Origin of the sequence: Mycobacterium heidelbergense (assembly GCF_050205645.1) — a bacterium.
GTDB lineage: Bacteria > Actinomycetota > Actinomycetes > Mycobacteriales > Mycobacteriaceae > Mycobacterium > Mycobacterium heidelbergense_A.
On record NZ_JBNMQT010000007.1, the window covers coordinates 112352 to 168092 of the forward strand.

The 55741-nt window shown below is 67.0% G+C and carries 57 protein-coding genes and 1 riboswitch (2 of these 58 cut by a window edge); of the genes, 31 read left to right on the forward strand and 26 right to left on the reverse strand.

The annotated features are described in order from the left end of the window. Positions 1–627 carry the 5' end (the start) of a class II fumarate hydratase gene (locus tag ACQI5H_RS09975; protein ID WP_427079221.1) on the reverse strand. It extends 774 nt beyond the left edge of the window, so the window shows 627 of its 1401 coding nt (coding positions 1–627); the start codon lies at positions 625–627; its stop codon lies beyond the left edge, outside the window. Between the two features lie 27 nt (positions 628–654). Further along, positions 655–1710, reverse strand: a complete 1056-nt coding sequence (glpX, locus tag ACQI5H_RS09980) for a class II fructose-bisphosphatase (protein ID WP_175611162.1) — start codon at positions 1708–1710, stop codon at positions 655–657. 79 nt (positions 1711–1789) lie between these two features. Between glpX and ACQI5H_RS09985 the strand changes: the two genes are divergently transcribed. Genes ACQI5H_RS09985 through ACQI5H_RS09995 form a run of 3 tightly spaced genes read left to right on the forward strand, consistent with a single transcriptional unit; the run spans position 1790 to position 4843 of the window. Next, positions 1790–2479 (forward strand): DUF4245 domain-containing protein, encoded by a 690-nt coding sequence (locus ACQI5H_RS09985; protein ID WP_427079222.1) that lies wholly within the window; start codon positions 1790–1792, stop codon positions 2477–2479. Between the two features lie 11 nt (positions 2480–2490). Next, positions 2491–3288, forward strand: a complete 798-nt coding sequence (locus ACQI5H_RS09990) for a dienelactone hydrolase family protein (RefSeq protein ID WP_427079223.1) — start codon at positions 2491–2493, stop codon at positions 3286–3288. Between the two features lie 10 nt (positions 3289–3298). Further along, a complete protein-coding gene (locus ACQI5H_RS09995) occupies positions 3299–4843 on the forward strand; it encodes a carboxylesterase/lipase family protein (protein ID WP_427079224.1) in 1545 nt (514 codons plus the stop codon). Between the two features lie 26 nt (positions 4844–4869). Here the strand turns inward: ACQI5H_RS09995 and ACQI5H_RS10000 are convergent, their stop codons facing one another. The 4 genes from ACQI5H_RS10000 to ACQI5H_RS10015 all read right to left on the reverse strand — a co-directional run bounded on the left by ACQI5H_RS10000 (position 4870) and on the right by ACQI5H_RS10015 (position 8152). After that, the gene (locus ACQI5H_RS10000; RefSeq protein WP_427079225.1) at positions 4870–5970 is read right to left on the reverse strand and encodes a 3-beta-hydroxysteroid dehydrogenase; all 1101 of its coding nucleotides are present in this window, start codon (positions 5968–5970) and stop codon (positions 4870–4872) included. A gap of 61 nt (positions 5971–6031) precedes the next feature. Next, positions 6032–6301 (reverse strand): exodeoxyribonuclease VII small subunit, encoded by a 270-nt coding sequence (locus ACQI5H_RS10005; protein WP_427079226.1) that lies wholly within the window; start codon positions 6299–6301, stop codon positions 6032–6034. Then, positions 6294–7544, reverse strand: coding sequence for an exodeoxyribonuclease VII large subunit (gene xseA, locus ACQI5H_RS10010; RefSeq protein WP_427079227.1), 1251 nt, complete (start codon positions 7542–7544; stop codon positions 6294–6296). Before xseA ends, ACQI5H_RS10005 begins: the two co-directional genes overlap by 8 nt. After that, entirely contained in the window at positions 7541–8152 is a 612-nt protein-coding gene (locus ACQI5H_RS10015; RefSeq protein ID WP_427079228.1) for a lipid droplet-associated protein, read from the reverse strand. The genes xseA and ACQI5H_RS10015 overlap by 4 nt, the downstream gene beginning before the upstream one ends. A 96-nt stretch (positions 8153–8248) precedes the next feature. Here ACQI5H_RS10015 and ACQI5H_RS10020 point away from each other — a divergent pair, with 96 nt between their 5' ends. Next, the gene (locus ACQI5H_RS10020) at positions 8249–9253 is read left to right on the forward strand and encodes a 4-hydroxy-3-methylbut-2-enyl diphosphate reductase (protein ID WP_427079229.1); all 1005 of its coding nucleotides are present in this window, start codon (positions 8249–8251) and stop codon (positions 9251–9253) included. On the opposite strand, the gene ACQI5H_RS10025 is transcribed toward ACQI5H_RS10020, so the two are convergent. After that, a complete protein-coding gene (locus ACQI5H_RS10025; RefSeq protein WP_427079230.1) occupies positions 9250–10449 on the reverse strand; it encodes a DUF6542 domain-containing protein in 1200 nt (399 codons plus the stop codon). The two genes, ACQI5H_RS10020 and ACQI5H_RS10025, sit on opposite strands and share 4 nt — an antisense overlap. 132 nt (positions 10450–10581) lie before the next feature. On the opposite strand from ACQI5H_RS10025, the gene ychF reads away from it, so the two are divergent. The 6 genes from ychF to ACQI5H_RS10055 all read left to right on the forward strand — a co-directional run bounded on the left by ychF (position 10582) and on the right by ACQI5H_RS10055 (position 14707). Next, positions 10582–11655 carry a redox-regulated ATPase YchF gene (ychF, locus tag ACQI5H_RS10030; protein WP_427079231.1) on the forward strand — a complete coding sequence of 358 codons (1074 nt, stop codon included), beginning with the start codon at positions 10582–10584 and terminating at the stop codon, positions 11653–11655. Positions 11656–11767: 112 nt separating this feature from the next. Beyond that, positions 11768–12196, forward strand: coding sequence for a hypothetical protein (locus tag ACQI5H_RS10035; protein WP_427079232.1), 429 nt, complete (start codon positions 11768–11770; stop codon positions 12194–12196). Between the two features lie 104 nt (positions 12197–12300). After that, positions 12301–12873 carry a VOC family protein gene (locus tag ACQI5H_RS10040; RefSeq protein ID WP_427079233.1) on the forward strand — a complete coding sequence of 191 codons (573 nt, stop codon included), beginning with the start codon at positions 12301–12303 and terminating at the stop codon, positions 12871–12873. Between the two features lie 59 nt (positions 12874–12932). After that, the gene (locus tag ACQI5H_RS10045; protein ID WP_427079234.1) at positions 12933–13331 is read left to right on the forward strand and encodes a VOC family protein; all 399 of its coding nucleotides are present in this window, start codon (positions 12933–12935) and stop codon (positions 13329–13331) included. A 139-nt stretch (positions 13332–13470) separates the two neighbouring features. Continuing rightward, the gene (locus ACQI5H_RS10050) at positions 13471–14061 is read left to right on the forward strand and encodes a peptidoglycan endopeptidase (RefSeq protein ID WP_427079235.1); all 591 of its coding nucleotides are present in this window, start codon (positions 13471–13473) and stop codon (positions 14059–14061) included. A gap of 322 nt (positions 14062–14383) precedes the next feature. After that, positions 14384–14707, forward strand: a complete 324-nt coding sequence (locus ACQI5H_RS10055) for a putative quinol monooxygenase (RefSeq protein ID WP_427079236.1) — start codon at positions 14384–14386, stop codon at positions 14705–14707. Positions 14708–14712: 5 nt separating this feature from the next. On the opposite strand, the gene ACQI5H_RS10060 is transcribed toward ACQI5H_RS10055, so the two are convergent. After that, the gene (locus ACQI5H_RS10060; RefSeq protein ID WP_427079237.1) at positions 14713–15402 is read right to left on the reverse strand and encodes a guanylate cyclase; all 690 of its coding nucleotides are present in this window, start codon (positions 15400–15402) and stop codon (positions 14713–14715) included. 19 nt (positions 15403–15421) lie between these two features. Further along, positions 15422–16228, reverse strand: coding sequence for an SDR family oxidoreductase (locus ACQI5H_RS10065; RefSeq protein ID WP_427079238.1), 807 nt, complete (start codon positions 16226–16228; stop codon positions 15422–15424). A 21-nt stretch (positions 16229–16249) separates the two neighbouring features. On the opposite strand from ACQI5H_RS10065, the gene ACQI5H_RS10070 reads away from it, so the two are divergent. Continuing rightward, positions 16250–16435: a hypothetical protein gene (locus tag ACQI5H_RS10070; RefSeq protein WP_427079239.1), complete on the forward strand. Its 186-nt coding sequence runs from the start codon at positions 16250–16252 to the stop codon at positions 16433–16435. Here ACQI5H_RS10070 and ACQI5H_RS10075 read toward each other — a convergent pair. Beyond that, positions 16411–17229 (reverse strand): adenylate/guanylate cyclase domain-containing protein, encoded by an 819-nt coding sequence (locus tag ACQI5H_RS10075; protein ID WP_427079240.1) that lies wholly within the window; start codon positions 17227–17229, stop codon positions 16411–16413. The genes ACQI5H_RS10070 and ACQI5H_RS10075 overlap by 25 nt on opposite strands. Positions 17230–17356: 127 nt before the next feature. Here ACQI5H_RS10075 and ACQI5H_RS10080 point away from each other — a divergent pair, with 127 nt between their 5' ends. Together ACQI5H_RS10080 and gnd are read left to right on the forward strand one after the other, a co-directional pair. Beyond that, a complete protein-coding gene (locus tag ACQI5H_RS10080; protein WP_427079241.1) occupies positions 17357–18766 on the forward strand; it encodes a glucose-6-phosphate dehydrogenase in 1410 nt (469 codons plus the stop codon). 14 nt (positions 18767–18780) lie between these two features. Further along, positions 18781–19803, forward strand: a complete 1023-nt coding sequence (gnd, locus tag ACQI5H_RS10085; RefSeq protein WP_427079242.1) for a phosphogluconate dehydrogenase (NAD(+)-dependent, decarboxylating) — start codon at positions 18781–18783, stop codon at positions 19801–19803. Here the strand turns inward: gnd and ACQI5H_RS10090 are convergent. Continuing rightward, a complete protein-coding gene (locus ACQI5H_RS10090; protein WP_076127686.1) occupies positions 19800–20660 on the reverse strand; it encodes an alpha/beta fold hydrolase in 861 nt (286 codons plus the stop codon). The genes gnd and ACQI5H_RS10090 overlap by 4 nt on opposite strands. Positions 20661–20797: 137 nt before the next feature. Between ACQI5H_RS10090 and ACQI5H_RS10095 the strand changes: the two genes are divergently transcribed. The 3 genes from ACQI5H_RS10095 (at position 20798) to ACQI5H_RS10105 (ending at position 23526) form a co-directional block, all read left to right on the forward strand. Then, complete coding sequence (locus ACQI5H_RS10095; RefSeq protein ID WP_427079243.1) at positions 20798–21274, forward strand: VOC family protein; 477 nt, start codon at positions 20798–20800, stop codon at positions 21272–21274. 94 nt (positions 21275–21368) lie between these two features. Further along, the gene (locus ACQI5H_RS10100) at positions 21369–22271 is read left to right on the forward strand and encodes an alpha/beta fold hydrolase (protein ID WP_427079244.1); all 903 of its coding nucleotides are present in this window, start codon (positions 21369–21371) and stop codon (positions 22269–22271) included. Positions 22272–22275: 4 nt separating this feature from the next. Beyond that, complete coding sequence (locus tag ACQI5H_RS10105; RefSeq protein WP_427079245.1) at positions 22276–23526, forward strand: WS/DGAT domain-containing protein; 1251 nt, start codon at positions 22276–22278, stop codon at positions 23524–23526. A gap of 1 nt (position 23527) precedes the next feature. Here the strand turns inward: ACQI5H_RS10105 and ACQI5H_RS10110 are convergent, their stop codons facing one another. Genes ACQI5H_RS10110 through ACQI5H_RS10120 form a run of 3 tightly spaced genes read right to left on the reverse strand, consistent with a single transcriptional unit; the run spans position 23528 to position 26414 of the window. Continuing rightward, positions 23528–24142 carry a MarR family transcriptional regulator gene (locus ACQI5H_RS10110; RefSeq protein WP_427079246.1) on the reverse strand — a complete coding sequence of 205 codons (615 nt, stop codon included), beginning with the start codon at positions 24140–24142 and terminating at the stop codon, positions 23528–23530. Continuing rightward, entirely contained in the window at positions 24139–25746 is a 1608-nt protein-coding gene (locus ACQI5H_RS10115; RefSeq protein ID WP_427079356.1) for a pyruvate, phosphate dikinase, read from the reverse strand. The genes ACQI5H_RS10110 and ACQI5H_RS10115 overlap by 4 nt, the downstream gene beginning before the upstream one ends. Before the next feature lie 32 nt (positions 25747–25778). Further along, positions 25779–26414 carry an NADPH-dependent F420 reductase gene (locus ACQI5H_RS10120; RefSeq protein ID WP_427079247.1) on the reverse strand — a complete coding sequence of 212 codons (636 nt, stop codon included), beginning with the start codon at positions 26412–26414 and terminating at the stop codon, positions 25779–25781. A 47-nt stretch (positions 26415–26461) separates the two neighbouring features. On the opposite strand from ACQI5H_RS10120, the gene ACQI5H_RS10125 reads away from it, so the two are divergent. Then, entirely contained in the window at positions 26462–26971 is a 510-nt protein-coding gene (locus ACQI5H_RS10125) for a DoxX family protein (RefSeq protein ID WP_427079248.1), read from the forward strand. 6 nt (positions 26972–26977) lie between these two features. On the opposite strand, the gene ACQI5H_RS10130 is transcribed toward ACQI5H_RS10125, so the two are convergent. Further along, positions 26978–28351 carry a flavin monoamine oxidase family protein gene (locus tag ACQI5H_RS10130; protein ID WP_427079249.1) on the reverse strand — a complete coding sequence of 458 codons (1374 nt, stop codon included), beginning with the start codon at positions 28349–28351 and terminating at the stop codon, positions 26978–26980. Positions 28352–28476: 125 nt separating this feature from the next. On the opposite strand from ACQI5H_RS10130, the gene prpD reads away from it, so the two are divergent. After that, the gene (gene prpD / locus ACQI5H_RS10135; protein ID WP_427079250.1) at positions 28477–29967 is read left to right on the forward strand and encodes a 2-methylcitrate dehydratase PrpD; all 1491 of its coding nucleotides are present in this window, start codon (positions 28477–28479) and stop codon (positions 29965–29967) included. A gap of 32 nt (positions 29968–29999) precedes the next feature. Here the strand turns inward: prpD and ACQI5H_RS10140 are convergent, their stop codons facing one another. Then, on the reverse strand, positions 30000–30224 hold the full coding sequence (locus ACQI5H_RS10140) for a hypothetical protein (RefSeq protein WP_427079251.1): 225 nt from the start codon (positions 30222–30224) through the stop codon (positions 30000–30002). Positions 30225–30347: 123 nt separating this feature from the next. Between ACQI5H_RS10140 and ACQI5H_RS10145 the strand changes: the two genes are divergently transcribed. Further along, positions 30348–32087 carry a DUF3556 domain-containing protein gene (locus ACQI5H_RS10145; protein WP_427079252.1) on the forward strand — a complete coding sequence of 580 codons (1740 nt, stop codon included), beginning with the start codon at positions 30348–30350 and terminating at the stop codon, positions 32085–32087. A 64-nt stretch (positions 32088–32151) separates the two neighbouring features. On the opposite strand, the gene metE is transcribed toward ACQI5H_RS10145, so the two are convergent. Together metE and ACQI5H_RS10155 are read right to left on the reverse strand one after the other, a co-directional pair. Further along, positions 32152–34443 (reverse strand): 5-methyltetrahydropteroyltriglutamate--homocysteine S-methyltransferase, encoded by a 2292-nt coding sequence (metE, locus tag ACQI5H_RS10150; RefSeq protein WP_427079253.1) that lies wholly within the window; start codon positions 34441–34443, stop codon positions 32152–32154. Positions 34444–34598: 155 nt separating this feature from the next. Continuing rightward, a riboswitch (cobalamin riboswitch) is annotated at positions 34599–34784 on the reverse strand. Between the two features lie 49 nt (positions 34785–34833). Next, positions 34834–35475: an NAD(P)-dependent oxidoreductase gene (locus tag ACQI5H_RS10155; protein ID WP_427079254.1), complete on the reverse strand. Its 642-nt coding sequence runs from the start codon at positions 35473–35475 to the stop codon at positions 34834–34836. 148 nt (positions 35476–35623) lie between these two features. Here ACQI5H_RS10155 and ACQI5H_RS10160 point away from each other — a divergent pair, with 148 nt between their 5' ends. Beyond that, positions 35624–35950 (forward strand): hypothetical protein, encoded by a 327-nt coding sequence (locus ACQI5H_RS10160; RefSeq protein ID WP_427079255.1) that lies wholly within the window; start codon positions 35624–35626, stop codon positions 35948–35950. Between the two features lie 60 nt (positions 35951–36010). Here the strand turns inward: ACQI5H_RS10160 and ACQI5H_RS10165 are convergent, their stop codons facing one another. From ACQI5H_RS10165 to ACQI5H_RS10190, 6 genes are all read right to left on the reverse strand, one after another. Then, positions 36011–36853: an SDR family oxidoreductase gene (locus ACQI5H_RS10165; RefSeq protein WP_427079256.1), complete on the reverse strand. Its 843-nt coding sequence runs from the start codon at positions 36851–36853 to the stop codon at positions 36011–36013. 96 nt (positions 36854–36949) lie between these two features. Continuing rightward, positions 36950–38257, reverse strand: coding sequence for a TetR/AcrR family transcriptional regulator (locus ACQI5H_RS10170; RefSeq protein WP_427079257.1), 1308 nt, complete (start codon positions 38255–38257; stop codon positions 36950–36952). A gap of 86 nt (positions 38258–38343) precedes the next feature. Further along, positions 38344–38991: a nitroreductase family protein gene (locus tag ACQI5H_RS10175; protein WP_427079258.1), complete on the reverse strand. Its 648-nt coding sequence runs from the start codon at positions 38989–38991 to the stop codon at positions 38344–38346. A 2-nt stretch (positions 38992–38993) separates the two neighbouring features. After that, on the reverse strand, positions 38994–39923 hold the full coding sequence (locus ACQI5H_RS10180) for an SDR family NAD(P)-dependent oxidoreductase (protein ID WP_427079259.1): 930 nt from the start codon (positions 39921–39923) through the stop codon (positions 38994–38996). Then, the gene (locus ACQI5H_RS10185) at positions 39920–41020 is read right to left on the reverse strand and encodes an acyl-CoA dehydrogenase family protein (protein WP_427079260.1); all 1101 of its coding nucleotides are present in this window, start codon (positions 41018–41020) and stop codon (positions 39920–39922) included. The genes ACQI5H_RS10180 and ACQI5H_RS10185 overlap by 4 nt, the downstream gene beginning before the upstream one ends. Beyond that, positions 41017–42186: an acyl-CoA dehydrogenase family protein gene (locus ACQI5H_RS10190; RefSeq protein WP_427079357.1), complete on the reverse strand. Its 1170-nt coding sequence runs from the start codon at positions 42184–42186 to the stop codon at positions 41017–41019. Before ACQI5H_RS10190 ends, ACQI5H_RS10185 begins: the two co-directional genes overlap by 4 nt. Before the next feature lie 99 nt (positions 42187–42285). Here ACQI5H_RS10190 and ACQI5H_RS10195 point away from each other — a divergent pair, with 99 nt between their 5' ends. The 9 genes from ACQI5H_RS10195 to ACQI5H_RS10235 all read left to right on the forward strand — a co-directional run bounded on the left by ACQI5H_RS10195 (position 42286) and on the right by ACQI5H_RS10235 (position 53157). Further along, positions 42286–43998: a nitric oxide reductase activation protein NorD gene (locus ACQI5H_RS10195; RefSeq protein ID WP_427079261.1), complete on the forward strand. Its 1713-nt coding sequence runs from the start codon at positions 42286–42288 to the stop codon at positions 43996–43998. A gap of 65 nt (positions 43999–44063) precedes the next feature. Next, the gene (locus ACQI5H_RS10200) at positions 44064–44909 is read left to right on the forward strand and encodes a CbbQ/NirQ/NorQ/GpvN family protein (protein WP_427079262.1); all 846 of its coding nucleotides are present in this window, start codon (positions 44064–44066) and stop codon (positions 44907–44909) included. 108 nt (positions 44910–45017) lie between these two features. After that, positions 45018–46130, forward strand: a complete 1113-nt coding sequence (locus tag ACQI5H_RS10205) for an ABC transporter substrate-binding protein (protein WP_427079263.1) — start codon at positions 45018–45020, stop codon at positions 46128–46130. Between the two features lie 3 nt (positions 46131–46133). Then, on the forward strand, positions 46134–47276 hold the full coding sequence (locus ACQI5H_RS10210; protein ID WP_427079264.1) for a spirocyclase AveC family protein: 1143 nt from the start codon (positions 46134–46136) through the stop codon (positions 47274–47276). Then, the gene (locus tag ACQI5H_RS10215; RefSeq protein WP_427079265.1) at positions 47269–48228 is read left to right on the forward strand and encodes an SDR family oxidoreductase; all 960 of its coding nucleotides are present in this window, start codon (positions 47269–47271) and stop codon (positions 48226–48228) included. Before ACQI5H_RS10210 ends, ACQI5H_RS10215 begins: the two co-directional genes overlap by 8 nt. Further along, complete coding sequence (locus ACQI5H_RS10220) at positions 48228–49442, forward strand: cytochrome P450 (protein ID WP_427079266.1); 1215 nt, start codon at positions 48228–48230, stop codon at positions 49440–49442. The genes ACQI5H_RS10215 and ACQI5H_RS10220 overlap by 1 nt, the downstream gene beginning before the upstream one ends. Positions 49443–49533: 91 nt before the next feature. Beyond that, a complete protein-coding gene (locus ACQI5H_RS10225; RefSeq protein WP_427079267.1) occupies positions 49534–51018 on the forward strand; it encodes an aldehyde dehydrogenase family protein in 1485 nt (494 codons plus the stop codon). Positions 51019–51217: 199 nt separating this feature from the next. Further along, positions 51218–52363, forward strand: coding sequence for a thiolase family protein (locus ACQI5H_RS10230; RefSeq protein WP_427079268.1), 1146 nt, complete (start codon positions 51218–51220; stop codon positions 52361–52363). A gap of 47 nt (positions 52364–52410) precedes the next feature. Continuing rightward, complete coding sequence (locus tag ACQI5H_RS10235; RefSeq protein ID WP_427079358.1) at positions 52411–53157, forward strand: crotonase/enoyl-CoA hydratase family protein; 747 nt, start codon at positions 52411–52413, stop codon at positions 53155–53157. Here ACQI5H_RS10235 and ACQI5H_RS10240 read toward each other — a convergent pair. Beyond that, positions 53154–54170: an NAD(P)/FAD-dependent oxidoreductase gene (locus ACQI5H_RS10240; RefSeq protein ID WP_427079269.1), complete on the reverse strand. Its 1017-nt coding sequence runs from the start codon at positions 54168–54170 to the stop codon at positions 53154–53156. The two genes, ACQI5H_RS10235 and ACQI5H_RS10240, sit on opposite strands and share 4 nt — an antisense overlap. After that, complete coding sequence (locus ACQI5H_RS10245; protein ID WP_427079270.1) at positions 54167–54667, reverse strand: isoprenylcysteine carboxyl methyltransferase family protein; 501 nt, start codon at positions 54665–54667, stop codon at positions 54167–54169. The genes ACQI5H_RS10240 and ACQI5H_RS10245 overlap by 4 nt, the downstream gene beginning before the upstream one ends. 119 nt (positions 54668–54786) lie before the next feature. Here ACQI5H_RS10245 and ACQI5H_RS10250 point away from each other — a divergent pair, with 119 nt between their 5' ends. Then, positions 54787–55332 carry a gamma carbonic anhydrase family protein gene (locus tag ACQI5H_RS10250; protein ID WP_427079271.1) on the forward strand — a complete coding sequence of 182 codons (546 nt, stop codon included), beginning with the start codon at positions 54787–54789 and terminating at the stop codon, positions 55330–55332. Between the two features lie 89 nt (positions 55333–55421). Next, positions 55422–55741, forward strand: the beginning of a protein-coding gene (locus ACQI5H_RS10255) for a CPBP family intramembrane glutamic endopeptidase (protein ID WP_427079272.1). It continues 403 nt past the right edge of the window; the window shows 320 of its 723 coding nt (coding positions 1–320); it begins with the start codon at positions 55422–55424; its stop codon lies beyond the right edge, outside the window.

Here is a 55741-nt window from a genome sequence, read left to right on the forward strand (position 1 = left end):
CCGCTCGATTCCGGCCTCGACCTGGCGGGCGTATCCGCTGAATTCCTGTCCGAGCGTGACGGGTACGGCGTCCATCAGGTGGGTGCGACCGGACTTGACGACGGTGCGCCACTCGCGGGCCTTGGTCGCCAGCGCGTCGTGCAGGACCTCGAGCGCGGGGATCAAATGACGCACCGCTGCCTCGGTCGCCGCGATGTGGGTGGCGGTCGGGAAGGTGTCGTTCGACGACTGCGACATGTTGACGTCGTCGTTGGGGTGCACCGTGACGCCCTTCGCCGCGGCGATGGACGCGATCACTTCGTTGGTGTTCATGTTGGAACTGGTGCCCGAGCCGGTTTGGAACACGTCGATCGGGAACTGGTCGTCGTGGCGCCCATCGGCGATCTCGGTCGCCGCGGCGATGATCGCGTCAGCCTTTTCCGGCGCCAGCAACCCCAGGTCCTTGTTGACTTGCGCGCAGGCGCCCTTCAGCAGGCCGAACGCGCGGATCTGAGTGCGTTCCAGACCCCGGTCCGAGATCGGGAAGTTTTCCACCGCACGCTGAGTTTGGGCGCGCCACAACGCTTTTGCGGGTACCCGGACCTCGCCCATGGTGTCGTGCTCGATGCGGTACTCGGTGTCGGCCATAGATTGGCTTTCCTCGCTTTGGATTGATCAGGGCAGGGGATAGGCGGCAGAGCTGTCGCCGGTGAAGTCGATCGCGGAGTATTCGTTCAGCTTCGAAAGCCGGTGGTAGGCCTCGATCAGCCGCACGGTGCCCGACTTCGAGCGCATCACGATCGACTGGGTGGTGCAGCCGCCGGGGTAGTAGCGGACGGCCTTGAGCAGGTCGCCCTCGGTGACCCCGGTGGCGCAGAAGAAGACATTCTCGCCCGACACCAGGTCCTCGGTGGTCAATATCTGGTCCAGGTCGTAGCCGGCGTCGAGCGCCTTGCGGCGTTCGGGTTCGTCCTTGGGCGCGAGCTGCGCCTGAATGGCACCGCCCATGCAGCGGATCGCCGCGGCGGCGATGATGCCCTCCGGCGTTCCGCCGATCCCGGCCAGCATGTCGGTGCCCGACTCCGGCCGGCATGCGGAGATCGCCCCGGCCACGTCGCCGTCGGTGATCAGCCGGATCCGGGCGCCGGTGTCACGGACGTCCTTGATCAACTGGGCGTGTCGCGGGCGGTCCAGGATGCACACGGTCATGTCGCGCACCGACAACGCCTTGACCTTGGCGACCGCGCGGATGTTCTCGGCGATCGGCGCGGTGATGTCCAGCACGTGCGCGGCCTCGGGCCCCACCGCGATCTTGTTCATGTAGAACACCGCCGACGGGTCGAACATCGCCCCGCGATCGGCGACGGCGAGCACCGAGATCGCGTTGGGCATGCCTTTGCTCATCAACGTGGTGCCGTCAACGGGGTCCACGGCGAAATCGCACTCGGGGCCATCCCCATTGCCGACCTCTTCGCCGTTGTAGAGCATTGGGGCCTGGTCTTTCTCGCCCTCGCCGATGACCACAACGCCGCGCATCGACACCGTGTTCACAAGTTCGCGGATCGCGTCGACCGCTGCGCCGTCGCCACCCTCCTTGTCGCCACGACCGACCCACCGCCCGGCGGCCATGGCGCCGGCTTCGGTGACCCGCACCAATTCCATGGCCAGGTTGCGATCCGGTGCTTCGCCGCGCGGGCGGGCCTGCGACGAGCGGTCGCCCTCACGTGTCATGGCCGTGATTCTCCCAGAAGCTGATCCGTCCTCTGGAGCTGGGCTCTGGGCGGTGATCACGGACTGGGATACTCACAGGATGACCGAGGAGCCGCAGCCCAACGCCGATGTAGCCGGCGAGCAGGTTCCGGCACCCGGACCCGTTCCGAGGCCGGCGAAACCGCGGCTGCTGCAGGACGGGCGCGACATGTTCTGGTCGCTGGCACCGCTGGTGCTGGGTTGCATCCTGCTGGCGGGCCTGGTCGGGATGTGTTCCTTCCAGCCGGGCGGGACGAACAAGGGAACCGTCCCGTCCTACGATGCGGCGACGGCATTGCGGGCGGATGCGCAGGCGCTCGGATTCCCCATTCGGCTGCCGCAGTTGCCCGCCGGCTGGCAGCCCAACTCCGGTAGCCGCGGCGGTATCCAGGGTGGACGTACCGACCCGTCGACGGGTCAGCGGCTGAACGCGCCGACATCGACCGTGGGATACCTGAGCCCGACCGGGATGTATTTGTCCCTGACCCAGAGCAACGCCGACGAAGACAAGCTGGTCGGCTCGATCCACTCGACCGCCTACCCCACCGGAGCGGTCGACGTCGCCGGCACCCACTGGGTCGTGTATCAGGGCGCCGGACAAGGCGGCGCGGACGCCGAGCCGGTGTGGACCACACGGCTCACCGGTCCGGGCGGCGCCACCCAGGTCGCCATCACGGGTGCCGGAAACACCGACCAGTTCCGTACGCTGGCCGCGGCGACCCAATCCCAGCCGCCCCTGCCAACCCATTAGGAGGGACCCGCGTGACTGCACCCGAAGCCGACCTGTCCGGCTGGTCCGTGTCACCGTTCACCGGTGGCGGCTACACCCATGACGTCTACCGCAAGGGCGCCGGACCGGGGGTGGTGCTGATTCCCGAGATACCCGGCATCCATCCCGGCGTGCTGGCCCTGGGTAACCACCTGGTGGACAACGGGTTCACGGTCGCCATGCCGTCGCTGTTCGGTGAGCCGGGCAGGGCAGCGACGGTCGGTTACACGGCCGCGACCATCGCACGCGCTTGTGTCGCAAAGGAATTCGCGGCCTTTGCTACCAACAAGCCGCGACCGGTGTCGCTGTTCCTGCGCGCGCTGGCCCGTGACCTCAACGCGTCAACGCCGGGCAAGGGCGTCGGCGTGATCGGCCAGTGCTTCACCGGCGGCTTCGCGCTGGCCGCCGCGGTCGACGACAGCGTGCTGGCCCCGGTGGTTTCCCAGCCGTCCGTCCCGCTGCCGTTGGGCCGGGCGCAACGCCGCGATACCGGGTTGAGCGAACCGGAGATGGCCACCATCGCCGATCGCTGCGCCAACGACGGCCTGTGCGCGATGGGCCTGCGGTTCAGCGAGGACAGGATCGTGCCACGGGAACGGTTCGCGGCGATCAAGGAACGCCTCGGCGACGCGTTCGAGATCATCGAGATCGACTCCCGCCCGGGCAACGAAGGCGGTTTCAGCAAGATGGCGCATTCGGTGCTGACCGACGAGATCCGTGAGGTCGACGGCCAGCCCGCGTACGAGGCACGCAAGCGGGTGGTCGAGTTCCTCACCGCGCGGCTCAGCTAGGGGCCGCACTGTGATCGACGAGCGTGTGGTCGAAACCACGTATGGCCCGGTTCGGGGCGCTGACGCCGGCGGCGCCAGGGCGTGGAAGGGCATCCGCTACGCCGCGCCGCCCGTCGGCGACCTGCGCTTCCGGGTGCCGGAGCCCCCGCAGCGATGGGCGGGGATCGCCGACGCGACCTCCTACGGGCCCGCCTGCCCGCAGCCGTCGTTCCCCAACATGCCGCTGGACCTGGGGGCCCCGCAGGACGAAGACTGCCTGAGCCTGAACGTCTGGGCGTCGGGGGACACCGCACCCGGCGACGGAAAACCGGTGATGGTGTGGCTGCATGGCGGAGCTTATGTCCTGGGGTCCGGCAGCCAGGCGCTCTACGACGGTCGCAGGTTGGTCAGCGGCGGCGAGGTCGTCGTGGTGACGATCAACTATCGGCTCGGGGCGCTGGGCTTCCTCGACCTTTCGTCGTTCAATACCGCACGGCGGCGCTTCGATTCGAACATCGGCCTGCACGACGTGCTTGCCGCGCTGCGCTGGGTGCGCGACAACATCGCGGCATTCGGCGGCGATCCTCGGCGGGTGACGCTGTTCGGTGAATCCGCGGGCGCCGGGATCGTGACCACTCTGCTCGCCACCCCGGCGGCCCAGGGCTTGTTCACCGCCGCGATCGCACAAAGCTCGCCGGCCACATCGGTTTACGACCGCGACCGGGCTCGTCAGGTCGCGGTGAGCATGCTTGACAAGTTGGGAATCGCGCCGACGGACGTGGACCGGTTGCCCGGCGTGCCGACCTCCGCAATGCTTGCCGCGTCGCAGCAGGTGTTCAACGAAGTGCCCGTGCGCAACCCGGGCACGCTCGCGTTCGTCCCGATCGTCGACGGGGATCTGCTCCACGACTACCCAGTTAAGGCGGCGCACGACGGTCGCTCGCACCCCGTCCCGTTGATCATCGGCACCAACAAGCATGAGGCGGCGCTGTTTCGGTTGCTGCGCTCGCCGCTGATGCCGATCACGCCGCGCGCGATCACGTCGATGTTCACCCAGATCGCCGCCGAGCAGCCCGACCTGCAGTTGCCCACCTCAGAGCAGATCGGGTCGGCGTATTCGCAATTTCGGCGGGGCAAGGCAAGGTCTTTGAGCATCGCCACCGACGTCGGCTTCCGGATGCCCACGGTGTGGCTGGCCGAGGGGCACAGCAGGGTGGCGCCGGTGTATCTGTATCGGTTCGACTATGCCACGCCGTTGCTGAAGCTGTTCTTGGTCAGCGCCGCCCACGCCACCGAATTGCCTTACGTATGGGGCAATCTCGGGGCGCCGAAGGATCCCACCTTGAAGCTGGGCGGCGCCAAGACCGCCAGGGCGGTCTCGAAAAGGGTACGCACGCGGTGGATCAACTTCGCCACGGACGGCAAGCCCGCGGGCCCCGCCGGCGAGCCGGACTGGACGGCGTACCGGGAAGGCGATCGCGCCTGCCTGATCATCGACAAGACCGACACCCTCACCAGCGATCCCGATGCGCCCATCCGCGCCGCTTGGGGCAGCGAGATGGTGGGTTTCCGCTAGCGCCGTCCGCGCGGGCCAGCGCGGTGCTAGCCCGTCGCCTTGGCCGCCAGGGCCTCGCTCTTCATCTGCCGGAATAGGTCCACGTAGTAGGGCAGGCATTCCGACAGCGCCTTCTCGGTGGTGAACAGGGGCTCGTAGCCCAGGTCGCGCCGGGCCTTGTCGGTGGAGAAGTAGTTGTCCAGATACAACCGCTCGACGGCCAGCGGCTCCAGCAGCGGCGCCGGCATCCCGAATCGGAAATGCATGCGCTGCCAACCGGTCATCGCCGCGCGCACCATCGGGCCGTTAACCCGGATTCGCGGCCAGTTTTGGCCGCACGCCTCGACGACCGGGCGTGCGAACTCGAACATGTTGATCGGCTCGGCGTCGTTGATGAAGTACGCCTGGCCGGGCGCGGTCCCGCCGGGCACCAGATGCTGGGCGGCGAGGATGAAACCGTGAATCAGGTTGTGCACGTAGGAGTTATCGAGCCGCGCCGACTTGCGGCCGATCAGCACCTTGACGTGGCCGGCGATCACGCTCTCGAACAGCTTGCGGAACATCGTCTGATCGCCGCGGCCCCAGATGCCGCTGGGCCGGATCGCACACGTCAACATGTCGCCAATGCCGTTCTGCGACAACACGAACCGCTCGGCGACCACCTTGGTCTCGGTATAGAGGTCGTTGAACCTGCTGGTGTAGGGCAGCGTCTCGTCGCCGCCGGAGATGTTCTGGCCGCCCATCACTACGCTGTTGGATGACGTGTAGACGAAGCGCTTCACCCCGGCCGCCTGCCCGGCGTGCACCAGGTTCTCGGTACCGCCGACGTTGACCGCGAAGCTGCGCTGCCGGTATTCGTCGGTGACCGATGCGCCACCCATCAGCTCGATGATCGCCGCGGTGTGGAACACCGTGTCGACACCGTCCACGGCCGCGGCGCACACGGACGTGTCGGTGATGTCGCCCTGCAGCACCTCCAATTGCGGATGCGGTGGCAGCGGCGACGGGGCGCGGTCGAAGGAACGCACCTGGTATCCGCGGTCGAGCAGGGTGGTCACCAGGTTTGCGCCGACAAACCCGGAGCCGCCGGTGACCAGGACTCGGCCGAGTTCGGTTGTCAGTGATGCATCACCCATGCCGCGAAGCATAACTGAAACGTGTTCCAGTTTGGGAAAAAATTTTGAAGTCGTTTTAGCCGAAGCCCCGTGCTCAGGCGTCCTCGGCCTGCCCGGCAGCGAGCGCATCCTCGACTCGCTTGCGCGCGCCAGCTAAGTGCTCTTCGCACCTTTTCGCCAGCTGTTCGCCTCGTTCCCACAGTTTCAGCGACGAATCAAGATCCAGCCCGCCCTGCTCGAGCAGGCGTACGACTTCGATCAGCTCGTCCCGGCAAGCTTCATAGCCAAGCTGACTAATAGGCGTAATCGGTCGCGCTCCGCTGGCGTCTTCCAAGCCGTTTTGCAAGCCGTCTTCCTCAACCATCGGCCAGCCCTTCACTCACCGCCGTTACGGCGCCGTCGGAAACCCGTACGCGCAGGCGGGTGCCCGCGGGCGCGTCTTGGACCGACCGCAGCACGTCCGCCGGCACCCCGCCCGCCGGGACCGTCTGCACCACGGCGTATCCGCGGGCCAGGGTGGCCGCCGGGCCTAGCGTGGCCAGTCGCGCGGCCAGGTGGCCTACCCGGTCGGCCTCGGCGGTGACCAGCCGCGTGATGTCGCGGCGAACCGCCGAGCGCGCGCGGTGAATCTCTTCGGCGCGCGCCGTCAGGGCCGTCAGCGGCTCGGCCAGCACCGGTCGGCTGCGCAGCTGGGCGAGCGCGCGTTGTTCGCGCGATACCCAATTTCGTAACGCCTGCGCGCTGCGCCGTCGCAAGTCGTCGATCAGCCGTTGTTCCGCGGCGGTGTCCGGGACCACCCTCTTCGCGGCGTCGGTGGGCGTGGCCGCCCGTACGTCGGCGACGAGATCGCAGAGCGGATTGTCGGGTTCGTGGCCGACGGCGCTGATCACCGGCGTGCGGCAGGCGGCGATCGCGCGGCACAGGGTCTCGTCGGAAAACGGCAACAGGTCCTCGACGCTGCCGCCGCCACGGGCCAGCACGATCACGTCGACTTCGCGATCGAGATCGAGCTCGCGCAGCGCGTCGACGATCTGCGCGACCGCGTTGGGACCCTGCACCGCGGTATTGCGCACTGCAAAACGGACTCCGGGCCAGCGCGCGCTCGCCACCGTCGTCACGTCGTGTTCGGCGGCGCTGGCCCGCCCGGTGATCAATCCGATCATGTTGGGCAGGAAGGGAATTGGTCGCTTGAGCCGCGGATCGAAGAGGCCTTCGGCGTCCAGCAACCGGCGCAGTCTTTCGATGCGCGCCAGCAGCTCGCCGACACCGACGGCGCGAATCTCGCTGAGCCGCAACGAAAAAGTGCCGCGCCCGGTGTAGAACGACGGCTTCCCGCACACAACCACCTGGGTACCCTCGGCCAGTTTGACCGGCGCACCCAGCACCAGGTCGCGCGGACACGTCACGGTCAGGGACATGTCGGCGGCCGGATCGCGCAGCACCATGAACACCGTCTTGGAGTCATTGCGCATGTTGATCTGGGCCAATTGCCCTTCCACCCATACGGTGCCCAGCCTGTCGATCCAGCCCGCGACGCGGATCGCCACGGCGCGCACCGGGAAGGGGTTCTCCGCGGAGTTCGGCTCCGGATTCGCCGCTCGGGTCACTTCGCGTTCGCGCGGGTGATCCTGTTGGCGAGCAGCGTCTGGAACGGAGCCCGGGCCTTAGTGGCCTGCTCGTAGGCCAGCAGCGCTTCGAGCTCGTCGACGGCCAGCGATTGCAGCCTGGCGCGCAGCTGGGCCAGCGTGAGCGCCGGATAGTCGAGTTCGGCCGCGACGGCGGGTGCCGGAACTGCCGTGTCGGCCGCCGCCGACTTCGTCGATATTCTGGCGGGCTTCATCGGGGGATCGGCGGCCTCGGGTGCGTCGGCCACTGAGTACAGGGCGAAGCGCCCATCGGCCCGGCGATCGCCGTTGCCGCCTTCCGGCTGCATGGCGGGAGCCCCGGGCGGGTTCTCACCGCCGTCACCCAAATCCTCGTCGAACGTCGCCCACTCCGGATTTTCGTCCTTGGGCGGAAAGATGGATTCCAGGGTGCTGTCGCCCTTGATCACCAGCTCGGCCAGGTTCTGCTGGAAGCGCATCACCAGGTGTGCCGCCTGGCTGGCTAGCGTCATCGGGTACATCAGGATCGTCTTCGGCAGCCTCATCGTCTCCTCGACGGCGACTGTCGCCGCGCCGACCAGTAGCCGAACTCCATACGGTGCAGTAGCCATGGGTCCAAGCCTGCCAGCACCTGCGGAGAACTCCAAGCCCGCCCGCGCGGGCTGGACTATGTGCCCCGTGGCGCGGCGGCCCGTACCCTGAATGTCATGCCGCCGACTGTCGATGTGGGGATTCCCGGCGCTGTGAAGTCGGGGACGCCGATCGCCGACCCCACCCGTAAGCGGGTACTCCTGGCGGAGCCGCGTGGCTACTGCGCCGGGGTGGATCGGGCCGTCGAGACGGTGGAGCGCGCCCTGAAGAAGCACGGCGCCCCGGTCTACGTGCGCCACGAGATCGTGCACAACCGCCACGTCGTCGACACCCTGGTCAAGGCGGGTGCCGTTTTCGTCCAGGAGACCGACGAGGTTCCCGAGGGGGCCATCGTGGTGTTCTCGGCTCACGGCGTCGCGCCGACGGTCTATGCCGCGGCCGCCGAACGGAACCTGCACACCATCGACGCCACCTGCCCGCTGGTGACCAAGGTGCACAACGAGGCCAGGCGGTTCGCGCGTGACGACTACGACATCCTGCTGATCGGCCACGAGGGTCATGAGGAGGTCATCGGCACCGCAGGGGAGGCGCCCGAACACGTGCAGCTGGTCGACGGGGTCGGCTCGGTCGACAACGTCACGGTCCGCGACGAGAACAAGGTGGTCTGGCTGTCGCAGACCACTCTGTCGGTCGACGAGACCATGGAGATCGTCGAGCGGCTGCGGCGTCGTTTCCCGAAGCTGCAGGACCCGCCCAGCGACGACATCTGTTACGCGACCCAGAACCGGCAGGTCGCGGTCAAGGCGATGGCGCCCGAGTGCGAGCTGGTGATCGTCGTCGGGTCCCGCAACTCGTCGAATTCGGTGCGGCTTGTCGAAGTCGCGTTGGGTGGCGGCGCCGCGGCCGCTCACCTGGTCGACTGGGCCGACGATATCGACCCGACGTGGTTAGAGGGTGTGACCACGGTGGGGGTCACCTCCGGCGCGTCAGTCCCCGAGGTTCTGGTGCGTGGCGTGCTGGAACGGCTCGCCGACTACGGCTATGACGTGGTGCAGCCAGTGACGACCGCCCAGGAGACCTTGGTGTTCGCCCTGCCCCGCGAGATCCGGTCGGGACGCTAGACGTCGTATTCCCAGGAGTCGGCCGGTGGCCGCCCCTGAGACCGGCCGTGTGCCCGTGACCGACCCCGTCGTTCGGGGCGGGGCTCTGCTCTCGGCTCGTCTCGGGATTGATCGAGCGGAGCTTCCCCGCGGTAGCGCACGCGCGAGATCGGGTGGTGCGTCGGATTGGTGCCGTTCGATCCGCCGCCGGCGCCGCGACGCCGCGGGGCCTCGTAGGAGGGGTCGTAGGGCTCGTACCGGCCGAAACGCTCGGACGGACCGGGCGGCTCGTACCTGTCGTAATCGTCGAACCGACTGGTGCGGGGTGCCGGTCGCTCGTACGGATTGCGGCGGGTCCGCGGATCCCGGCGGCTTTCCCGCGGCGGGGCGGGCACGTCCGGATCACCCTCGGGCCTGGGACGGCGGCGCGACCGGCGCGGCGGATCGGCAGGGTCGAAGTCGCGGGGCGGGGCCTGGCGCCGACGCCGGGGACGATCCGCCATCGGCTCGTCCTGGTCTTCCGGGGAAGGCCGGCGGGATCGCGTTCGGGTCGAACGGGTGGCGGAACGATCGCCGCGCGCTGCCCGGCCGGACTTCGGCGCCGCGTCCCGGGTGCTCGCGCGGGGCCGCCTTGGGCGGGCGGAGGCGGCCTCGTCGGCATCGTCGTCCTCCGAACCGAGGCCCAGGTACGAGTTCAGTTTCGCGCTGACGCCGCCAAAGAAAGGTTTTCGTTCGGATGCGCTGACACTGTCGTCGGTTTTGTTGGCCGCCAACGTCTTTCGGTTAGACGTGCCGGAATACCACCTGAGCAGTCCGATCAGCAGGACGGCGCCGGCCGTGCCCAGCATCAGCGGGAAGCGTTCGATGAGCGGATAGCCGCAGTTGATCAGCAGGTCTTTCAGGTGACCGACCTTGCGCCCGTGGAATAGCCAGTAGGCCCCGGGCACGGCGCAGAAAAGTATCAGCGGCGGCTGGATGACCGCGGTGAACAGGCCTTCCTGGCGCACGGCCAGCACCGCTGCCAGGCAGCCGGCTATATAGAGGCCGGCGAAGATGTGTGTCAGCTCCTTGTGTCCTGATCCCGCGTCGACGGCATACCCGATGGCGGTGCCGGTGATGGCGATGACCAGCGCTGCCCACCACGGCACACCTGGGATATTGGGGTGGATCGAGCGGTGGGTAGGTTCCACAGCCGATTCGGCCCGCTCTGCTGACACATGTAGACCGTACCGGCAATGGGACGAAACGCCCGTAAAGACCTTGTTGCGGCGATGGGCGTGCCATGCCGTTCATGCAGGAACGATCCACCGCGGAGGGTCCCCGCCGCTGAGCCCTAGACTTGGTTCCCCGTGAGCCTGAGTCTGGGAATCGTCGGCCTGCCCAACGTCGGCAAGTCGACCCTGTTCAACGCCCTGACCCGGAACAACGTGGTGGCGGCGAACTACCCCTTCGCGACGATCGAACCGAACGAGGGCGTCGTCTCGCTGCCCGATCCGCGGTTGGCCAAGCTCGCGGAGCTTTTCAGTTCCGAGCGCATCGTCCCGGCGCCCGTGACGTTCGTTGACATCGCCGGCCTGGTGAAGGGGGCATCCGAGGGGGCGGGCCTCGGCAACAAGTTTCTGGCGCACATCCGCGAATGCGACGCGATCTGCCAGGTGGTCCGGGTGTTCTCCGACGAGGACGTCACACACGTGGCCGGAGACGTCGATCCCCAATCCGATATCGAGGTTGTCGAGACCGAGTTGATCCTGGCCGATCTGCAGACGCTGGAGCGCGCGCTGGGCCGGCTGGAGAAAGAGGCCCGCACCAACAAGGAGCGCAAGCCGATTTACGATGCCGCGCTCGCCGCCCAGCAGGTGCTGGATAGCGGGAAGACGCTGTTCGCCGCGGGGGTCGATACTTCGGTGCTGCGTGAGCTGAACCTGTTGACCACCAAGCCGTTCCTCTATGTCTTCAATGCCGACGAGGCGGTGCTCACCGATGCCGGGCGGGTAGCGGAACTGCGTCAGCTGATCGCGCCCGCGGACGCCGTGTTCCTCGACGCCGCCATCGAGTCGGAGTTGACCGAGCTCGACGACGAGTCGGCCGCCGAGCTCCTGGAATCGATCGGGCAGACCGAACGCGGTCTGGATGCGTTGGCGCGGGCCGGTTTTCACACGCTCAAGCTGCAGACCTTTCTGACGGCGGGCCCCAAGGAGGCGCGGGCGTGGACGATCCACAAAGGCGATACCGCGCCGAAGGCGGCCGGGGTGATCCACACCGACTTCGAGAAAGGCTTCATCAAGGCCGAGATCGTGTCGTATGACGACCTGATCGCCGCCGGGTCGATGGCCGCGGCGAAGGCCGCCGGCAAGGTGCGGATGGAAGGCAAGGACTACGTGATGGCCGACGGCGACGTGGTGGAGTTCCGCTTCAACGTCTGAACAGCAACCCAAGAAGCAGTGTGCTTCGTTGAGATACTTCTCGGCTGGACAAGTGTCCAGGTATCGTGGCGACGGTGATCGCCGGTCGAGGCGAGCGCAGATGGGTCTGAGGATGAGCAAGGTTCCGAGCCGTCAGGCTCGTTTGGCGCACGCCGCCAAGCACGCCGACTTGTGGAATGCGGGCAAGAAGGACGAGTGGGTAGCTTCGTGGCGCTCGATTTGCCCCGGTGAGGTCCGCATGTTCGATCCCGTCGGGACCGAGGAGAAACATGGTTTCGCCGCCGCCACGTCCGACGCTTTTGACATGTTCCAGTCGATCCTCAAGATCAAAATGATCACTGTCCAGGTCAACGGGAACGAGATGGCCTGGGTCTGTGAGAACTACTTCGGCACCGAGCCGAATGTCCAAATGGCCTACAGCATAGAGACATTCGCGTGGGACGAGGACGGAAACCTGGTGATCAAGACCTACTATCCAATGCCCGAATCCGTCGGTCCTGAGGCCGATCCCTATACCCATCTTTTGGAGGGGCAGAAGTAGTGCACACCGACGGTGACGCGGTGGAGTTCCGCTTCAACGTTTGAAGACTTCCCACCGCCGCCGCGGATACTGCATTGAGCGCTAGAGCGGTCTGAGGAGGATTGATGCGGTGGCGGGGCGTTTGTCACGTGGAATTCGCGGTGTTGGACTATGACGACTCGATCGCGTTCTACGACGCCTTGTTCGGCTGGCTCGGATACAGCAGCTTCTCGTCGCTCAACATGGAGTATCAATCCACCTATTACATGACCCGTCATGTCGCCCCGCACAGCTACGTCGGTATCCAGCCAGCTCGCACCGGAGGGAAGGTGACGCACCACGACCAGGCGGTCGGCATCAACCACATTGCGTTGTGGGCGCGGAGCAGAGCAGAGGTCGACCGCTTCCATCGTGAGTTCCTGATCTCTCGGGATATAGCCGTAACTGACGAGCCAAAGGAGTACCCGCAGTACTGGCCCGGCTACTACGCTGTGTTCTTCGACGACCCGATCAATGGGATTCACTGGGAACTGGCGTGGATACCGAAAGTGCCTACGCCCCGGCAAGTTTGGTCGTTCTATCGTGCGCTTCGTGCTTTCGCCGGTAGCCGGCCGGACCTGGCAAACACGGTGCCCGGCGTTGCCTGGCAGGCGAGGAGAACCTTGCCGGCGCGCCGGCTTGTCGGACCGGCTGCCTAGCATGCCCCACGCAGGCACTATCGCCGTGCGGCACTGCCGTGGCCAATTGGGGAGGTTTCGTGAAGTTCATTTCGACTCGCATCATCACCGCTGACGTCAATCGGCTCGTAGCTTTCTACGAGATGGTCACCGAAGTCTCCGCGGTGTGGGGCAACGAGCTGTTCGCTGAGATTCCGACGCCGGTCGGAACACTGGCAATCGGCAGCGATAAGACCGTGCCGCTCTTTGGGGACGGATCCGCTGAGCCGGCAGCCAACCGCAGCGCGATCCTGGAGTTCATTGTCGAGGACGTCGATGCCGAGTACGAGCGACTTCGCGAACGCGTGGACGAGGTTGTGACCGAGCCGACAACCATGCCGTGGGGTAACCGCGCGCTGTTGTTCCGCGATCCGGATGGAAACCTCGTCAACCTGTTCACGCCCGTCACGGACGAGGCCCGTGCCAAGTTCGGAGTCTGACTGTAGCCATTCGTATCCGTAAATATACTTTTGTGTAATAAATTTGCTGGATATGCGGTCCAAGCCATTTTTTGGCTTACACGTGACACCCGCCACAAATTTTGGCTTGCTAAGTATCTCGTTGCTAATGTCCCTGGCCATGTTTGTTCTCGCTACGTTGATGTCGCTCATCAACCAGGTTTCCGGGACGCCGTATATCTCGGGCGGAGATTCTCCGGCCGGGACCGACTGTTCCGGTCTTGCTTCCTGGGTTGCCAACGCGGCAACTGACAGGCCGGTTTTTGGAAGTCGTTTTAACACCGGAAATGAAGAATCCGCTTTATTGGCACGGGGCTTCCAATACGGAACCGCCCCGAACGCCTTGGTGATCGGTTGGAACGGTGGCCACACCGCGGTCACCTTGCCGGACGGGACCCCGGTATCCAGCGGTGAGCGCGGCGGCGTGCGCATCGGCGGAGCCGGTGCCTACCAGGCCGGTTTCACGCACCACATGTTCCTGCCGATGCCACCGGACGCAGAGAGCCTCATGCCTCCGCCGCCGGACGCACCGCCTCCGCCCCCGGACGCACCGCCTCCGCCAATGCCGGACGCACCCCCGCCTCCGCCGCTGCCGGACGCACCCCCGCCGCCGGACGCACCGCCCGCTTTGATCGGCATTGTGGATCCCGCGCCGCCGCCTCCGCCGGCGCCCGATTTGCCGCCGGCCGCCGATCCCGGAATTGCGAATTGACCAAAAAACGGATCGCACGTATGTCGGTTAATGCAGCCGACCGATGCGCAACATTGGTCACACTGCTCGCATTGCGGGCCTGGGAAAAGTGAAATAGGTCCGAACCACGACGGTTTGTGTGCTACATCACTATCCCGGGTGAGCAAACGTCACAGCATCACCAATACAAAGTCCGCCCAGGCGTCAATGACGATGCCTGGGCGGATTTTGCTGTGTGGGCCGGCGGGGAACAAAACTCTATTGTCCGCGACCGTCGGCACGGGCGGCACGTATCCTGACGCTGCGCAGGCCCACGAGAGTTCCGAGCGGAGGGGGAGCGGCCATGATCTTCATCGTCGTGAAGTTCGAAACGAAGCCCGAGTGGACCGACCGCTGGCCGGAACTGGTCGCGGCGTTCACTGCGGCCACCCGTGCCGAAGAGGGCAACCTGTGGTTCGAGTGGTCGCGCAGCCTCGACAACCCGGCCGAGTACGTCCTGGTCGAAGCCTTCCGCGACGCCGACGCCGGCGGCGTTCACGTCAACAGCGATCATTTCCAGCGCGCGATGCAGGAGCTGCCGCAGGCGCTGAAGTACACGCCGAAGATCATCAGCCAGACGATCGACGCGACCGGCTGGTCGAAGATGGGGGAGATGTCGGTCGACTGACCGATCTAGCCGGCCTGGCCGACGGAGATCGCGATTTCCTCGCCCAGCTGGTAGCCCGGTGCCAGCGGCAGAGTGTCGCCGCTCCAGAACGAGCCCGGGTCGAACGAATGTGCATCCTTGTCCGTGACCAGCAATCCCATCTCCTCATAGGTGATCGCCACGGTCTCCGCGCAGTACGCGGTTTCCAGGCTCATATTGCGCGCTTCCCTGCGACGCTGCGTCTGCTCGCGAATCTTCTTATCCACCAACGGGATTCCTCGCACCCAGTCGTTGATGGTCGGCAGCCGGCCGCGGAACCACCGGCCGGTCAGCCGGGCGGTGGTCGGGAATGGGGTGCCGTCCATGCGCGCGATGACCCGTAGCAGTTTGTCTTCCTGTTCGCGGGTGGCGTAGGGCGTCAGCTGTCGTAGCCAGCACCGCTGCTGGTATCGATCGGTCCACTGGAGTACGGCCTGGCGTAGATCGTGAAGCTGCACGCCGCGATGGTTGCTGCCCGTCCACATGTCGGTGAGCTTGTCGCCCAGCTCGGCGTGCCAGATCAGCGGGGGCAGATCGTCGATGGCTACCGTCATCCCGACGTGGTTCACCGGGGCGTTCGTCAACGTCTGAATTGCGCGATCGGGCCGCGAGCGGCCACGGAACAACCACAGGTCACCCGTCCGGGTCTCGTTGAGTGCCTGGTCCAGGGTCAGCATGTAAGCCCGCCGTCATCGGTCATCGGTGCGCCCTCCCGGGTTCGCGTGCGATTTGGTAGTCGATGTAGCCGTCCCAGTCCTCGACGCGGCGGCGTAACTCCTCGACGACGCCGACGTGAGTGGGTACGAAGAACCGGTTGCGCAGGATCGCCTCGGCGACCAGCTCGCCAACTTGGGCGGGGTCGAGCAGCTCGAACTGTTCGCCCGGTATCCGTAGCGGTGCCCCCTCACCGAATGTCGGGACGGCGGCGGCGATATTGGTCAGCACCGGTCCCGGACACAGCAAGGTGACGCCAATGTTTTTGGGCCGCAGGTAGATTGCCAGGCCTTCGCTGATCTGCACGATAGCGGCCTTGGTGGCCGCATAGGGCAGGCGATCGTAGGAATAGGTGAAAAGCCCGGCGAAGGACGCGGTGTTGACCAGGTGCCCGCTGCCCTGACCGAGCAGCAACGGCAGGAAAGCGGCGTTGCTGCGCACCAGCGACATCAGGTTGATGTCGAGGATGCGTTGCCACTCGGCGACCGGAATGTCCTGGGGCAGACCGTTGGTCAGCACGCCGACGTTGTTGACGACGATATCGATTCGGCCGAATCGCTGTAGCGCCGAGTCCCGAATGCCCTCGAACGCCTGGGGATCCGAGACGTCGGCGCGCTGCGGCAGGATATTGGCTTGGCTCAGCTCGTCGGCCAGGGTCCGGAGGCGGTCGCCGTCGATGTCGACGGCGACGATGTGGGCGCCCCTGGCGGCGAGCGTGCATGCGATCGCGCGGCCTATGCCGCTGCCCGCTCCGGTGATCACGGCGGTCTTGTCGCGAAGGGTGTCCATGGCCGTAATAGCCTGTCAACTATGCGCAACATTTGGAAGTGGATCGGCCTGGCCGGCGTCGCCGGCGTCGTCGCCGGCGGTGCGCTGGTGGTGCGCGATCAACGTAAACGGCGGGCCTACACCGCCGACGAGATCCGGGCCAGGTTGCATCAGCGGCTGGCCGAGTCCAACCCGGACGGCTTTCAATCCCAATCGCGCTCGGTCTGAACGGCGAATAAGCGGTAGCTGCCGGAAAAGCCCTTCAGCTCAACCTCGCTGCCCTCGTCGAAGGCGATGTCGTCGCACTCCATCAGGGCGTTGTGCACCGGTTCGCTCACCAGGATCTGGCCACCGACGGCGTGCGCGGCGACCCGTGCCGCCATCGCCACGTTGCGCCCGAACAGATCGTCGCCGCGGCGCACCGAGCGACCCATGTGGATCCCGATGCGCACCCGAATCTCCTCGTGCCGCTTGCGCTTTGCGTCCCGATGTAGCGCGTCCTGGAGATCTATCCCACAGCGCACCGCCTGCTCGGCGCGGGAAAAGGCGATCATGAATCCGTCGCCCTGGCTCTTCACCACGTGTCCGGAACGCCGTTGCACGAGATCCTGAACCAGTTTGTCGTGCGAACTGATCAGCTTGACCCACGCGCGATCGCCGATGCGTTCGTTGAGCGCGGTGGACTCTTCGATGTCGGAGAACAAGATCACCACGCGGCCGTCTGGCGTCACCCGGGCCAGGTCGGGCCGCTCGACCTCGGCCCAGTCGGCGAGGTCCTCGATCGAACTGCGCACGGCGGCGCCGAAACCCTCTTTGCGCATCAGGTTGGCGGTGTTCCACACCCGTTTGACGGCCTCGCGACCGCCCGACAGCAGCTGAGTTCGGGCGTCGACTCGCTGTCGCAGGTCGTCGACCTCCCGCCGGCTTCGGGCCAGCAGCTGCCACAGCACCACGAGCGCGACGGCTTCGACGGCCGCAACCCCGCCCAGCGCGTAGACCGCGATATGCAGCGCATCAACCACGTCAGGAATCCTGCCAAAGTCCGCGATCGGTTGTCGGGCCTACCGGCACTGTCTAGGGTTGAGCCCGGACGCCCCCGGGTAGTGCATCTCGAGTGAGCCGATCAGGTGACTTTTGGGAGGTTCGGTCTTGGCCGACGACGGAGGTGGTTCGTCAAACCTGCTGGTGATCTTCGGAATTACCGGCGATCTGGCCCGCAAGATGACGTTCCGGGCGCTGTATCGGCTCGAGGCCCGCAAGCTACTGGATTGCCCGATCTTGGGCGTGGCCAGCGACGATATGTCCGTCGAGAAATTGGTTGAGCGGGCGCGCGAATCGATCGGCGACGCCGGCGAGAAGATCGACGACGCGGTGTTCGATCGGCTGGCGGGCCGGCTGGATTACCTGCACGGCGATGTCACCGACAGCGCGCTCTACAGCCGGCTGGCCGACATGATCGGCTCGGACTACCGCCCGCTGTACTACTTGGAAATGCCGCCGTCCCTGTTCGCGCCGATCGTGGAGAACCTCGCGAAAGTCGATCTGCTGGAGCGGGCACGGGTCGCGGTGGAAAAGCCGTTCGGCCACGACCTGGCCTCCGCGCGCGACCTCAACGCGCGGCTGCGTGCGGTGCTCGACGAGGACCAGATCCTGCGGGTGGACCACTTTCTGGGCAAGCAGCCCGTCCTCGAGCTGGAATGCTTGCGCTTCGGTAACCATGCGCTCGCCGAACTATGGGACCGTCGCAGCATTTCCGAAATCCACATCACCATGGCCGAAAACTACGACGTCGAGACCCGCGGCAAGTTCTACGACGCGGTGGGCGCCCTGCGCGACGTCGTCCAAAACCATCTGCTGCAGGTGCTGGCGCTCGCGGCCATGGATCCGCCGGTCGGCTCCAGCGCCGACGACCTCAACGACAAGAAGGCCGAGGTTTTCCGCGCGATGCCGGCTCTGGCGCCCGACCATTGCGTGCGCGGCCAGTACCGCGGCTACACCGACGTCCCCGAAGTGCCGAAGGATTCACAGACCGAGACCTTCGTCGCGCTGCGCACGGAGATCGACAACTGGCGCTGGGCCGGGGTACCGATCTTCCTGCGGACCGGCAAGGCGCTGCCGGAGAAGGTCACGGAGGTGCGGCTGTTTCTCCGCCGTGTCCCTGCGCTGGCCTTTCTGCCCGACTGCCGACCCGCGGAGCCCAACCAGATCGTGCTGCGCATCGACCCCGACCCCGGGATGCGTGTTCAGATCTCCGCGCAAGTGGGTGACAAATGGCGCGACATACACCTGGACTCGTTGTTCGTCGAGGACCTGGGCGAACCGGAGCGACCCTACGAGCGCCTCTTTCAAGCCGCGCTGGCCGGCGATCACCAGCTCTTCGCCCGGATAGACAGCATCGAAGAGACGTGGCGCATCGTGCAGCCCCTGCTGGACAACCCGGGCAAAATCCACCCGTATGAGCGCGGTTCGTGGGGGCCCGATGCCGCGCGGTCGCTGTTGCACGGGCACCACTCTTGGCAAGAGCCGTGGATGCCGCGAACCACGTCCGCAGCACAGTAAGGAGACCCAAGCAAATGCAGCTAGGCATGATCGGACTGGGCCGGATGGGCGCCAACATCGTGCGCCGCGTGGCCAAGGACGGACACGAATGTGTGGTGTACGACCACAACCCCGACGCGATCAAGGCGATGGCCGGTGAGGAGCGGACCACCGGGGCGAACTCGCTGGCGGAGCTACGCGACAAACTCGACGCGCCGCGCGTCGTCTGGGTGATGGTTCCCGCCGGCGACATCACCACGTCGGTGATCGCGGAGCTGGCCACGACGCTCGAGCCCGGTGACACCGTGATCGACGGCGGGAACTCTTACTACAGGGACGACATCCGCCATTCGAAGACGTTGTCGGACAACGGTATTCACCTGCTGGACTGTGGCACCAGCGGCGGGGTGTGGGGCCGGGAGCGCGGCTACTGCCTCATGATCGGCGGGGACGCCGACGCGTTCGCCCGCGCCGAGCCGATCTTCGCCAGCGTCGCGCCCGGCGTGGACGCGGCACCGCGTACGCCGGGCCGCGACGGTGAGGTCGCGCAGTCAGAGCAGGGCTATTTGCATTGCGGGCCGTCCGGCGCGGGGCACTTCGTCAAGATGGTGCACAACGGGATCGAGTACGGGATGATGGCCTCGCTCGCGGAGGGGCTGAACATTCTGCGCAACGCCGACATCGGCAAGCACGTGCAGGAGGGCGACGCCGAAACGGCGCCGCTGTCGAACCCCGAGTTCTATCAGTTCGACTTCGACATCCCCGAGGTCGCCGAGGTGTGGCGCAGGGGCAGCGTCATCGGTTCCTGGCTGCTGGACCTGACCGCCATCGCGCTGCACGAATCGCCGGAGCTGAAGGAGTTTTCCGGACGGGTCTCCGACTCCGGCGAGGGCCGGTGGACCGCCATCGCCGCGATCGACGAGGGGGTTCCCGCACCGGTGCTAACGACCGCGCTGCAGGCCCGCTTCGCCTCGCGCAGCCTCGACGACTTCGCCAACAAGGCGCTCTCGGCGATGCGCAAGCAGTTCGGCGGGCACGCCGAGAAGCCCGCTAACTAACTAACGCGCTCGACGAAGGTCACGACGGCTTCGCTGAAGGCGTCGTTGTCGTCGCCGGCGGCGGTGTGCCCCGCGTTCGACAGTTCGACGAACTCGGCATTGGGCACAGTCGCGAGGAAATGCTTGACGCCCTCGGGGCTGACGACGTCCGACAGCTTTCCGCGAATCAACAAAACCGGGATCGTCAGTCCCCGGGCCGCTTGCTCGAAGTTCTCGGTGCGAAGCTCGGGGTCGTCACCGGGCTTGGTCATGAAGGCCGGGTCCCAATGCCAGTACCAGCGGCCGTCACGCAGCCGCAGGTTCTTTTTCAGCCCCTCGGGGCTGCGTGGCTTCTCCCGGTAGGGCAGATAGGCGGCAACGGCGTCGGCGGCCTGCTCGAGCGATTCGAATCCGTCGAGGCCGCTGAACATGAAATCGCGGATGCGGGCGCTGCCGCCCTTCTCGAATCGCGGTACCACGTCGACGAGGACCAGCCGGGTCACCCGGGCGGGGCCGGCCCGGTGAGCGGCAAGGATGCCGGTCAGCCCGCCCATGCTCGCCCCGATGATCGCCACGGGTCGGCCAATGGCATCCAAGACGCGCATGACGTCCGCGGTCAGCGTCTCGACGTCGTAGTCGGCGTCGGGCGCGCGGTCGCTGTCACCGTGGCCTCGGGAGTCCAGCGCCACGACGTGAAACCCGTCGTCGGCCAGGATTTGACCGGTGTTTTTCCAGGAAAACCGATTCTGGCCGCCGCCGTGCAGCATCAGGATGGTGGGCCGGTCGGTGGCGCCGCGGTTCCATTCGTCGGCGACCAGAGTGATCCCGCCGGCACCGGAAAATTCGACCGTCGTGGGGCTGCTGCTAACGGCGCTCATGGGCGTCCTCTCGGTAGGTCGTCCTCCGACGTTACCTAGGTTGTCTATTCACCCCCGAGCTGGCCCCGGCGGCGGTGAGTTTTCAACGTCGTCCGGGTCAATCCACAGTGACCCTGCTCTAACAACTAGGAGGCGGCATGCCATCGATCACGCCCTCGCTCTGGTTCGACCACAACCTCGAGGACGCGGCCACGTTCTACACCTCGGTGTTCCCCAACTCGCACATCGAGGGCTTCAACCGCACCACCGAGGCCGGGCCTGGCGAGCCGGGCACGGTGCTGTCGGGCAGCTTCGTGCTGGACGGCACCCGATTCATCGGTATCAACGGCGGCCCGATGTTCTCGTTCAGCGAGGCGGTGTCGTTCACGATCCACTGCAAGGACCAGGACGAGGTCGACTACTACTGGGATCGGTTGAGCGACGGAGGCGAGGAGTCGCAGTGCGGATGGCTGAAGGATCGCTTCGGTCTGAGTTGGCAGATCGTTCCCGACCGACTCTTCGAATTGATCAGCGACCCGGATCGTGTCCGCGCCGCGGCGGCCACCCAGGCGATGTATGGGATGCGCAAAATTGTGATCGCTGACCTGGAAAAGGCAGCGGGGCTCATCCCGTAGGCCGCCCGATCGTCCACCCATCGTCGAGTCGCTCCCGTCTTATATCCGCACGGGTTACGTTGGTCCGTGCGGACGCGCCGAACAGGGAGTCAAGATGGGTGAACCAGGCTGGATCGACGTGCCCGGCCCCGGCGGGGATCTGAAGGCACTGACCTGGGGTCCGAGCGACGGCCCGATCGCGCTGTGTCTGCACGGCTTCCCCGACACCGCTTACGGGTGGCGCAAGATGGCTCCGCGGTTGGCCGAGTCCGGTTGGCGAGTCGTCGCGCCGTTCATGCGGGGGTACGCCCCGTCGGCGATCCCGGCCGACGGCAGTTTTCACGTGGGTGCATTGATGGACGATGCCCTGCGCGTCCGCGCGGCGGCCGGCGGCTCCGAGCGCGATGTGGTGATCGGACACGACTGGGGCGCCATGGCGGCCACCGGCCTGGCCGCGATGCCCGACAGCCCGTTCGTCAAGTCGGTGATCATGTCGGTCCCGGTGTCCGCGGCATTCCACCCGCTGGGCCGGGTGACCGAGCGCGGCCGGCTGGCCCGCCTGCTATCGCGTCAGCTGCTGCGCAGCTGGTACATCTTCTACTTCCAATTGCCTTGGCTGCCAGAACGTTCCGCGTCCTGGGTGTTGCCGCTGCTGTGGCGACGGTGGTCGCCCGGCTATCACGCGGACGAGGATCTGCGCCACGTCGACGCCGCGATCGGGACAGCCGAGAGCTGGCGCGCGGCACTGGGACCATACCGGGCGCTGCGCAACGCCCGAGCCCCGGAGCGGTACGCCGAGTTGAACCGGCTCTGGACCGAGGCACCCATCCTGCCGAGTTTGTATCTGCATGGTCGCGACGACGGTTGCATGACATCGGCTTTCACGCACTGGACGGAAAAGGCGCTTCCCGCCGGCAGCGAGGCGGCCATCGTCGAGCACGCCGGTCACTTTCTGCAGCTGGAACAGCCGGACAAGGTCGCCGACCTGGTGCTCGCGTTTATCGGCCCCTCCGGCTGAAGCCGTGTCGGCGCACCGGATGGCGGCCGTCGATGCCCAGTTCTATTGGATGTCGGCCAAACTGCCCAACGATCAGTTCCTGCTCTACGCATTCGACGGTGCGCCGGCCGATCTCGGGAACGCCGTCGAACAGCTGCGCCGTCGCGCCGACGCTTGCCCGGAGCTGCGGATGAGGGTCGAGGACGGCAGCCGGATGACCTACCCGCAGTGGGTGCCGGCATCCGTCGGGCCAGAGCGGGTGGTTTGTCACGACGTGGTCGATCAAAGCTGGGGCGGCTGCCTGGCGGCCGTCGTCGCTCTCGCCGAAGACCAGCTCGACATTCGTCGGATGCCCTGGCGGATGCACGTGTTCACGCCCGTGCGCGGGATTCCGGGCGTCGCCGGGCCGGGATCCGTCGCGGTCATGCAGGTCGCGCACGCCCTGGGCGACGGCGCCCGCGCCTCGGCGATGGCGGCCTGGCTCTTCGGCCGGCCGGCGCCGGTGCGCGAGGTGACACGGCCGCGGCCGGGCTTTCTGCCGTGGCGGGCGGTCGATGCGGCCCGTACCCATCGCCGGCTGGTCCGCGATACCCGTGCGGGACTCGTGGCGCCCGGGGTCGGCCCCCGGCCGCCGCTGCCCACCAATGAACGCCCGGAGGGCGCCCGCTCGGTGCGCACGCTGGTGCGACACCGTTCGGAAGTGCCCGGGCCCACCGTCACCGTCGGGGTGCTGGCGGCGGTGTCCACGGCGCTGTCCGCGTTGCTCGGCGACGCCGCTGAGTCGCTGGGAGCCGAGGTTCCGATGGCTAAACCCGGTGTGCCACAAGCTCATAACCATTTCGGCAACATCGTCGTCGGGCTGTATCCCGATCTTGACCCGGATGCGCGCATCGAGCGGATCGCGACCGACCTGGCCAACGGCCGGCGTCGCTCCGAGCACCCGGCCATGCGTGCCGCCGACCGCGCCTTCGCCGCGGTGCCCGCTCCGCTGCTGCGCTGGGGCATCTCGCAATTCGACGCCGACGCCAGGCCCACGCAGGTGTCGGGCAACACGGTAGTGTCCAGCGTCAATCGCGGGCCGGCGGATCTGAGTTTTGGGGGTGCGCCGGTGGTATTGACCGCCGGATATCCGGCGCTGTCGCCGGCGATGAGCCTGACACACGGCGTGCACGGCATCGGCGATACGGTCGCGATCAGCGTGCACGCCGCGGCGTCGGCCTTTCGACCAGGCGCCGACGTCGATGCCTACGTGCAACTCCTCGATGCCGCGCTGTGAGCTATTGCGCGTCGCCGGATCTGGCCGCTTCTTCGCGGGTCAGGCCGACTGCGCCGATCAGCTCCTCGTGCAGTTCGAACCACACGGTATGGTACGAGTCGATCAGCGGCATGGTCAGCCAGGCGGTCTCGCCGTCCTTGACTTTGCCCAGTGCCGCAAGCAGTTTCGACGCATACGACTGCAGCCGCGGTAGCTGCCTGGCGGCGGCGTCGATGATCGGAACCACCCGGGCGTGCACGTCGTCGAGCCGGGCCAGCACCGCGGCGTCGTATTCGGCGTCGTCGTGGGTGTTGGGCTCGCCACCCGGGCCGCCTTTCAGTTGCCAGTCGGTGACCAGGGCCTTGAACTCGGCATTCACGGAACGAAAGTCGTGATAGGCGGCGGCCATTGCGGCTGGGTCGATGTCCTTTCGCTCCTTGGCGAGCAAGTGCTCCAGCCGGGTGCGGCCGTCGGGACTGAGTTTCAACGTCGCGCCGGCGACCAGCGAGCCGGACGCGGTCAGTCGCTCGACGGTGGGAGTGATGGCCTCGGGGTCTTCGCCCAACGTCTTCGCCAGGTCGGCGGGAGCCACCCGGCCCTTCAGCCGGACCGCTTGCAGCACAGCCAATTCCGTCACTGGCCCGCCAACTTCAATGCGGTCAGCATGACGACCAGCGGCGTCGCCGACACCACGTCGCGATGCCCGGCGTCCAGGGCCGCGCGCACCGCAGCCTCGGAGGTGTCGTCCAGCCTCGGGTGGTCGCCGGTGGTGTGGGCGCGCAGCGGGACGATCGGTCGCGCGACGTCGGCCAGCTCGCGCAGCTCGGGCGTATCGGCCTCCGACCACGCGGATAGTGTCAGATTGCCGTCGCGCACTTCGCCTGCCGAGCCGTCGACGGTGATCTGCCTGCCGGCCAGCGCCGCGGCGACTCCCCGGCCGCAACCCACCACGGCCACCCGGCCCAGTTCGCGGCTCACCACCGCGGCGTGGCTGGCGGCCCCGCCCACCTCGGTGACAATGCCTTGTGCGGCCAGCATGCCCCGGACGTCTTCGGGCCTGGTGTGATCACGCACCAGGATCACTGGCTCACCCCGGTCGGCGGCATCCAGTGCCGCGTCGACGTCGGTGTACGCCTTACCCGATACCACCCCGGGACAGGCGGGTAGGCCGGTCGCCAGAAGCGGTGCGGCCAACCGTGTTTCGGGCTGCAGCGCCGGACGCAGCAGGGCCTCGACGTGGGCCGGCGTCACCCGCCGCAGCGCCTCGGTGTCGTCGATGAGCCCCTCGCGCCGCAGTTGCAGCGCCAGTCGCACCGCCGCCTGCGCCGAGCGCTCGGCCGCCCGTGTCTGCAGCAGCCACAACTTGCCGACTTCGACGGTGAACTCGATCTCTTGCACGTCGGATCCGAGCCGCTCCAGGCTGCGGGCGGCGTCCATCAGCTCGTCGTAGACGTCGGGTTGTTCGTCGCGCAATGCGGTGATCGGTTCGACGTCGACGAGCCCGGACACCACGTCGTCGCCCTGGCCGCCCGGCAGCCATTCACCGAACGGTTCGTTGGCGCCCGTAATTGGGTTACGCGAAAAGACCGCTCCGGCACCGGAATTGGGGCCCTGATTTCCGAACACCATGGCCTGCACCACCACCGCGGTCGCTGCGCGGTTGTCGAGGCCGTAGTGGGCGCGATAGGCGACCGCGCGCGGTGAATTCCAGGAGGCGAACACGGCTTGGATGCCCGCCCGCAACTGCGCGTGCGCATCGGCGGGTAAGGGGTCTGAGGCGGCTCCCACGGTGCGTTGATACGTGGCCGTGAAGCGCCGGCGGGTGTCGCGGGCGAACGCCGGGGTCGCCAACCCGGCGAGTGCCCGCTCCACGGCATCGTTCATACCCAGGTTCAGGATCGTGTCCATCATGCCGGGCATGGAGTGTGTGCCTGCCGAGCGCACACTTACCAGCAGCGGGCGCGGGCCCCGCCCAAAGGTGCGCGAGGTCTCGGCCTCCAGCCGGCTGATCCCGTCCAGCACCTCGTCCCAGATGGCATCCATCGTCGCCGCTGGATCGGCGTGATACTTCAGGCCCACCGCGGTGGTAATGCAGAACGCGGGCGGTACGGGCAAATTCTGCCGGCGCATCACGTCGATGCCGTGGCCCTTGTTGCCCAGCAACTCGCGCGGGAGATTCGCGTCGCCGTCGAGCAAGACGACCGCCACGGTGCACCCCCTCGTCACGCGGCCCGCCCCCAGTGGGACCTTCCCAGCAGGCCTCGACGAGTATGTCAGGACGTTCCGCGCAGCAGTCCGAACCCAAAGTTCGTGCCGAACCCGCGACGTAGGGCCAGGTGGATCCAGAGCAGCCCGTAAGGCTCGAGGAGGCGTGCCAGGGTCAGGTCGCCGACGTCGACGGTCTCGAAGCCGAGCTCGGCGACCAGTCCGGCGGTCACCGACCTGGCCGCGTCGTCGTCGCCGCAGACGAACATCACCGGTTCGCCCGGCAGCTGCGGTGAGTCCATCATCGGGAAACCGATTTGGTTCATCGCCTTGCACACCCGGGCGCCGGGCGCCCATTTCGCGACTTCTTCCCCGCCCGAGGTCGTGTGCCCGACCTCCAATGCCGTGAAGTCGGGGGTCAACGGGTTGGTGCAATCGATGAGGACTTTGCCCGTTAGGTCGCCGCAGCCCTGCACCGCCGACTGCGTGGTCTGCCACGGTGTGCACAGCACGACGACATCGGCGGCGGCCGCGGCGGATTCGTTCGTCTCGACGCCGCCGAGCGCGGCGTATTTCGGGTCGTCGGGGTTGCGGACACCGAATGTGACCTGGTGGCCGCGGTTGCGCCAGGCGGTGCCCAATGTGGTGCCGACATTGCCGGCGCCGATGATTGCGATCTTGATGCCGGACTCCTTCCCGTCCAAGAACGCTACTCGCGAACGCGAAGGTTGAATGATCTAAGTTTGCAGCTATGAATGTGTATGACGTCGGGTTACTGATCCTGCGGCTGGTGCTGGGACTGACACTCGCCGCGCATGGCTTCAACAAGTTCTTCGGCGGAGGCCGGATACCGGGCACCGCCCGATGGTTCGAGAGCATCGGCATGAAGCCGGGTAGGTTTCACGCCGCCGTGGCCGCCACCACCGAGGTCTCCGCCGGACTCGGTCTGGCCGCCGGGCTGCTTACCCCGATCCCGGCCGCGGGTTTTGTGTCGCTGATGTTGGTCGCGGCGTGGACCGTGCATCGCCCGAACGGCTTCTTCATCGTCAAGGAGGGCTGGGAGTACAACCTGGTGCTGGCGGTCAGCGCCGTGGTGGTGGCCACGTTGGGCGCCGGCAGGCTCAGCCTGGACTGGCTGATCTTCGGGAAGAACTGGCTCGACGGATGGCAAGGCCTGGTGCTGTCCGTAGCGCTCGGCCTCGGCGGAGCCCTCGGCCAGTTGCTGATCTTCTACCGACCTCCGGCCAAACAAGCCGGGTAGTCGACATCAAGTCGTGGCGGCGACCACCTCGGTGTCGAGTGCCATCACCTCGGCCGCCGCACGTTCGCCGGAGCGGATCGCGCCGTCGATCCAGCCACACATGATGGCCGAGCTCTCCGTCCCGGCCCAGTGGATGCGTCCGCAGGGCTCGCGCAGGGTGTAGCCGTATTCGGTTAGCACGCCGGTGGGGGCGTGGCCGATCATTCCGCCGCCGGAGTAGCGGTCGGTGGTCCAGTTCTGTTCGTGGTATTCGTGCGGCGCTTTGGCCTTGGTGCCGAACCGATCGACGAGCTCGCCGATGACCACCGCTCTGCGCTCGGCCTCGTCGAGGTACGTCAGCCGGCGTGCCGCGGGTCCCTCGGTGATGACGCACATGATGCCCGGGTCGGCGGTGTCGGTGCAGGCGTCGATGGTCAGGGTGGCGGGGGAGTTCGGCGCGGCGGACTGGCCGGACAGTCCGTCGGCCCGCCAGAACGGCTCGTCGTAGAAGATCGAGGTCTTGATGACGGCGCCGCTTGGAATGCGCTGGTGCAGAAACGCCCGGTCCACCGGAAGCATTGGCTCGTAGAGGATCGAGGTGGCGATCGCCAGCGGGATCGCGACGATGACTCGGCGCGCCCGCACCGTCAGGTCGGCCGCGCTGACCGTGACGCCGTCGTCGTCCTGGGTGATCTGCCGGACCGGCTGCGAAAGATGAAGTGCCTCACCGAGTTCGGCCACCATCGGCCGGTGCAGGGCGCCCATGCCGCCGACCGGACGGGCATCCTGCGAACCACCCTTACCCGAGATCGCGAAGGTGAGTCCGCCGGCCGACGCCGTCTGCAGCAGCCCCCACAGCAGTGACGTCTCCGACGCCGCCGAGGTGTACAGGCCGGCAAAAGCCATGTCCAGCATCTCGGCGGCCTCCTTGGACATGGAGTTCTTCTCGATCCATTGCCCGATGCTGATTCGGTCCCATTCGTGGGCCTTCTTGGCCTCCCAAGGGGCCTCGCGTGGAATCGCTTTGCACATCTTCTCGATGGCGGCCAAACCGAGCCCGAGGTTTGCGACGGCCCATGGGCTGACGGTCCACGGGATGCTGCCGCCATAGCGGTGCTTCTTGCCGCCGACGATCATCATCGCGTCGCCGTCGTTGTGCTGCTTGTACTCCGGAACGCCGAACTCGTTCATCAACGCGTAGATGCGGTCCTGGCCCGGCCCGATCCACGCGCCACCGCGGTCGACCCACACGCCGTCGTCGCGGGTGACTGTGAACGTGCGGCCGCCGACCCGGTCGCGCGCCTCCAGCAAGGCCACCGATCGGCCGGCTTGCTTGAACCGCAGGGCGGCCGTCAGCCCGGCGAATCCCGCACCGACCACGCAATAATCGACATCAGCCACGATCGGCTCCTCACCTAGCCCCGCCCCAGCAGCAAACTACACCGATCAGGGCACCCGCCGTGCCGAGTTCACGCGGATTTCTGCGTGCGTTCTCGTCTGCCCTAATGCGGCCTAGTGTGCGGATCATGTTGGTGCACACCGTTCGGACGCGGCGCAGTTCCGATGACTTTCCGCGCGCCGAGCACTTAGCCGCCAAGATCGCCGAGGTCGCCGCCGATCCGGTTGCAGTCGAGCCGAACACCGCCGAGATGGTGGCGAATCGGATCATCGATAACGCGGCCGTCAGCGCCGCGGCCGTGCTGCGCCGGCCGGTCGCCGTGGCCCGTCGGCAGGTGCTGGCCCATCCCGCGCGGCCGGGGGCTGCGGTCTTCGGCGTCGAGGGCGGTTATTCGGCGGAATGGGCGGCCTGGGCCAACGGCGTCGCGGTGCGCGAGCTCGACTTCCACGACACGTTTCTGGCCGCGGAATACTCCCACCCCGGCGACAACATCCCCCCGCTCGTTGCGGTGGCGCAGCAGCTCGGTGTGCCAGGCGCCGACCTGATCCGCGGCGTGGCCACCGCATACGAGATCCAGATCGGCCTGTCGCGCGGAATCTGCTTGCACGAGCACAAGATTGACCATGTCGCGCATCTCGGCCCCTCGGTGGCCGCCGGTCTGGGAACCATGCTGCGGCTGGACACCGAGACCATCTACCACGCGATCGGGCAGGCCCTGCACCTAACCACGAGCACCCGCCAATCCCGCAAGGGCCTGATCTCCAGCTGGAAAGCGTTCGCTCCGGCGCACGCCGGAAAGATCGCGATCGAGGCGGTCGACCGGGCGATGCGCGGCGAGCGCTCGCCCGCGCCGATCTGGGAGGGCGAGGACGGCGTGATCGCCTGGCTGCTGGGTGGACCCCAGTGCGAGTACCACGTGCCGCTGCCGGCTCCCGGCGAGCCCAAGCGGGCCATCCTGGACAGCTACACCAAGGAGCATTCGGCGGAGTACCAGAGCCAGGCGCCGATCGACATGGCCCGGCGGCTGCGCCGGCGGATCGGCGACCTCGACCAGGTCGCCTCGATCGTGCTGCACACCAGCCACCACACCCACGTGGTGATCGGGACGGGCTCTGGGGATCCGCAGAAGTTCGATCCCGACGCGTCACGGGAAACGCTGGACCACTCGCTGCCCTACATCTTCGCCGTCGCGTTGCAGGACGGCGCGTGGCATCACGAACGGTCCTACGCTCCGGAGCGTGCGCACCGGCGCGACACCGTCGAGCTGTGGCGCAAGATCTCCACCGTCGAAGACTCCGAATGGACCCGCCGCTATCACTCGACGGATCCGGCCTTCGGTGCGCGGGCGGAGGTTACGCTCAAGAGCGGCGAGGTGATCTTCGACGAGCTGGCCGTCGCCGATGCACATCCGTTGGGGGCGCGGCCTTTTCGGCGCCCGCAGTATCTGCAGAAGTTCTCCGACCTCGCCGACGGCATCGTGGAGCCGGCCGAGCAGCGCCGGTTTCTGTCCGCGGTGGAATCCCTGGCCGAGCTCGAGGACGTGGATGCGCTGAACGTGGTGATCGACCCGCGGGTGCTGGACAGCGCGCCGGTCATCCCGGCGGGGATCTTTCGCTGACTTACCCTCTGCGCTCGGGGCTTTGACTGGGGCTACGGCGCGGAAGGTCCGCCGTACTGCCACACCAGAGTGTGGTCGCCGGTCATCGTCGGGTTGCACCACATCATCCGGCTGTTGACGTCTTTGGTGGTCGCGTGCAACACCGTGCACCCATCGCCGGGTGCCGGCGGGTCGGCGCGAGCGATACCGCCCGCGGCGAAGGTGACCGGTCCCAGCGCGGCCATCATCGCCGCGATGCCGAATCGAAGTTTGCTCATGATGGATGTCTCCCCAGGACATGCCGACCCGACCTCACCGTATCCGGCGAGAGAGCCGCAGGCAAAGAATTCTTTGCCCCTACCCAAGCCACGCGCCTAGAACGCGTTCTAATCTGTCAAACCATGGGATTTCTCAAGCCTGATCTGCCGCAGATCGACATGGCCGAGTGGAGCAAGGGCACCCGCAGCGAGAAGATCCGCCCGATGGCCAGGCACTGGGCCGAGGTGGGCTTCGGCACGCCCGTCGCACTGCACCTGTTCTACGTCGTCAAAATCCTTCTCTACATCCTTTTCGCGTGGTTGTTTGCCTCGGCCACCAACGGAATTGGCGGGTTCACACACGTCGCGTCGTGGTGGTCGGAACCGATCGTGTTCGAGAAGGTCGTGCTCTACACGATGCTCTTCGAGGTGATCGGGCTGGGCTGCGGGTTCGGTCCGTTGAACAACCGGTTCTTCCCGCCCCTGGGCTCGGCCCTGTATTGGATGCGGTTCGGCACCATCCGGTTGCCACCGTGGCCGGATCGCGTCCCCGGGACCAGCGGAACCAAGCGCACTCCGTTCGATGTCGCGCTGTATGCGCTGCTGTTGCTGGTGACGCTGAGGGCGCTCTTCTCGGACGGCACCGGGCCGGTGCCCGAGCTCGGCACGACGATCGGGTTGCTCCCGACGTGGGAAATCGTGACGATCCTGCTCCTCGTCGGCGTGCTGGGGCTGCGCGACAAGGTGATCTTTCTGGCCGCTCGCGGCGAGGTGTACGTGACCATGACGGTGACGTTCTTGTTCGGGGGCGTCGACATGATCGTCGCCGCCAAGCTGGTGTTCCTGGTCATCTGGATGGGCGCGGCGACGTCGAAGCTCAACAAGCACTTCCCGTTCGTGATCTCCACGATGATGTCCAACAACCCGCTGATGCGGCCCCGGTGGCTGAAACGGCGCTTCTTCGAGAAGTTCCCGGACGACCTGCGGCCCGGGCTGCTGTCGCGGCTGCTCGCGCACCTGAGCACCGCCATCGAGATGTTGGTTCCCCTGCCGCTGTTCTTCTGCCACGGCGGCTGGCCGACCACGATCGCGGCCATCGTCATGGTGTGCTTCCACCTGGGAATCCTGGTATCCATCCCCATGGGGGTGCCGCTGGAGTGGAACGTCTTCATGATCTTCGGGGTGTTGTCGTTGTTCGTCGCACATGCCCGCTTGGGCTTGGGCGACCTGAAACACCCTGTGCCGGTGGCGATCCTGTTCGTCGTCATCGCGGGCATCGTCGCGCTGGGCAACATGTTCCCGCGCAAGATTTCGTTCCTGCCGGGCATGCGCTATTACGCCGGAAACTGGGACACCACGCTGTGGTGCATCAAGCCGTCGGCCAACGACAAGATCGGCAGGGGCATCGTGGCGATCGCCAGCATGCCGCAGGCGCAGCTGGAGCGGTTCTACGGCAGCCCGGAAGCCGCGCAGATCCCGATCTACATGGGGTATGCGTTTCGCGGATTCAACACGCACGGCCGCGCGCTGTTCACGTTGGCGCACCGGGCGATGGCCGGCCAGAACGAGGACGACTACGTCATCACCGATGGCGAGCGGATCTGCAGCACCGCCATCGGCTGGAACTTCGGCGACGGCCACATGCACAACGAACAACTGATCACCGCGATGCAGGAGCGCTGTCACTTCGAGCCGGGCGAGGTGCGGGTGGTCCTGCTCGACGCGCAGCCGATCCACAAGCAGACCCAGGAGTATCGCCTAGTCGACGCCGCCACAGGCGAATTCGAGCGCGGCATCGTTCGGGTCGCCGACATGGTGACCCGGCAACCCTGGGCCGACGACGTCCCGGTCCAGGTGCTGTCCGGGACTGCTGCCGCCGAATAGGTTCGCGAGTGTAACCACACTGCGAAAAAGCGTGTCGAAAATCGCAGTGTGGTTACGCTCGCGGCTAAGCCCCCGTCCGGACTTCCCGCGCCGCGGCGACCATGTTCCGCAGCGACGCGGTGACCTCGTCGACGTTGCGGGTCTTCAGCCCGCAGTCGGGGTTGACCCAAAGCCGTTGCGCCGGAACGGCGCGCAGCGCCGCGCGCAACGATTCGGCCATCTCGCCTTCGCTCGGCACCCGCGGCGAGTGGATGTCGTAGACGCCCGGACCCACGCCGTTGGCGAAGCCGGCGGCGTTCAGGTCGTCCAGCACCTCCATGTGTGAGCGCGCCGCCTCGATGGACGTGACGTCGGCGTCGAGGTCGGCGATGGCCCCGATGACGTCGCCGAACTCCGAGTAGCACAGGTGCGTGTGGATCTGCGTCGAGTCGGCGACCCCTGACGTGGCCAACCGGAAAGCGCCTACGGCCCAACGCAAGTACTCGTCCTGCTCGGCGCGACGCAACGGCAGCAGCTCGCGCAACGCCGGCTCGTCGACCTGGATGACCGCGATGCCGGCGGACTGCAGATCCACGGTCTCGTCCCGAATCGCCAGCGCGACCTGGTTGGCGGTGTCGGCCAGCGGCTGGTCGTCGCGGACGAACGACCAGGCCAGGATCGTGACCGGCCCGGTCAACATCCCCTTCACCGGTTTGTCGGTCAGGGACTGTGCGTAGGTGATCCACTCGACCGTCATCGGATGGGTGCGGACCACGTCGCCGTAGAGGATCGGCGGGCGGACGCAGCGGCTGCCGTAGGACTGCACCCAGCCGTTCTGCGTGGCGAAGAAGCCCTCGAGCTGCTCGGCGAAGTACTGCACCATGTCGTTGCGCTCCGGCTCGCCGTGCACCAGCACGTCCAGGCCGAGTTGCTCCTGCAGCGCGATGACGTCGGCGATCTCCTTGCGCATCTTGCCGACGTACTCGGCCTCGTCGATCTCGCCGGATCGAAATGCCGCGCGCGCCTTGCGGATTGCCGATGTCTGCGGGTAGGAGCCGATCGTCGTGGTCGGCAGCGGGGGCAGCTGTAGCCGCGCCTCCTGGCTCGCGCGGCGCGCGGCCGCCTCACCGCGGTGGGTGCCCGACGCGACGATCGAGTCGATGCGGGCCCGGACTTGTCCGTTGTGCAGCCGCGGGTCGCCGCGACGGGACGCGACGGCGGCGTTGGATGCCGCGATCTCGTCGGCGACCGTGTCGCGTCCGTCGTGCAGCGCCCGCGCCAGCGTCACCACCTCGGCGACCTTCTCCCGCCCGAAGGCCAGCCAGCCGCGCAGGGCGTCGTCGAGCTCGGTTTCCGGCTCCAGCGAATACGGCACGTGCATGGTCGAGCACGACGTCGACACCGCGACGTTGGCCGCGGAGCCGAGCAGCGTCGCCAGTTTGCCCAGTGCCGACTCCAGGTCGGTGCGCCAGACGTTGCGTCCGTCGACGACGCCGGCCACCAGGGTCTTGCTCGCCAATTCCGGAATCCCGGCCAGGGCCGTGCCGGCGCCGGCGACCAGGTCGACGCCGATCGCCTCGATGGGCGTGCGGGCAAGCGCCGCCAGGGATGCGCGCAGGTCGCCGAAGTAGGTGGCGACATGGATCGCGGGGCGGTTGCTCACCGAGCCCAGCGCGTTGTAGATGGCCTCCGCCAGCGCGGGCGCGTCGGGGGAGATGTCGGTTACCAGCGCCGGTTCGTCGAGCTGCACCCACTGCGCGCCTCCAGAAGACGGGTCGGCGAGCAGCGACAGCAGCTCGGAGTAGATCGGGACAAGCTCCTGTAGCCGCTCGATGGGTGCGTTCCCGCCATCGACGCCCTTGCTCAACAGCAGGAACGTGACCGGTCCGATGACGACGGGACGCGCCGGAATGCCTTGTCCGAGCGCCTCTTTCAGCTCGGAAAGGACCTTGTCCGGGTTCAGCGCAAACCGGGTTGCGGGCTCGATCTCGGGAACCAGGTAGTGATAGTTGGTATCGAACCACTTGGTCATCTCCAGCGGCGCGACCTCATCATTGCCGCGCGCGGCGGCGAAGTACCGGTCCAGCTCGTCGGGTACGTCCGCGGCCCGGGCCGGTAGGGCACCGAGCATGACGGCCGTGTCGAGCATCTGGTCGTAGTACGAGAAGGTGTTCACCGGCACCGAATCCAGGCCGGCGGTCGCCAGGCTTGCCCACATGTCGTGGCGCAAAGTCGCGGCGATGGACTCCAATTCCGATCGGCTGGTGCGTCCGGCCCAGTAGCCTTCGGTCGCGCGCTTGAGTTCGCGTTTCGGGCCGATGCGCGGCGAGCCGGTAACCGTGGCGGTGAATGGCTGACTACTTACGAAGCGAGTCACGATGTCGTCCTTCATTCGACGGTTTGGTCACCGCCGGCGGACGTGCAGCCGATTCCGATCGCGGCGCGTACCACCGGCACACAAACCGCAACGGCCACGGCCAAACGCCCATTCCACGAGGCGATGAGCCCGCCGGACGCGGCGCGCCCGGCACAGCCGGCAGGTCTTCGGACTCGCAGGCGCGCACTGTTGTGGTGCTCCTACTGGCCGTCGCTTCCCGGTCTTTCACAACCAGTGCTTGGTGACGGCGGTCGTTCCTGCATACCGCTGCGGGACAGTCCCGGACTCTCACCGGGTTCCCTCTCGCGACGCGTGTCTAACATGCCTCGCTCGATGCCGGCGCCGCGTGGTGCGGCGACGGCAGACCAGCTGCGCCACGCAGTTTATCGGTCAGCGACCCAGCGCCTCCGCGATGGGCACCTCGCCATTGTTGAATCCAATGGTGCGGCGGATGGTCGAGTCGTCTGCCAGCGCGGCCGCGACGACGAGCGCGACGTCGGCTCGCGAGACCTCACCCTTGCCCTTGCCGATCGCGATCCGGCCGGTGGCGGGTTCGAGGGTGAGCCGGCCCGGTCCCAGCACCGTCCAGTCCAGCGCGCTGGAGCGCAGATGGGCGTCGGCGGCGGCCTTGGCCTCGGCGTAGGGAAAGAACGGATTATCTTGCGGTACACCATGATCCGAACCGGCGCCGAAGTACGACACCATCACGAACCGCGGCACGCCCGCCTGCCCGGCCGCATCGATAGCCCGGATCGCGGCGTCGCGGTCGACGGCGTAAGTGCGCGCCGGATTGCCACCACCGGCTCCGGCGGAGAAGACGACCGCGTCGTGCCCGCGCAGCAGTTCGGCAAGCGCGGGGGTATCGAGCTGCTCGATATCGGCCACCACCGGCTGGGCGCCGGCCGCCGCGACGTCGTCGCCGTGGTCGGGATTGCGGAAGACCGAGGTCACCTCGTCGCCGCGCTGGGCGAGGATGTGGGCCAGCTGCAGCGCGACCTTGCCGTGGCCGCCGATGATGACGATGCGTGCCATGCCCCCGAAGGTACCGCCGTGTAGTGATCGCCTCAGCGCGAGATGTTGGGATCGGTAGCAAAGCAGGCGGTGCAAATTTGAGTCGGCAACAAATGCAGTAACACGTCGCGTGCCGGGGGAGGCCGCACTGAGCAAGGAGAAACCCAACATGAACAGCACCCGCAGCCTGCGACGAGGAATCACAGGGCTAGCGACGGCGACGTTGCTGTTCGCCGGTGGTGGGCTGGGCGCAGGCATCGCCCAGGCGCAAGGACCCGGCCCACATCACTGGTGCCCAGGGGACTCCATCTACTACCCGACGGGGCCGGGCCCTCATTACGGCTGGGACTGGAATGTCTGCCACACCTACTACTGGGTCAATGGGAAGGGCAATGTTCCCTATGACGGCAAGCTGCCCAGCGATCTTTACGACGGAACGAATCCCCCGCCGGCGGCGGACAACCCCACGTGCCGTGTCATTGGGTGTGCCCCCTGACGAGGCGCGGGCACCCTGGGGGATGGTCGGCCAGCCGCACTGACCCACCAGCTACCGGCGTTAAAGCTTTACCCGCCCCATGATCAGGTCGATGATCGGCTTGCCGGGCGGATACGCGCCGGTGAGCGACGCCATCGTGTGCCCGTAGTCCACCAGCAGCGTGATCCCGCTGATGCCGAACGCGGCGGCGCTGTTGAGGAAGCACATGACATCGCCCATTTGCTCCGGGGTGTGCACCTTGGAGCCGGTCTCGTCGCGGTAGTCCTGCGCGAAGGTGAGCCAGAGGTCGGCGTTGGCCTGGGCCAGCGGGGTGTCGGTGGGGCCCGGGCAGATCGCGTTGATGCGGATGCCTTTCTTCAGCAGCGGGTAGCCCTGGGTGGCCACATAGGCGTTGACCACTTTCTTGGAAAAGCCATAGTGGATGATGCCTTCCGCTTCGTGCGCTTTCACCCACTCCTGTGCCGTCGCGAAGTCCGGCGTGGCCAGGAACTCGTTCAGCAGGTCCAGGTCGTTCTCCCAGCCCATGCCGGCGACCGAGGAGATGAAGCAGATTGCCGCGCCCGAGGGAAGCTGGTTCTTCTCGAGCAGGCGCTCGATGAGGTACCGGTGGCCGAGGAAGTTGATTGCCATCAGGTCGGTCGTTCCCTCGGCAATGCCGGCGGCCGAGAACACGGCGTGGACGGGGCCGTCCAGCTGCTCGAGCGCGGCGTCGATTGACGCGGGATCGCGCAGGTCCACCTGGATGGACTTGGCGACGTCGTATTTCACCGGCGCGTAATCCATCACGATGACCTCGGCGCCGAGCTCGCCGGCCGACTGGGCCGCCGCGGCGCCCATACCCGTCGCACCACCGACAACGAGCGCGCGCTTGCCGTCGTAGCGCAACCGATCGACAATGCTCATGGAAATCCCCTTCTCGGTAACTGCCAACCCGGTTCTAACTGCACAACTGTATGGGTAACAGTTATTTGGCTCAATACCGGGTCCGGATTAGCGGTCTTACTTGCCGCGCACGGCGACACCACGCAGGAAGGTGTCGCGGGCGTGCACCAGCGCCGCCCGACGGCCGACGGCGCGAAGGATGTTCTCCGGTATCCACTGCAGGCCGATGACGCACCGCGCCAGCATCGCGGTGGAGGCGGCGTCGACGCGGATCTCGCCCGACCGGATTCCTTCGGAGAGCAGCGATTTCATCTGGCGAAGGCGCGTGGTGTACAGCCAACCGGGGTTGGGGGTGTTCGGCGGGGACTGCCGCATCCAGGCCAGCTGGATCCTGAACTCGTCGGAAAACCGGTCCAGTGCGTTGACGTGGACCCAGCTCAGCGCGTCCAGCTTTTCGATGGGGGTGGCATCCGAACGCAGCACGCTGACCCATCCCGCCTCGACCTTCCTGCCGAAGGACTCCATGATCGACGCGAGGAGCTCGTCCTTGGATCCGATCACGCGGTAGACGGTCCCGGTGCCCAGACCCGCGGCGGAGGCGATGTCCCTGATGGTGGTGACTTCATATCCCCTGCGGCCGAACTCCGTTCGTGCTACGGCACGGATGTGGGCCGCTTTGTCGCTGGGATCGGCCTCGCTGTCGTCGGCCCACGTCTCGATGACGCCGCTGGCGGCCTTGAACGCGTTGGACCGGTCCAACGCCGAATCGGTAGACGGCCGGGCCGCCAACCCTTGCAAGATGATTCGGCACAGCAGCTCGGCCACCTGGTCGGCTGGAGCGGTGTGACGCATGACGTCGAGCCCGACCTGCAGCATGGTCTGGCAGATGCGGTCGGCCAGCGTGGGAAGGTCGATGTCTTGTTTGATGTAGCCGCTCCACCGGCCGGCACGCAGCGTCTGCAGCATCGCTTGCTGAATCGCCGTGGGCTGCTGCTGGGTTAGCTTTATGAGCTCGGGATCCGCGCTTGGTCCCTCGTAGAACGACATCTGCAGGGCGGCCCCATGCTGCACGGCGCAGTTGGCGATCGCGGATCCCAACTGGATGATCTGCTCGGCGACCGGCCTCGAGTCGGGTTCGTCGAGTCTGGCCTGGGCCGCCAGCCCGATGCGGTTCAAATCGTCCTGATACCGGCGTATCAGTTCGACGAGGATCGCCTCTTTGGACTCGAAATGGTGATACAGGCTGCCGGGGAGAATGCCTGCCGCGTCGGCGATTTCCTGTAAAGACGTCCGCAGTCCCGAGGACGCGATCAGCGACGCAGCCGTCTGCAGGATCTCGGTGCGGCGCGTTCCCGAGTCGTCCGTGCCGCCTTGTTCCAAACGATCCAGCGGTCGGCGGCCCGCCAATGATTCGGCCTTGGCCATTCGTCCTCCCGCCGAACCAAATCTTTGTTAAAGGCTATCAGACTTCCCGGAAGAAATTCGCTGCATACAGCGGTGACGGACCCATTCTAAAGGCTGGGTCCGTCCCAGCGGTCGCGCGCGACGACCTCCTCGACGGGCCGCCTGTCGGCGGGCCGAAACGTGTGCCCGGCCTTCAAGCGGCCCACCGGCAGCAGGCAACCCTGGACGTAGGTCTGCGGAATCTCGAGCAGCCGCCGGACCTCGTCTTCGCGGTGCAGGTGCAGGGTCGTGACGCACGTCCCGTAGCCGCGGGTGTGCAACGCCAGCTGAAAGTTCCACACCGCCGGGAAGATCGATCCGTACAGCGTGGCCTGGTGAAACGACTCGTCGCCGTCGATGCGCGGCAGGTACGGCTCGTAGCAGGGGATCACGAGGAACGGCACGCGTGCCATGTTCTCGACCAACCACTCCGTCGACGACATGAGCCGGCTCTCCGGCGTTCCGGCCGGCAACATGTCGGCGAGCAGGTGGCCGCCGACCCTGAGCAGATAGGCCTCCCGGTATAGCTCGGCGATCCTGTCCCGCAACACGGGATCGGTGACCACCAGCCACCGCCACGCCTGCTGATTCGAACCGTTGGCGGCCTGCAACCCGATGCGCAGGCACTCTCGAATGTCGTCGATGTCGACCGGAGCATCCAGGTCGAGCGACCTGCGTGCGGAACGGGTAGCGGTGAGCAGGTACTCGATGTCCATGATCAGGTTGTCACGCCGAGCTGGGCGGCCACCGCGAAGACTTCCTCGAAGATCGAGCCGGGCACGGTAAACGGTTCGGTCGCCGACACCTCGGGCAGATGCGCCGCGACGGCGTCGGCGGTCGGGTCGCTGCCTTTCTCCGCTAACCAGCCCTGGCCGAGGCCGACGAAGACACGGGCGAATCGACCCGCACACGCCGAGTAGTTCTGGTGGCTGAATTCGCAGGCCCGGCTCGCCAGGAAAACAACCATGGGCACGACCAGCTCGGGCTTGATCACACCCAGAAAACCGATCTCCTCGAGGGCTTTAGGGTCTCCCACGGTTTCGGTCACCATGCGCGAAAAGCCGAAGGGGAGCACGGTATTGGAGAGGATGCCGTGCTCGGCGCCCTCGATCGCGATCACGTTCGACAATCCGACCAGCCCGGCCTTGGCCGCCGCATAGTGGGCTTCCAACGGCTGGCCGAACATGCCACCCGAGGAGGAGATGAACACGAACCGGCCATAGCGCTGCCTCTTCATCACCCGGTAGGCCGGCTGGCCCAGATAAAACCCGCCGTCGAGATGCACGCCGAGCATCTTGCGCCAGTCATCCGCGGACAGCTCGTCGAACGGAATGCTGTTGAAAATTCCGGCATTACTGACCACGGCGTCGAGCCGGCCGAAGCGCGCGAGGGCCAACTCGACGATCGCCTCGCCACCCTCGGGGGTGGCGACCGAGTCGTGCGATGCCACGGCCACGCCGCCCTGGCCTTCGATCTCGGCGACGACCTGGTTCGCGACCGTGGCGTCGGAGCCGTCGCCGTGCATCGTGCCGCCCAGGTCGTTGACGATCACCGAGGCGCCGCGCCGGGCCAGCTCCAGCGCATACAGCCGGCCGAGGCCCCGGCCCGCTCCCGTCACAATCGCGACCTGGTCGGTGAAATCGATCATGACACAGTCTCTTTCGCAAGACGCGCACCGAGTTCCGTGAGATAGCCGTCGGGCCCGCCGAGAAATTCGCTCCAGCTCAGCAGTCGTTTGAGGTACAGGTGGGCGTCGTGTTCCCAGGTGTAGCCGATGCCGCCAAAGACCTGGATCGCGGTGTCGCCCACGGTGGCCAATCGTCCTGCGAACGCCTTCGCCCGCAACGCGGCGAGATGGCGCAGCTGCGCGTCGGCGTTGTCTGCGGCCCACAGCGCGTGGATCACCCCGCTACGTGCCAACTCGACCGTTTCGTACATGTCGACGCACAGATGCTGAATGGCCTGGAACGAGCCGATGACCTGACCGAATTGCTTTCGCACCTTGGCATAGTCGACGGCTAGGCCCATGACGGCCCGAGCGGCGCCGAGCGCGTCGGCGGCGGTGGCGATGAGCACGTCGTCGACCACCGCCGCAACGGCGTCCGGGGACGACGTGGCCAGCCGGTGTGCCGGCGCGTCATCGAGGGTGACTCGAAAGTGCTTGCGGGTCTGGTCGATACCGCGCTCGAAAGCCACCGAAATCCCCGCGGAGTCGGTGTTCACCGCGAAAAGTGCGGTCCCGTCGTCGTCCTCGGCAAGCACGAGCAGGACGTCCGCCGCGACGGCGTCGGATATCGCGAACTCACCCCGCAGCACGACGTCGCCGTCTCGCTGCACGACCCTGACTGCAGCGTCGTTGCGATCCAGCGGTCCGACGGCGGCGATCGTGGTTCCGTCGGCGATCCCGGTCAATAGCTCGGCCGCAGCGCCCCCGACACCCAGCCTGGCCAGCGCTCGCGGCGCGGCGACCGCGCTCGACAGCCACGGTCCCGGGTGCAGGGCGGCGCCGAGCTCTTCGGCCACGATGCCCGCTTCGACCATCGTCATGCCGGCACCGCCGTACTCGGGCGCCACCAACAGCCCGGTCGTCCCCAGGTCGGCGAGGCCGCGCCAGACGGCGCCGGTGGTACCGGTCGGGTCGTCGAGTAGGGCGCGCACGTGTCCAGAAATCGGGGCTTTCTCGGCGAGAAAGTGTCGCGCCGTGTCGCGCAGCGCGATTTGCTCGTCGGTCAATTCGAGGTTCATTGGCGCGGCAATCCGAGCACGCGTTGGGCGGTGATGTTCTTGTTGATCTGGGTGGTGCCGCCCGCGATGGTCAGCGAGCGCGACGTCAGGCGGTAGTCGGCCCACCGGTGCTGCTCCCCGCCGGTGCCCAGCACGTCGAAGGCCAGGGCGGCCATGTCCTGTCCGATCTCACCCCAGACGCTCTTGGCGAGGCTGGCCGAGCCCATGGCAGTCTTTTCCGAGCCGCCGTGCAGCGTCGCCGAAATCGAGCGCTGGCAAAGCAATTCGAGATACTTGATGCGCACCCCGATTTCGCCGAGGCGACGTAGTGTCACCGGGTCTTGCAGGATGCCGTGCGTCTTGCCGGCGTCGGCGGTGGCGAAGTCGGCCACCAATTCCTCCAGCCGCACCTGCATCTCGGCGTAGAGCCGCGCGGCCCCGGCGCGCTCGTGGCTGAGGGTGGTGGTGGCCACCTGCCAGCCGCCGTTCAGCGGGCCCAGCAGGGCGTCCGCCGGAACTCGCGCGTCGTGGAAGAAGATCTCGGCGAAATCGGTGTCGCCGTTGAGCGTGACGAGCGGGCGGACCTCGATGCCGGGCAGCGTCATGTCGACGATCAGGCACGAGATGCCTTTGTGTTTGGGGGCCTCGGGATCGGTACGCACATAGAGCTGGCACCAGTCGGCGCGATGCCCCAGCGAGGTCCAGATCTTCTGCCCGTTGACGACGAAGTCGTCCCCATCGCGCACCGCGCGGGTGCGCAGCGCGGCGAGGTCGGATCCCGCTTCGGGTTCGGACATCCCCTGGCACCAGATCTCGTCCGCGCGCATCATGCGGGGGAGCAGCGTCGTCTTCTGCGTCTCGGTGCCGTAGTGCATGATCGCCGGCGCGATGTTGTTCATGCCAATGACGTTGAGCGGCAACGGTGCCCGAGCGCGTGTGGTTTCCTCGGTGTAGACCAGCTGCTCCAGAACCGTCGCTCCGCGGCCGCCGTACTCGCGCGGCCAGGAGACGGCGGCCCAGCCCGCGTCGGCCATCGTGCGGTTCCAGGCACGCAGCATCGCGAAGGTGGCGTCGTCGCGGCCGGAGGGGCGGCGGGCGGCGATCAGCTCGTCGGTCAGATTCGCGGACAGCCAGTCGCGCAGCTCGGCGCGGAACTGTTCCACCTCCGCCGGGTAGGAGAAATCCACGTTCTCTTGTTTACCTCGCGCGATTGACTGGGCCAAGCCTCGGACTTTACGTTGGAACAGATATTTGGTCAACGCGGTCCCGAGGTTCGGAGGTGGAGCGTGCCAACCAACGCTCCTGGCGACCAGCCGCAGGTTTTCGCCCTGCTGGCCTCCGCTCTTGCGGGCGCTGCCGTGGCGGTTGCCGAACTGCAACCGGGCGAGCCGCCGTGGACCGACGGCCAGACGATTTACCTGGATCCTTCCGCGCCGGCCCGCGCGAACCTCGAAGCGGTTGCCGTCCACGCCTCGATGCTCGCTGCCGGGAGCCTGGACCCCGACGTCGTGCGTTCCCTGGTCCGGCGCCCGCGGCTCGCCAAGCGGTATCTGGCGATCGAGGGTCATCGCGCATTGGTTGGCAATAGCTATCTGCTGCCGGGCACGTTGGCATCGATGGGCAACCGAGACGTGGCGAGTCGCACCGGGTCGGCCGCCGATTCCCTACGAATCGCCGAGGGGAGGGAGGCGATCGACGACCCGCCGCCGGAATTCGGCGTCATCCGTGCCGCGAAGGTACTGGCGGCAGGTTCGGCCAAGACCGAGGACCGGGGCAACGCCGTTCATGTCCCGCGGGGTGGCGGCGCGAAACAACTCGACGAGCTCGATGACGGCGCGATCGATGATTCCGACGATCCCGACATGTTCACCAGCCCGGTGGGCGGAGGCGGCTTCATCGGCAAGTGGCTGAAAAGGATGCTGTCGTCTGCGCGCAAGACCGGTAGCGGCGGTGGCCCACCCGGCGCGGACACCCCCACGCATCGGACGAACTCCGCCAACCGCGGTCTGCACGCCGTCTCCTCGCTGGCGTCGACCGCGAGCGAGGAGGTCGACGACCACGACACCCACGGCGGCGCCGACGGCGTGACCTATCCGGAATGGGACGCCACGCGAAAGAGCTACCGGCCCGCGTGGTGCACCGTGCGCGAAATCGAGCCGCAGATCAAGGCATCGGCGACCCACGCGATCGACGCCGCCATCGGCGTGCGGCGCCCGCTGTCGCGACTCGGGATGGGCCTGCACCGCCGCCACCGCCAGCCGCAGGGCGACGACATCGATATCGATGCGGCGGTCGAAGCCCGCGTCGAGGTGCTGGCGGGGTCGGTGCCGGACGAGGCGGTGTACCTCGACAGCCTGCGGCGCCGGCGCGACCTGTCGGTGCTGCTCCTGCTCGATGTGTCGGGGTCGGCGGCGGAGCCCGGAACGGTCGGACGGACAGTACACGAACAACAGCGTGCGGCGGTCGCCAATCTCGCTGTGGCACTGCACGATTTGGGTGACCGAGTCGCGCTCTACGCCTATTACTCGCAGGGCCGGCGCGCGGTGAACGTGGTGCCCGTCAAACGATTCGACGACCACCTCGACTCCCGAGTCATGAAGCGGCTCAACAGCCTCGAGCCCGGGGCATACTCCCGCCTCGGTGCGGCCATCCGCCACGGCTCGGCGGTGCTCGAGACACGCGGAGGCACGTCCCGGCGGCTCTTGGTGGTGCTGTCCGATGGGCTCGCGTACGACCACGGTTACGAACGCGCTTACGGTGCCGCGGATTCGCGACGCGCTCTCATCGAGTCGCGTCGCCGCGGCACCGGCTGCGTGTGCCTGACGATCGGTGCGGGCACCGATGTGCAGTCCCTGCGCCGGGTCTTCGGCAGCACCGCGCATGCGACGATCGCGCGGCCCGACCAGCTCGCCGGCGTGATCGGACCGCTGTTCCGGTCCGCGCTGCGATCGGCGGAAGTTCGTCGTAGGGTGTCCAAACCCGCAGCTCAGCGGGCTTGAAAACAAACATCTGTTCCGGATAGGCTCGAAAACACCGCGGTGCTGCGGCTGACAGAGGGGACGCTATGGCCGAGGAGTCCGGAGTCGTTTACCGGAACGGCGTGACGCCCGAAGCGGAGACGGTACGGCCCTACTACAAGGCGATCGGCAGCGAGGAGGCCGTCTTCAAGGCGGCGTACCGCCAGGGTTTGTCCCTCGTTTTGAAAGGCCCGACGGGTTGCGGCAAGACCCGCTTCGTCGAGGCGATGGCCTACGACCTCGGCCGGCCGCTGATCACCGTCGCCTGCCATGACGACCTCACCACCGCGGACCTGGTCGGTCGGTACCTGCTGCAGGGCGACGAGACGGTGTGGGTGGACGGTCCGCTCACGCGGGCGGTGCGCGAGGGCGCGATCTGCTACCTGGACGAAGTGGTGGAGGCGCGGCAGGACACCACCGTTGTGCTGCATCCACTCGCGGACCACCGCCGGCAGCTACCGATCGAGCGGCTCGGTGTCACGCTGGACGCGGCGCGCGGATTCGGCCTGGTCGTGTCCTACAACCCCGGCTACCAAAGCGTGCTCAAGGACTTGAAGGATTCCACGCGTCAGCGGATGGTCGCCATCGAATTCGGCTTTCCCGCAGCCGATGTCGAAGAGGCGATCGTTGCGCACGAGGCGGGTGTGGACGATGCGACGGCGGCCGAGCTGGTGCGTTTCGGGCACGCGATCCGCCGGCTGGAAACCGGCGGGTTGCGGGAGGTCGCCTCGACGCGCGTGCTGATCGCGGCGGGCCGGCTCGTCGCTGAGGGCCTGACCATGCGAGAGGCGGCCCGGGCGGCGATCGCGGGTCCCCTCACCGACGACGTGGCCGTGGGCAAGGGGCTGGGCGAGATGGTCGAGATCTATCTGGGCGGATCCGATGGGGTCTGACGGGGTGGGCTGGGCCGGGTGATTGACGCTGTATACGGGCCCCGCTAGGGTCTGAACAAATATTAGGTTTGCGCATCGGGCGCGTGAGCTCGCCACCCGGGAGGTCGGATGTCCTACGAAAGCAGCGCTGAGCCGATCAAGGTCGGCTACCTGATGGACTTCACGCTGCCGCCCGGCTTTCCCGAAGAATTGATGGCGAGTTTCACGCGGTGCTTCGACCTCATCTTCGACGAAGCCCTTGAACAGGGCCTGATCGATCGCCCGGTGCAGATGATCTACCGCGAAGTGGAGGGCCTGCCCAAGGGGTCGGTGAAATCGGTCATCGATGCGTTCGGTGAACTCGTCGACGAGGGCTGCCTGGTGGTGTTCGGCCCACACATCACCGACAACTGCGTGCCCACCCGCGAGGCGATCGAAGAGCGGTTCAAGGTTCCCGCCATCAGCGTCACCGGCACCGACGACTGGTTGGGCGAGTGGACGTTCGCCTTCCCGCAGGGTTCGATGACCGACGAGCCGATCTTCATCGCGGACCTCGTCGCCAAACGCGGACTCTCCGAGATCGGAGTCCTTGTCGAGCAGAACCTGATCGGCGAGAGTTACCTGAAGAACCTGCGAAGCGCGTGCCGCCGCAACGGCATTCGCATCGTTGCTGAAGCGGCGATCGCCCAAACCGCTCAGGACATCAACGAAGCCGTCCGCACCCTTCATGATGCGAAGGCCGAAGCGATCGTGCATCTGGGCTTCGGGTTCGGGATCGTGTTCATCAACCCGGCGCTGCAGGCCCTCGATTGGGACCCGCCGCGATTCACCACGACGGCATTCCAGAACGCGTGGGTTAACCCGATCATGTGGGACGCATTCATGGGCTGGGTCGGGGTCGACCAATATGACGAGGCGAACCGCCTCGGCCAGGACTTTCTCGATCGTTACGCGACGAAATACGACGGCAGCCGCCCCGAATACTGCGTGTCGGTGGTCAACCATGACGTCGCCGCCACACTCGTTCGTGCCTTTTCTGACGCGCACCCGCTCAGCCCGCGCGGCGTCAAAGAGGCGCTGGAGCGGGTGAAGATGATGCCCGCCGCCTCCGGTGCGCCCGGTACCCGGGTCTCCTTCGGCAAATGGACTCGGCGCGCGTGGATGGGTGCCGGCTATCTGGTGGCACGCACCCTCGACGCCGATGGCACCAACTCGCACTTGGTCGATCGCTTCGGGGAGTGAGAAATGAGCACGGAACAGTCCACACCGCCTGTAGCGGGCGAGCAGCGGACCGGCCCGCAGCGACGCGAAAAGCGCGGCTGGGGCGGATGGATCGCCGGCGCGGCACTGGCGGCGTTCGCGATCTTCTTCATCGCCAACGCCCGCGTCGCCCTCGACCCCCGCGTCGCGAATCCGAACGTGCAAGGCCGTCCCCGCCCGGTCAGGTTCATCTTCGGCCTGGACTACATCACGTTCCTGCACATCTCCACCGTCATCATGCTGCTGGTGCTGCTCGTGGTGTTCATCCGGGGCTGGCGCCGCAACCCCGGCAGCCCGGTGATGCTGATGTTCCTGTGCACCACGCTGATCGTGTGGCAGGACCCGATCATGAACTGGTCCCCGTTCGCGGTGTACAACCCCGATCTCATCCACTGGCCGGAGTCGTGGCCGCTGGTGTCGCTGTCGCCGACCGTCGAGCCGTTCGTCGTATTCGGTTACGTCACTTTCTATTTCGGGCCTTACTTCCCGGCGATCTGGATTCTGCGCAAACTGCAGGCCAAATACGGGCCGCAGGCGTTCGTGTCGCGGCACCCGCTGGTCAGCCTCGGCCTGCTGACCTGTGCGATCGGCTTCGTCTTCGATGCGTGGCTGGAGATCCAGCTCGTCCACATGGGCATGTACATCTACTCGCAGGTGATCCCGTGGGGCTCGGTGTTCACCGGCACCACCTTCCAGTTCCCCTTGATCTGGGAGTCGTTCTCGGTGACGTTCGTGATGGTGCCCGCGGCGATCCTGTGCTATCGCGACGACACGGGTAAATCGGTGGCGGAGAAGCTGGCCGCCAAGGCCAAGATCTTCCCGAGCCGTCCGGTGCTGGGGACGTTCCTGGTGATGTTCACGATCATCAACGTGTCTTACTTCGCCTACGGCGCCTGGTTCGCCGTCATCAAGGCCACCAAAGCGGCGACCTCGGTCGCCTGCCCGTGGCCTTATCCGGAGGCCAAAGTGTATGACCCGCAAGGGTTTTACGAGAAGGCCGGCGCGCAAGGCCCGTACTCGGTCGGCATCTGGTCGACCTGGATGAGCGGGCAGCCCAACGGCCGGCCCGGTGTGCAGCCGCCACCGCCCGGCGCGGGTGCCTGTGCCATCCCGAGCAAGAATGGCTGATCCTCGTAGCGTCGTCATCACCGGCGCTTCCCGTGGCCTGGGCTTCGCCTCGGCGGTGCGCCTCCACCGTGAGGGGTGGCGGGTGATTGCGGCGATGCGCACACCCGAGAAAGGGATCGCGGCGCTGCGCGAGGCGACCGGAGGCGACGACGACCGGCTGATCGGCGTGCAGCTCGAGCTTACCGATGCCGCGTCAATCTCCGCTGCGGCCAAGACAATTGAGGAAGCCGTGGGAGCGCCCTACGCGCTGGTGCACAACGCGGGGATCTCGGCCGCCGGAATGGTGGAAGAGACCGATATGGACTTGTGGCAGAAGATGTTCGCCACCAGCGTCCTGGGCCCCGTCGCACTCACCCAGGCGCTGCTGCCGGCGATGCGCGCGGCCGGCGAGGGACGCATCGTGCTGATATCGAGCGCGTCCGGGGTGCGCGGTCAGCCGGCCACCGCGCCGTATTCGGCGGCCAAAGGGGCGCTGGAGCGGTGGGGCGAGGCGATGGCGTGCGAGATCGCCTCCTTTGGTCTCGGCGTCACTGTCTTGGTGACCGGCGTGTACGACACCGACATCATCACCGACGCGGGCACTACCGACGATCGCAATTTCGACGGCCCCTACGCCCGGCTGCACACCACCATGGACACCCGCGGGCGGTTCGCAATGCGTTTCGCAAGGCCACCCGAGCGGTTCACCGACGGCCTGGTCAAGGCGCTGGGCGACCGTGCGCCGTTCCGTCGTCGCGGGGTTGGACCCGATGCCTCGATGCTGTTGGCGTTCAACAGGATCCTCCCGGCCTCGGGCATGCACCACATGTCCCGGATCGTGCTGGGCATACCCAGACAGGGGTCGATGCGCGGCGGGACATGGCCGTTGACAGTCGGCCAACGGCTGATGGTGCTCGCCGCTCGAGTTCTACCGGCGTCGGTGTTGCGGCGCTTGGGATCAAAGGAGCAGTAATGGAACAGCTTTTCGACGATTTGGAAGACTTCGGCGCCTTCGACGACGCCGTCTCCGGCGACGTGCGCGACCCCTACACGGAACTGGCCCGGCTGCGCCGCGAAGAGCCGGTCCAACGCCTGGACGCCTCGGGGATGCCCCACGAGGAGTCCAAGCCGGTCTTCATCGTCTACCGGCACGAGGAAGCTCAGCAGATGCTGCGCGACAACGAAACGTTCTCGTCGGCGGCCGTCATCGCGGCGTTCGGTCCGGTGCTGGGCGAAGGCGTGATGCTCGGCATGGACGAACCGGTACACGGCCGGCTGCGGTCGCTGGTGTCAAAGGCCTTCTCGCAGAAGGCGTTAGCCCGTTGGGAAGACGAGCTGGTCGGGCGCGTCGCCAACGGTCTGATCGACAAGTTCGCGGCCAACGGCAAGGCCGACCTGGTCAAGGAATTCACCTTCGACTATCCCAGCCAGATCATCGCGGGCTTGCTGGGCCTGCCGGAGGAGGACTACCCGCAGTTCCAGCGGTGGTCCATCTCCCTGCTGAGCTGGATCCTCAATCCGGAACGTGGGCTCGCGGCGTCGGCCGCGCTATGTGACTACTTCGCACCGATCCTCGAGGCCCGCCGCGCCGAGCCCAAGGACGATCTGATCAGCGCGCTGGCGCAGGCCGAGATCGACGGCGAGAAGCTCGACGACGAGGAGATCTTCTCGTTCTTGCGGCTGCTGCTGCCCGCCGGCGTGGAGACCACCTATCGCGCGCTGGGCAGCCTGCTCCTGGCGCTGCTGTCCGACCCCGCGCAGCTGGATGCCATCCGCGCGGACCGATCGCTACTGCCCCAGGCCATCGAGGAGGGGGTGCGCTGGGAACCGCCGCTGCTGACCATCACCCGGGTCGCCACCCGCGACACCGAGCTCGGCGGGGTGCCCATACCGGAGGGCTCGACGGTGATGCCGATGCTGGGCTCGGCCAACCGGCAGGAAGACCGCTACGCCGATCCGGACACGTTCGACATTTACCGGCAGGCCAGGGGACACCTCGGCTGGGGTCACGGCGTGCACGTCTGCCTGGGCATGCATCTGGCGCGGCTCGAGATGCGCACCGCCATCAACCTGCTGCTGGATCGGCTACCGAATCTTCGGCTGGACCCGGACGGGGATGACCCGCACATTCGCGGGCAGGTTTTCCGGTCGCCGACTTCTGTCCCGGTGCTGTTCGACCCCCAGTAACCAGCCCCGCAGCGGTTGCACCTTGTCAATCGGCTAGTTTCCAGTAAGGCTCTCCGTAGCCCCTCAACGGACCCAGAAGAGAGTGACAGATATGACCGAGGCTGTAAAGGTTCGCTTCGAGCCCAAAATGATGATCGACGGCAAGCTCGTCGAGGGCCAGGCGGGCACCTTCACGAACATCAACCCGGCGACCGAGGAATCCCTCGGCGAGGTCGCCGACGCGTCGAAGGAGGACATGCACCGGGCCATCGACGCCGCCCGGCGCGCCTTCGACGAGACCGACTGGTCGACCAACCGTGAGCTTCGCAAGCGCTGCCTGTTACAGCTGCACGACGCGATCGAATCCGAGAAGGAGGAGCTGCGCGAGGAACTCATCCTCGAAGTTGGCTCCCCGCGGGCCATCACCTTCGGCCCCCAGCTGGACGCCCCGCTCGCCGACGGACTGAAGTACCCGGCCAGACTGATCGACGAGTACGCGTGGGAAACCGACCTCGGCGACCGGGTGATCAGCCTGACCGGCGCCAACACATCCATCAAGGTCTGGCGGGAGCCGGTGGGCGTGGTCGGCGCAATAGTGCCGTGGAACTTCCCGTTCGAGGTCACGATCAACAAGCTCGGCCAGGCGCTGGGGACTGGCAACACCGTGGTGCTCAAACCAGCGCCCAATACCCCGTTCAACGCGACCCGGCTGGGACGGCTGATCGCCGAGAAGACTGACATACCGGCCGGCGTCGTCAACGTCGTCACCGCGTCGGATCACTTTGTGGGCGAGGAGCTTACGCTGTCGCCCAAGGTTGACCTGATCTCGTTCACCGGGTCGACGGTGGTCGGCAAGCGGATCATGGAAAAGGGCGCGGCCACCATGAAGCGGCTGTTCCTCGAACTCGGCGGCAAGTCGGCCACCATCGTTCTCGAGGACGCCGACTTCGGGTTGGCCTGTGCGATCGGCATCGCCCCGTGCATGCACGCCGGGCAGGGCTGCGCCAACCCCACCCGGATGCTGCTGCCGCGATCCCGCTACGAGGAGGGTGTGGCCATCCTCAAGGGCATCTACGAGAACGTCACGTGCGGCGACCCCCAGGATCCCGCGACCCTGTGCGGTCCGGTGATCTCGCAGCGACAGTTCGACCGCGTGACGGACTACATCAAGAAGGGCGTCGAAGAGGGTGCCACCGCACTGGTCGGCGGGCCCGGCGCGGAGACCGGCTTCGACAAGGGATACTTCATCCGCCCAACGCTTTTCACCGACGTCGACAACAAGATGACGATCGCCCAGGAAGAGATCTTCGGGCCGGTGCTGTCGGTCATCCCGTTCGACGACGAGGAGGACGCGATCCGGATCGCCAACGACAGCGTGTACGGCCTGGCCGGCAACGTGATGTCGGGTTCGCTGGAGCACTCGCTGGCGGTCGCCCGCCGGATCAAGGCCGGCTTCATCGGCGTCAACGGTGGCGCGCCGTACGGCGCCGACACCCCGTTCGGCGGGTACAAGGACAGCGGGGTCGGCCGCCAGAACGGCGTCGCCGGGTTTGACCAGTACACCGAAATCAAATCCGTGGGGTATCCCGCCGGCTGACGGGGTCCACCATAAGCGCCGAGATTGCCCTGAGGGCTGTGATTTTGGGGTCGATCGCAGCCATGGCGGCAATCTCGGCGCGGCAGCCGATGTGACCACCGGTCGCGAATTGACCACCCCGCCCCGCGATCGCCCAACCCCCTGGTTGACAATCGACGCAACAGCACCTCGTTGTTCGTCTGTCAAAGGAGACACCATCATGGCTGAAGCCGTCATCGTCGAGGCAGTGCGCTCACCGATCGGGAAACGCAACGGCGGGCTGTCCGGGGTGCACCCGGCCGACCTGTCCGCGCAGGTCCTCAACGGGTTGGCCGACAAGGCCGGCATCGACCCCGGAATCGTTGACGACGTCATCTGGGGCTGCGTCATGCAGGCCGGCGAACAGGCCCTCGACATCGGCCGCACCGCGCTGCTGGCGGCGGGCTGGCCCGAGACCGTTCCGGGCGTGACCGTCGACCGCCAGTGCGGGTCGAGCCAACAGTCCATACATTTCGCCGCCGCCGGGGTGGTGGCCGGGCACTATGACGTCGTCGTCGCCGGCGGCGTGGAGTCGATGTCACGGACCCCGATGGGATCGTCGTTGGCCGGCGGCGGCAACCCATACCCCCAGGCTTTCAAGGACCGATACAGCCGGACGCCCAACCAGGGCCTGGGCGCGGAGATGATCGCCGAGCAGTGGGGCCTCGACCGGCTCGCGCTCGACGAGTTCTCCCTAGGATCGCACGAAAAGGCCGCGGCGGCACAGGATTCCGGCGCTTTCGACGACCAGATCGTAGGCATCAAGGACCAGGACGGCAACGTCGTCCTCAAAGACGAAGGCATCCGCCGCGGCACGCCGATGGAGAAGATGGCGTCGCTGAAGCCGGCGTTCAAGGAGGACGGCGTGATCCACGCGGGCAACTCCTCGCAGATCTCCGACGGCTCGGCCGCCATCCTGTTCATGTCCGCCGAGAAGGCCAAGTCGCTGGGGCTGAAGCCGCTCGCCAAGGTGCACACCGCGACGCTGGCCGGAGCCGACCCGGTGATCATGCTGACCGCGCCGATCCCGGCAACGCAGAAGGTGCTGAAGAAATCCGGGCTCTCCATCGGCGACATCGGCGCGTACGAAGTCAACGAAGCGTTCGCCCCCGTGCCACTGGCGTGGCTGAAGGACATCGGCGCCGACGAGAAGAAGCTCAACCCCAACGGCGGCGCGATCGCGCTCGGCCACCCCCTCGGCGGTTCCGGCGCGCGGTTGATGACCACGCTGCTTTATCACATGCGGGACAAGGGAATTCGTTACGGCCTGCAGACCATGTGTGAGGGCGGGGGCCAGGCCAACGCCACCATCGTGGAACTCCTGTGACCGAAGCCGCGCAGCCGGCGGTGCTGGTCGACCGGACCGGCAACGTCATGGTCATCACCATCAACCGCCCCGAGGCGCGCAACGCCGTGAACAGTGCGGTGAGCATCGGAGTCGGTGACGCGCTGGAGGAGGCGCAACACGACCCCGAGGTGCGCGCGGTGGTGATCACCGGCGCCGGTGACAAGTCGTTCTGCGCCGGGGCCGACCTCAAGGCGATCTCGCGCCGGGAAAACCTCTACCACCCCGACCATGGTGAATGGGGTTTCGCCGGTTACGTGCACCACTTCATCGACAAGCCCACCATCGCCGCGGTCAACGGCACCGCATTCGGGGGCGGCACCGAATTGGCGCTGGCCAGCGACCTGGTCGTGGCCCACGAGCACGCTCAATTCGGGCTGCCCGAGGTCAAGCGCGGGCTCATCGCCGCGGCCGGCGGCGTCTTCCGGATCGTGAACCAGCTGCCTCGCAAGGTGGCGATGGAGCTGGTGTTGACCGGTGAGCCGCTGACGGCATCCGACGCCTGGGAGTGGGGCCTGGTCAACCAGGTGGTCAAGGAGGGCTCGGTGCTGGACGCGGCCTTGGCGCTGGCGGCGCGGGTGACCGTCAATGCGCCGCTGTCGGTGCAGGCGAGCAAGCGCATCGCCTGCGGGGTCGACGACGGCGTGATCACCGCCGACGAAGTGGGCTGGGAGCGCACCATGCGCGAGATGCGGGTCCTGATCCGATCCGAGGACGCCAAGGAGGGACCGCTGGCGTTCGCCGAAAAGCGGGAGCCGGTCTGGAAGGCGCGCTAGCCCGCCAGGACGTTCACCCCGGCCCGGAACGCGCCGGGCAACAGCTCGCCGGCCGGCACGATGGCGCGGCGCACCGCCCGTGGCGTGCTGGCGAGCACCAGCGCCCGGGTCAGCAAGCGGTAGTCACGGGTAATCCGGTGCCACTCGGCTTCGTATGACGGGGGATCGTCACGAACTATTGCCCCGACCACCGCGGCCGCCTGCTTGACCGCGAGGCTGATGCCTTCGCCGGTCAGCGCGTCCTCATACCCCGCCGCGTCGCCCACCAACAGCACCCGGCCGGCGACCCGGCGGGGAACCACCTGGCGCAGCGGACCGCAACCGCGTGCCGCCCCGCGGTCGGCGCCCGCCAGGTGCTCGGCCAGTCGCGGGAACCAGGCGAGGTCAGGTTGCCCGCTGGACAGGATCGCCACGCCGACCAGATCCGGTTCCACCGGCGTCACGTACGCCTCACCCCAGCGCGACCAATACACCTCGACGAACTCCGACCACACCGGCACCCGGAAATGCCGGCGCACGCCGAAACGGCGCGGCCTGCCGGCCTTCGCAGTGATTCCGACGGCCCGCCGGACCGCGGAATGCAATCCGTCGGCCGCCACCAACCATTTCGCGCGCACCCCCGCGGCCGTCACGCCCTGCGCGTCCTGCTCGACGGCTGTCACCTTCGCCCGGATCCACTCGGTGTCTTGCTCTTTGGCCCGTGCGGCCAGCGCCGCGTGCAACGTGGTGCGCCGCACGCCCCGGCCCGGGCCGGCGCGAAACCGCGCCTCGGCCCGACGATGTTCGCCGACATAGGCGATGCCGTGAAATGGCATGCCGGCCGGGTCAACCCCCAACGACATCAGCTCGCGAAGCCCGCCGGGCATCAGCCCCTCGCCGCACGCCTTGTCGATGGGGCTCTCGCGCGGCTCGGCAACGATCACCGAAAGCCCTTGCCGGCGTGCGTGTAACGCCGTGGCGAGGCCTCCGGGGCCGCCGCCGACAATGAGCACGTCGGTGTCGTAGTTCGTCATGTGTAGCCCAACGCGGAGTTCTCCACGTGCACGCGCACCCTCAGCAACATCGCGTTGGCCAGGGTAAAAATGGCCGCGGTCAGCCACGCCGTGTGCACCAACGGCAGCGCAAACCCTTCGGCCACCACTGCAACATAGTTCGGGTGATGCAACCACCGGTAGGGGCCCTCTCGCACCAGCGGCGCGTCCGGTAACACGATCACCCTGGTGTTCCACCGCCGGCCCAGCGTCGCGATGCACCACCAGCGCAGACCCTGGCTCAGCACCACCACGGCCAGCATCGGCCAGCCGAGCCAGGCGATGAACGGGCGGTGCAGCGCCCAGGGTTCGACGACGCAGCCCGCCAGCAGCGCCGTGTGGAGGACGACCATCACCAGGTAATGCCGGCGGCCAAACTCCCTGGCGCCCTGGGCAAAAGACCACCGCGCGTTCCGCTTGGACACCACCAGCTCCGCCACGCGTTCGACCCCGACCGCCAGGATCAGCACGTAATACATGTCTTCACTATCTCGTGACCGGGCACTGCCACGCCAGCAGGGTTCACGTACCGGGTTACGGTGCCGTAGCCGCGTCGGTTCAAACCGTCCGGTAAACGGTTGGCTTGCGGGCATTTACGATGACGTCCATGTCCGCGCCACTGATTGTTTCCATTCGGGGCCACGTCCCTGTCCTGCACGCCGAGTCCTGGGTGGCGCCCAATGCCAGCGTGATCGGAAAGGTCAGCCTCGCCGCCAGGGTCAGTGTGTGGTACGCGGCGACGCTGCGGGCCGAGGCCGAGCAGATCGAGGTCGGGTTCGGGACCAACATCCAAGACGGCGTCACCGTCCACGTCGACAGGGAATTCCCGGTGCGCATCGGCGCCGGGGTGAGCGTCGGGCACAACGCCGTCATCCACGGCTGCACGATCGAAGACGACGCGTTGATCGGCTCGGGGGCGGTCATCCTCAACGGCGCGCTGATCGGCGCGGGCGCGCTGGTGGCCGCCGGCGCGCTGGTTCCGCAGGGCATGGTGGTGCCGGCCCGGTCACTGGTGACCGGTGTGCCGGCCCGGGTGCGACGCGAACTCAGCGAGGCCGAGGTCGCCAACAACCGGCACAACGCCGCGGTCTACCGGCGGCTGCTCGACCTGCACCGCGCCTCGACGGACGAAGCCGGCCGCTGAGCCAGGCCCGCGCCGACTAGGGTCGGCATTATGCGGATTCTGGTCACTGGTGCCGCCCTGCTCACCCTGACCCCGAAGGTGCGGCTCGCATGAGCCAGTCCGGCACTCCCTACCGCACCAGTGTGCTTTCCGAGCTGCGCAGCGCGATCACCAATGTCGCTGTGCCACATAACGAACCGCCCGCGGTGGTGCGGCGTCGGCGCGTCGTCGTCGGCATCACACTGGTGATCGGCGCCGCCGTGCTGGGGTTCTCGATGCGGCGTCATCCGGGGGAATCAAGCTTCTATTGGCTAACGCTGGCGCTAGCGGCGGTGTGGTTCGTCGGCGGATTCACGTCGGGCCCGCTGCACCTCGGCGGCATCTGTTGGCGGGGGCGCAACCAGCGCCCGGTCATCTCCGGCACGACCAT

Excerpts from the sequence above, each read along its gene's own strand:
- glpX (WP_175611162.1), bottom strand. The coding sequence starts at position 1,710 with ATGACACGTGAGGGCGACCGCTCGTCGCAGGCCCGCCCGCGCGGCGAA.
- ACQI5H_RS09985 (WP_427079222.1), top strand. The coding sequence starts at position 1,790 with ATGACCGAGGAGCCGCAGCCCAACGCCGATGTAGCCGGCGAGCAGGTT.
- ACQI5H_RS10000 (WP_427079225.1), bottom strand. The coding sequence starts at position 5,970 with ATGCTTCGCGGCATGGGTGATGCATCACTGACAACCGAACTCGGCCGA.
- ACQI5H_RS10005 (WP_427079226.1), bottom strand. The coding sequence starts at position 6,301 with ATGGTTGAGGAAGACGGCTTGCAAAACGGCTTGGAAGACGCCAGCGGA.
- ACQI5H_RS10015 (WP_427079228.1), bottom strand. The coding sequence starts at position 8,152 with ATGGCTACTGCACCGTATGGAGTTCGGCTACTGGTCGGCGCGGCGACA.
- ACQI5H_RS10020 (WP_427079229.1), top strand. The coding sequence starts at position 8,249 with ATGCCGCCGACTGTCGATGTGGGGATTCCCGGCGCTGTGAAGTCGGGG.
- ACQI5H_RS10035 (WP_427079232.1), top strand. The coding sequence starts at position 11,768 with ATGAGCAAGGTTCCGAGCCGTCAGGCTCGTTTGGCGCACGCCGCCAAG.
- ACQI5H_RS10040 (WP_427079233.1), top strand. The coding sequence starts at position 12,301 with ATGCGGTGGCGGGGCGTTTGTCACGTGGAATTCGCGGTGTTGGACTAT.
- ACQI5H_RS10050 (WP_427079235.1), top strand. The coding sequence starts at position 13,471 with ATGTTTGTTCTCGCTACGTTGATGTCGCTCATCAACCAGGTTTCCGGG.
- ACQI5H_RS10055 (WP_427079236.1), top strand. The coding sequence starts at position 14,384 with ATGATCTTCATCGTCGTGAAGTTCGAAACGAAGCCCGAGTGGACCGAC.
- ACQI5H_RS10060 (WP_427079237.1), bottom strand. The coding sequence starts at position 15,402 with ATGCTGACCCTGGACCAGGCACTCAACGAGACCCGGACGGGTGACCTG.
- ACQI5H_RS10065 (WP_427079238.1), bottom strand. The coding sequence starts at position 16,228 with ATGGACACCCTTCGCGACAAGACCGCCGTGATCACCGGAGCGGGCAGC.
- ACQI5H_RS10070 (WP_427079239.1), top strand. The coding sequence starts at position 16,250 with ATGCGCAACATTTGGAAGTGGATCGGCCTGGCCGGCGTCGCCGGCGTC.
- gnd (WP_427079242.1), top strand. The coding sequence starts at position 18,781 with ATGCAGCTAGGCATGATCGGACTGGGCCGGATGGGCGCCAACATCGTG.
- ACQI5H_RS10090 (WP_076127686.1), bottom strand. The coding sequence starts at position 20,660 with ATGAGCGCCGTTAGCAGCAGCCCCACGACGGTCGAATTTTCCGGTGCC.
- ACQI5H_RS10095 (WP_427079243.1), top strand. The coding sequence starts at position 20,798 with ATGCCATCGATCACGCCCTCGCTCTGGTTCGACCACAACCTCGAGGAC.
- ACQI5H_RS10100 (WP_427079244.1), top strand. The coding sequence starts at position 21,369 with ATGGGTGAACCAGGCTGGATCGACGTGCCCGGCCCCGGCGGGGATCTG.
- ACQI5H_RS10125 (WP_427079248.1), top strand. The coding sequence starts at position 26,462 with ATGAATGTGTATGACGTCGGGTTACTGATCCTGCGGCTGGTGCTGGGA.
- prpD (WP_427079250.1), top strand. The coding sequence starts at position 28,477 with ATGTTGGTGCACACCGTTCGGACGCGGCGCAGTTCCGATGACTTTCCG.
- ACQI5H_RS10140 (WP_427079251.1), bottom strand. The coding sequence starts at position 30,224 with ATGAGCAAACTTCGATTCGGCATCGCGGCGATGATGGCCGCGCTGGGA.
- ACQI5H_RS10145 (WP_427079252.1), top strand. The coding sequence starts at position 30,348 with ATGGGATTTCTCAAGCCTGATCTGCCGCAGATCGACATGGCCGAGTGG.
- ACQI5H_RS10155 (WP_427079254.1), bottom strand. The coding sequence starts at position 35,475 with ATGGCACGCATCGTCATCATCGGCGGCCACGGCAAGGTCGCGCTGCAG.
- ACQI5H_RS10160 (WP_427079255.1), top strand. The coding sequence starts at position 35,624 with ATGAACAGCACCCGCAGCCTGCGACGAGGAATCACAGGGCTAGCGACG.
- ACQI5H_RS10165 (WP_427079256.1), bottom strand. The coding sequence starts at position 36,853 with ATGAGCATTGTCGATCGGTTGCGCTACGACGGCAAGCGCGCGCTCGTT.
- ACQI5H_RS10170 (WP_427079257.1), bottom strand. The coding sequence starts at position 38,257 with ATGGCCAAGGCCGAATCATTGGCGGGCCGCCGACCGCTGGATCGTTTG.
- ACQI5H_RS10175 (WP_427079258.1), bottom strand. The coding sequence starts at position 38,991 with ATGGACATCGAGTACCTGCTCACCGCTACCCGTTCCGCACGCAGGTCG.
- ACQI5H_RS10180 (WP_427079259.1), bottom strand. The coding sequence starts at position 39,923 with ATGATCGATTTCACCGACCAGGTCGCGATTGTGACGGGAGCGGGCCGG.
- ACQI5H_RS10185 (WP_427079260.1), bottom strand. The coding sequence starts at position 41,020 with ATGAACCTCGAATTGACCGACGAGCAAATCGCGCTGCGCGACACGGCG.
- ACQI5H_RS10200 (WP_427079262.1), top strand. The coding sequence starts at position 44,064 with ATGGCCGAGGAGTCCGGAGTCGTTTACCGGAACGGCGTGACGCCCGAA.
- ACQI5H_RS10205 (WP_427079263.1), top strand. The coding sequence starts at position 45,018 with ATGTCCTACGAAAGCAGCGCTGAGCCGATCAAGGTCGGCTACCTGATG.
- ACQI5H_RS10210 (WP_427079264.1), top strand. The coding sequence starts at position 46,134 with ATGAGCACGGAACAGTCCACACCGCCTGTAGCGGGCGAGCAGCGGACC.
- ACQI5H_RS10215 (WP_427079265.1), top strand. The coding sequence starts at position 47,269 with ATGGCTGATCCTCGTAGCGTCGTCATCACCGGCGCTTCCCGTGGCCTG.
- ACQI5H_RS10220 (WP_427079266.1), top strand. The coding sequence starts at position 48,228 with ATGGAACAGCTTTTCGACGATTTGGAAGACTTCGGCGCCTTCGACGAC.
- ACQI5H_RS10225 (WP_427079267.1), top strand. The coding sequence starts at position 49,534 with ATGACCGAGGCTGTAAAGGTTCGCTTCGAGCCCAAAATGATGATCGAC.
- ACQI5H_RS10230 (WP_427079268.1), top strand. The coding sequence starts at position 51,218 with ATGGCTGAAGCCGTCATCGTCGAGGCAGTGCGCTCACCGATCGGGAAA.
- ACQI5H_RS10235 (WP_427079358.1), top strand. The coding sequence starts at position 52,411 with ATGGTCATCACCATCAACCGCCCCGAGGCGCGCAACGCCGTGAACAGT.
- ACQI5H_RS10240 (WP_427079269.1), bottom strand. The coding sequence starts at position 54,170 with ATGACGAACTACGACACCGACGTGCTCATTGTCGGCGGCGGCCCCGGA.
- ACQI5H_RS10245 (WP_427079270.1), bottom strand. The coding sequence starts at position 54,667 with ATGTATTACGTGCTGATCCTGGCGGTCGGGGTCGAACGCGTGGCGGAG.
- ACQI5H_RS10250 (WP_427079271.1), top strand. The coding sequence starts at position 54,787 with ATGACGTCCATGTCCGCGCCACTGATTGTTTCCATTCGGGGCCACGTC.